Source organism: Aminobacterium sp. UBA4834 (assembly GCF_002400205.1).
Lineage (GTDB): Bacteria > Synergistota > Synergistia > Synergistales > Aminobacteriaceae > Aminobacterium > Aminobacterium mobile.
On the sequence record NZ_DHFC01000019.1, the window covers coordinates 48,869 to 106,539 of the forward strand.

Genomic DNA, 57,671 nt, shown 5'->3' on the forward strand with positions numbered 1-57,671 from the left:
GGGTAAGAGCCCACCGGGTGTCGGGTAACCGATATGCCAGGCAAACCCCGCTCGGAGCAAGGCCGAATAGAGGGGAAAGAGGCGGCCCGCTGACCCCTGGGTACGGTCGCTTGAGGAGTACCGCAAGGTATTTCCCAGATAAATGGTCATCTCTTACACAGAACCCGGCTTATAAAATGCTCCTTTATTATAGTTTGATGAAAAATAAGCCTGGAGGACTATTGTTTTATTTATTTTTTAGTCCTCCAGGCTTATTTGTTTTTATGTGTAGGTGCTAGTGTGGGAGAAAGTGGTAGAAAATGTCATAAAGTGGGAGGTTTCCCCATGTTAGTGGGAACTTACGAACACCGAGTCGACGCTAAAGGAAGAACGGTTATTCCTGCCAAGTTCAGGCAGGAGCTCGGGGAGTGTGTTGTTGCCACTATAGGTATAGATCGATGTGTTTCTCTCTATCCCATGGAGGAATGGCAAAAGGTCTTGGAAAAACTCCAAAGTTTGCCTTTTTCAAAGAGCAAAACCAGAGGGCTTATGCGAATTATGCTTGCTAGTGCTCATGAATTGGCTATTGATAGTGCCGGACGTATCCTTATCCCCCAGATTTTAAGGGATCATGCAGAACTTCTGACTGATGCTTTTTTTGTGGGGATAAGCGATCATATAGAGCTTTGGGATAAAGGTATTTGGGAACAGTATAGCAAAACTGTTCTTGATGAGCTGCCAGAGATAGCAGAAGGGATAGATGGATTCTAATGGTAGAGCATATTCCAGTTATGATTAATGAGGTAGTAGAGCATCTCAAGCAGATACCGGTCCCACGTGTGATAGTCGACGCGACATTGGGGTTGGGAGGATATGCAGAAAGTATCCTTACACAATTTCCGGATGTTTTGCTTATTGGTGTGGATAGAGATGAGCAAGCTCTTTCTATGGCTCGTGACCGTTTAGCTGCGTTTGGAGACAGAGTTCACTATTATCTTGCTCCCTTCAGTAGACTTGTTTCTGTGTTAGAGAAAGAAAAAGTAACTCCTGATGGAGTCGTTTTTGATTTAGGAGTTTCTAATCTGCAATTAAGCCTTCCGGAACGAGGCTTTTCTTTCCAACAAGATGGCCCTTTAGATATGCGCATGGAAAGTTCTAAAGAAGTTGAGGGGCTCCGTGCTTCTGACGTAGTAAATACTTTTTCAGAAAAAGATTTGGCAGATATTTTTTGGAAATACGGAGAGGAGCGATATTCGAGACGGATAGCATCTGGTATTGTCAAATATAGAAAAGAAAACGGTCAAATCTCAACTACTGCGCAACTTGTAGAGGCCATTAGAGCCTCTCTCCCGGCACCTGTTCAAAGGAAAATGGGAGGACATCCAGCTCGGAAAGTATTTCAGGCCCTCCGTATTTTTGTAAATAATGAACTTGTTGAATTGGAAGAAGGGTTGCAGGCTGCTATCGAAAAAACAGCAGATAAAGGAGTTGTTATTGTTGTTAGTTACCATTCTTTAGAAGACCGCATTGTTAAGTACGCCATGAGAGACTGGAAAAACGAAGGTAAAGGCATTATTTTAACCCGCCATCCTCTCATTCCTACAGAAAAGGAAATAGAAGAAAATTATAAGGCTAGAAGCGCTAAGTTTCGGGCATTTATGAGAGAAGTAGATATGGAAGAGGATTCTTAAGGGAGGTGTGCACACCGTGTATGATTCCCAAACATGTGAGTATCCCTGTGAATCGGCACGAAAAGTCAGCCCGTATTTTATCTTTTTCATTTTAGCTATGGTTGTGTCTTTTATTGGTTTGGGCATATTAAGGTTGTACTCTAACCGACTTGAGGCTCGTCTTCATGCTATTAATTTGCAAATAGAAAGTTATGAGATGCAGGAAACAGAGATGCATCGTGTGCTTTCTTCTTTAACTTCTCCAGAGGCTATTTACGGCTACTCCCAAAAGAAACTAGGCATGGTTGCTAATGTAAAGACCGGAGTAGTTCATGTAGCGAGAATACCCGCTTTAAAGGAAGAAATGGAGGTCGCTTCTATAACTTCGAGTCATGGATGGAACTTATTGTTTTCACTCTTCTCTTCTCCAGCCACAGCAAAAGATTAGGATAAATTGACTTTATACTTTGGAGCAGATTGAAACTAAAATGAAACGAAATTTCTGGTTAGGGCCTTGGCCGTGGGTATTTATCTCTTTTATTGTAGTTTTAAGCAGATTATTTTTTGTGCATTGTATGCCGGATGATCGTGTTATTCGGCAATCTCAGCGGCAATATTGGAGTGAGGTCCCTGTTAGCACCACTCGTGGATCTATTGTCGATGTTCATGAAAATCCTTTAGCTATGTCCGTGCCAGCATATAGTTTTTTTGTCGATCCAGCTTTTTGGAACCCTTCTAATGGTAAATCGTTGTCAGGATTACTTCCTTCTGAGGTTGTAGATAAAATATCAAAGCCACTTGCTGGCCGTTTTCATTGGATTGCTCGAAAAATAAGTAAAGAAAAAGCTGACGCCATCATGGCACTAAATTTACCCGGACTCTATCGGCTACAAGAAAAAAAACGTCTTTATCCACAAAACTCTCTTTTAGCACATGCTATTGGATATTGTGATATTGATGATCGCGGACTTGCAGGAATAGAGCTAGTTTGGGATCAGATATTATATTCTCCCCCAGGCATCCGTTTTTTTATAAAAGAAGCTACAGGGCGTGCGATAGATGTATCTACAACGTTATCTGACCTTGAAAAAATAGAACATAAAGGCAGAATTCGCTTAACAGTGGATATGCGTATCCAATATATTTTGGAACAGCGTCTCCAAGAGGCAATAGATAAAAATCAAGCTCGATGGGGAGCTGCTATCTGTATGAATCCTTCTACAGGGGAACTATTGGGATTAGCTAGTGCCCCTTCTTTTGACCCTAATAATAGAATGGATTTGCTCAATAAAAATAAAGTTTTTAATAATGCTGTAAGCAGAGTATACGAACCAGGCTCTACCTTTAAGCCAGTAGTAGTGTCCATAGCATTGGAACGTAAAGTAACGTATGCTTCGGAAGTCCTCTCTACACCTCACAGAATTAAAGTTGCAGATGGATCTATTTCGGAGTCAGGTAATAGTAATTGGGGGTCCTTATCTTTAGGAGATATCGTGGTAAAATCTTCAAATGTTGGGATGGCACAAATAGGACTTCGGATCCGCCCCTTTGATATGTATAACAGTTTAAAAGATTGGGGTTTGGGGGTAGTGCCTGGAATAGAACTCAACGGGGTGGAGGCAGGGTTGTTGCCATCACCAGACCAGTGGAGGGGCGTTGTCCCAGCTAATATCGCCATAGGGCAAGGTATTGGAGTTTCTCCTCTTCAGCTTTTAACCGCTATGAATGCCATAATCAATGGTGGAGAATTATTACGTCCCTATATAGTGGCAGATGTTATAGATAGCCACGGGAAAAAAGTTTACGAAGGGAAAAAGGAAGTTATACGTACAGTTGTCACCCCTTCCATTGCGACATGGCTACGAAAAGTTATGAGGGATGTAGTAGTGCGCGGAACAGGCAGGTTAGCGGATACGCCGGTAACTACTGTAGCAGGTAAAACTGGAACTGCCCAAGTTGCGGAAAAAGGTGTTTACGCTAAAAAAAGATGGGTGGCATCTTTTATAGGTTTTTGGCCTTATGAATCCCCTAAGTACGCTATGCTTATAGTTGTAGGCGAACCCTCTAAAGGGCAGTATTATGGTGGAAGTGTAGCCGGGCCAGTTTTTAGATCTGTCGTAGAAGATATGGCGCAATTAAACATTTTTTAAATTGGCAAGAGAGAGGCAGTGAGAGGAATGTCTGACCTGCAGAATATAATAAAGATATTAGAGGGGAACGGAGAAATAGAACAAGTTGTTTTCCCCTCAAAGGAGAGCTTGCCTATCACGAGTATTTTTAGCAATAGCAGAGAATGTAATCCAGGCTCCCTTTTTTGTTGTATACAAGGAGAAAGGCATGATGGCCATCTTTTCGCTGCAGACGCAGTCCAGCGAGGTGCCATTGCTTTGTTATGCAAGCGCCCTTTAGAGATAAATGTCCCTCAAATTATTGTAAAAGATGTTCGATGGGCCATGGGGTATGCGGCAGCTACTGTATATGATTGTCCGTCTGAGCATTTAGCCATGTACGGTGTAACCGGAACAAATGGAAAAAGTACTTCTTCTTATATGATGCGAAGTGTTTTACAAGCTTCAGGTGAGAAAAGCGGTCTTATGGGTACTATTGTTTATTCTGATGGAGATGTGGAGGAAGAAGCGAGCCGTACAACTCCGGAAAGTTGTGATGTTCAACGATATCTTGCCCGTATGGTAAGGAATGAGTGTAAAAGTGCCACAATGGAAGTATCTTCTCATGGAGCAGTCCAAGGGCGACTTAACGGTTGTTTTTTTAGCGGCATGATTTTTACTAATTTAACTCCAGAGCATCTAGATTATCATGGAGATATGGAACATTACTTCATGGCTAAAAAAAGCATTTTTGAAAAATACGTCAGTCATGATTGGTGCGGAGCCATTAATGGCGATGATGAGTACGGGAAAAGGCTTTTATATGAATATAAGGATTGTTGCTTGTCTTACGGATTATGTTCTTGTGCTGGTCATGATGTCTATCCTACGTGGCTGGAAATGGGACTTTCAGGTCTTCAGATGGACGTCCGCTTGCCGGCGGGGGAATCCTTAGAATTAGATATTCCTGTTACAGGGCGCTTTAATGTCTATAATGCTCTCGGTGTTATTGCTCTTGCTTATGGGGTAGGAATAAATATGCCCACTATAAAAAGAGGCTTGGAAACTATGCCCCAGGTTCCTGGCAGAGTCGAGAAATATTTTTTTGAAAATGGTGTTTGTGCCGTAGTAGATTACGCACATACTCCAGATGCTCTTCAGAACGTTTTGTCAGCGATGAGGGAAATCTGCAAAGGTCGACTTATCTCTGTTTTTGGACATGGGGGAGAGCGCTATCACGGGAATCGTCCTCTTTTGGGACAAGTGGCATCTGAAAATGCAGATGTAGTAGTAGTAACTATGGATAACCCACGTAGCGAAGACCCTGCCCAGATAGCAGAAGAAATAGAAAAAGGTTTTACGTCGTCATTGTTGGAGCACTATCGTATTTTGAATCGCCAAGAAGCTGTCGGAACAGCCCTCTCTATGGCTCATCCCGGAGATATGGTGGTAATAAGCGGGAAAGGGCCGGAACATTATATTTTACTTCAGGATAAACGAATTCCATATAATGATTCAGAAACCATTAAAGAATGGGGCATGAAGCAGGGATTGAGGTGGCAATAAAATGAAATGGCAACTATGGAAGATATCAGATTTAGCTGGTTCTATAGGTGCTACTTGGTCAGGTAGTGACATAGTAATTCCTGACTTTTTTTGTGTTGATAGCCGAGAGGTTTATCCTGGTTCAGCCTTTGTTGCTGTTCGAGGAGCTAACCAAGATGGGCATGACTATATAATTGATGCTTTACATCGTGGGGCGACCCTTATTATTGCTGAAAAGGGGCGCGTGCCGAAAGGAATATCTTTTGATGGTAGGGCCTATATAGAAGTAAATGATTCCGTGACCGACATGGCTCGTATGGCTTCTGCCTATCTCAAGGCAGTTGCTCCGCAAGAAGTTGTTGCTATTACAGGGAGTGTCGGGAAAACAACGACGAGGGAAATTATTAAAAAATGTTTAGAGAGGTTCCCTTTTGCGTATGGAGCAGAACGGAGTTTTAATACGCTCATAGGATGTTCTCTCACTATTTTAGGAATGTCGTCAGGGACTGAAGTCTTAATTTTGGAGATGGGAACCAATAAACCTGGAGAAGTTGCAGAGATGGTTCAGTACTTCCCCCCCACAAGAGCTATCATAACGGAGGTAAGCTCTGCTCACCTCGAAGGGTTGAAATCTTTGGAGGGAGTTATAGCTGCTAAACTTGAAATCCTCCAATCGTCAGATATAAAGACTATTTTCTTTAACGAAGATAACAGATTGTTAACTCAAGAGATTCTTCAATATCCTGGAGAGTATGAAAAAGTTGGGGTGGGGTATATCCACGGTCTCTATCGGATAAAAGAAGCTGATTTTCATATAATAGATGGCTTGCCTCGTCTGAAAACTGTTCTTTTAACTCCAGATGGAGGGGCTCACGAGATTTACACGGGGTTATGGGGAACACATGCTTCGTTATCTATTGCCTTTGCTCTGGCCTTATGTTCAGAGTTGCATTTCTCTCTAGAAGAGGCTATTCATGGTTTAGAGACTATGAGTGCTCTGCCTGGCCGGGGTGTCGTTATGGTATTGAAAAACGAAGCTATACTTATTGACGACTCATACAATGCTAATCCTTCCTCTATGGATGCTTCACTTACTACTCTTTTAGATCTTCCTGCGACAGGGCGAAAAATAGCTGTTCTAGGGAGTATGAAGGAATTAGGAGAGGATGACACGCGGCTGCATGAGGAGGTTCTCAAGAAAGCTCTTGCTTTAGACGTGTTATTCCTCATAGGAGAGGAATGGAAAGACCCGTATCTGAAACTATCTGATGAAGAACGGAAAAGAGTCGCATGTATTGCTGATTTGAAAGCCTTAGGAGCAGGACTTTTATCGAGACTCCATAAAGGGGATCTTCTCCTCGTGAAGGGATCTCATATCCATCGTTTGGATCTTGTGGTCTCGTCTCTAGTGGGAGGGAACAAGAATGAATAGACTCTTCCTCTTCTTTTTTATATTTTTTCTCTCTTTATTAATAGAGAAGTTATGGATTCGAAAATCATGCGAAATGGATATGTCTCAGGTGCAAAAAAATTATGGGCCTCAAAGCCATATTTTAACGAAGAGCAAAACTCCTTCTATGGGAGGTCTCATGTTTTTAGCGGTATCTTTTTTGTGCTTATTTCTTTTCCCATTATCCAATGCAGGAACATGGCATGAGTCTTTTGTTTTCTGGATACTCCCTTGGGGAGCTGCTCTTATCGGTTTTATCGATGATTGGATTAAATACAAAAAACACTCAAGCGAAGGTCTCCCCAGCTTAGGTAAACTCGTAGCCCAGATACTTCTTGCCTTACCGTGGGCCTTTTGGGTCGGATGGTATAAAGGGATTTATTTATGGCCTAATATGGAATTATCTCTATGGCTTGGTGTTCCCCTTCTTGCCTTCATAGCTATCGGGATGTTGAATGCCGTTAATGTGACCGATGGGCTTGATGGTTTAGCTGCGGGATCGGTCATTCTCTCTCTTGTGGCATTCCTTGTCTGGCTTCCTGCTGCTACGTATGTACGGAGCGGAGGAATTGTTACCCTTGCAATGTGTCTGGCTTTTCTTTGGTATAATTCTCATCCTGCGGCTGTATTTATGGGGGATGTCGGTTCTCATTTTTTGGCAGGGGTTCTTATCTCTCTCTGTGCGTTAAGTGGCTTCTTAATGGCAGTGATTCCTCTTGGCTTTATTTTTGGTGTTGAGATCCTGACTGTTTCTATACAATTGATAGCTATTCATAAATTCAAGAGAAAAGTTTTTAAAATGAGCCCTCTTCATCATCATTTTGAACTTACAGGGTGGAGTGAAGATCAGATTGTAACCAGATTTTTGATTCTTCATGGTTTAGGGGCGATTGTCTGTATCTTCTTTTTGATGTCTTGGTGGGCATGAATTACCTTATGATAGCGAGAAAGAAGGCACACACTATGGGTACGATCCAATCATACGAAGGAGAAAAAGTAACGATTCTTGGGGCCGGAACAAGTGGGCAAGGTCTAGCTTTCCTAGCCCGTCGTCTCGGTGCGCAAGTTTTTGTGACGGAACATAAAGAATCACTCCCTGACCATGTTGAAAAGGCCTTCCATGAAAATGGGATAAATTGGGAAACAGAAGGGCATAGCGAAAGAGCACTTGACACGAATGTATTAGTTGTAAGCTCAGGAATATCTCCATCTGTTCCTATTATTCAGAAGGCTTTAGGTGCCGGCGTTCCTGTTATGGGGGAACTAGATTTTGTAGTGCCGCATCTTCAAGGGAAAATTATTGGGGTCACAGGGAGTAATGGGAAGAGTACTACAACTGCTTTGACAGGATTCGTATTGGAGAAGTGCGGGTACAAGGCAGTAGCAGCTGGAAACATAGGCAAAGCACTTTCGTGTTGTGCCGAGGAAAATTGGGATTATATTGTTATTGAACTGAGTAGTTTTCAGCTTGCTTGGGCTCATAATTTACATAGCCATATAGCTATTGTTACAAACCTGGCTCCTGACCATATAGATTGGCATGGTTCCTACGAAAAATATATAGAAGCAAAAGCCCGTCTTATTCATTTGCAGGAACCTGGTCAGTGGGCGATAGTACAAAATCGCGATGTTAGGGCTCTTGAAGCTCATAAAAGATCCCATGTAGCTTCTCTTTTTTGGGAAGGGCAACAAGAGAAGTTACAAAAAACGCATGCCTTTATTCGAATGGGAGATAAAAAAGCTTTTCTTTGTACAGATGGGGTAGACGAGTTGCTTTTCCGTTATGAAGACACATCCCTCATTGGTCGCCATAATTTGGAAAATGTGGCAATGACAATGGCTGCCCTTACTTTAAGTGGAATGAAATGCTCTGATGCGTCTCGCTTTGTAGCGGATTTCAAACCTCTTTCCCATCGCTGTACTTTTGTAGCTGATATAGATGGGGTTCGTTATATTGATGATTCTAAAGGGACCAATGTAGCTGCTAGTTCCACAGCCCTTTCTTCTATAGAGGGGAAAAAGGTGGTCATTCTTGGAGGCAAGGGGAAGGGCGAGGATTACGGTCCTTTGGCTGAAGTCGTAAAAAAAGAAGCGAGGGTAGCCATTATTCTGGGTGAAGAGAAGGCGAAGATTCTCCAGGCCCTTGAAAATATTGGCTTCTCAAATTGCATTGAAGTTGCTGATATGGAAGAGGCTGTTCGCATGGCTATGAAAGCAGCTTTGCCAGGAGAGACAGTACTTCTTTCTCCAGCTTGTACCAGTTGGGACATGTATTCGAGTTATGAGAAAAGGGGTGAACATTTCCAGCACCTCGTAAAACAATATGGAGGTAAGCGGTGAGCGAAGTCTCAATGGATCAGACTAGAGGCCTGAATGGCACTTATGAAAAAATTCAACGGGTAGATCCCTTCCTCTGGATTATCCCGCTAGTCCTTAATTGCTTTGGTCTTGTTATGATTGTTTCTTTAACTTCGCCCCACTCCATGGAGGTATGGGGTTCTCCTTTTGTAGTGGGTTTTCGCCAGGTGCAGTGGAGCTTTTTGGGACTTACCGCTATGTTTCTGATATATTTATTCCCTATTGCCTTTTGGGAGCGTTTAAGTGCCTACCTTTGGATGGCTGCTTTTTTGCTTTCTTTCTGTACGCTAATCCCTGGCATAGGCATTGAAGCTGGTGGAGCGCGGCGGTGGATAGACATTGGCTCTCTTCAATTTCAACCTATAGAACTTCTTATTTTTGCAGTTGTAATTCATCTTTCTAAATGTCTGTCGAGATCGGAAGAGGCACCTTTGAAGATGTTTTTGGGCATCACCTTAGCGGTAATATTTATTTCCATCATCCCTCTTTTGCTTCAACCGGACATAGGCGGAATGCTTCTGCTTTCGATTATCTGCATGGGGATTCATGTAGAAAACCGCGGATGGGGCTATCCTCTTGTAATAGGTTCTGCAGGACTAGCCTTGTTATTCCCACTTATTATCAGAGAAAGTTACCGTTTAAGGAGATATGTTGCTTTTTTAGATCCTTGGAAAGAGCCATTGGATAGCGGTTTCCAGGTTATACAGGGGCTTGTAGCTTTTGCTAATGGGGGCCTTTTAGGGGTAGGAATAGGGAAGGGGCTCCAGAAAATGAACTATCTTCCAGCAGCCCACACAGATTATATTTTTGCGGCTATAGGGGAAGAATTTGGTTTTATTGGCACCGGTCTTGTCGTTATTCTTTTTACTATGTGGGCATGGCGCTGTTTTAAAGTATACAAGCAAGCCCCCTCTCCTTTTCTGAGAACTCTGCTGTGGGGACTTGTTATTTCTGTTCTATTGCCTTTTTTCATCAATGTAGGAGGAGTTACTAAATTGCTTCCTCTAACAGGAATGCCTTTGCCTTTTATGAGTTATGGGGGGAGTTCACTCCTTATGATGTGGATACGCGTTGGTCTTATTGTAAGAATTACTAAAGAAATTGTGGGTACGCCATCATGAAAAAAGTACTTTTAGTGGCAGGAGGAACTGGTGGACATATTTTCCCTGCGTTAGCATTAGGGCAATGGCTTCAAAGGGAAAAAGCGGAAGATATACACGTTGTGTATGCATGTGGTTCAAGACCTCTTGAATTAGAGATGTATAGACAATCTGGGGTAGAACCAATAGTTCTTCCGATAGAAGGATCTCCTTTTGGTATAAAGAAAATAAAAACGATATCCCGTCGCTCCTTGGGGATATGTAAGGCGATAGGGGAGTCTATGGCTTTAATGAAAAAAATGCGACCGGATTTTTGCCTCCTTTTCGGGGGATATGTCTCCTTTGCACCATTGATAGCAGCTCTTCTTTGCCGAGTTCCAGTGGCGGTTCATGAACAAAATACTATTGCTGGAAAGGTTACTCGAATTGCCCATAAACTTCATCTTCCTATTTTTTCTGGCTGGCAGGAATGCGAACCTTTTCAAGCGGATAGTTTTTATTATGCAGGTATTCCAATTAGAAACTTTCAGAAGGTTGACCGTAGAGAAGCTTGGAGTAAACTAGATGTGGGGATCGATATCCCCGAAGGCCCTATCGTTGGGGTTCTTAGCGGTTCGCTCACGAGTTCGCCTCTTTTTCAAGTTATATGTGAATTGAGCGTAAAATCAGAGTTTCGTCACGTATCTTTTCTTATTGTGGGAGGCAAAGGGATTTGCCCCAATTCAAATAACATGATAGCCGTTGAAAGACAGTGGGATATGTCTATAATCTATTCGGTTGTTGATATAGTTATCGCGAGAGCAGGGGCATCTACCCTAGCGGAATTATTAACTTGTGCAATCCCTTCTCTTATTGTTCCTTGGAGAGGAGCTGCTGATGGGCACCAGTTATCTAATGCGCGGCTCTTCAAGAAGCTAACAGGAAACTATGTATGGGATGAGTCTTCTCCTGCGCAGGTTTTGAAACAGAATCTTGTCCAATGTTTATCACAAGAAAGAGACGAGAGCGCAAAAGGGGAGGCCCTGGTTCCATGGCAGAACCAGAGTTGCGAATTGATCTGGAAAACCTTGATCTCGTTGGTGCGAAGGGAGAGTCTGTAATTGGACTTGAAAATAAGAAATCTTGACGGTGTTGAGAGAATACATTTAATGGGGATAGGCGGAGCTGGTATGAGTGGACTCGCTCTCTTGCTGAAAGACCTTGGTTATGATGTGAGTGGGTGCGATGTTAACTGGACCTCCTATGTGGATAAAATAGTACGAGATGATATCAGTTTCATGCTCCAACATGGGAAAGAGCATCTTGATGAGCTGAAACCGGATTTGTTGATCTATAGTAGTGCTATCCCTGACGATAATGAAGAGCTTTGTGAGGCTCGACGCCGAGGGATTCGAATAGCAAAAAGGGGAGAAGTTCTCAGCTGGATATTTGATGCTCGTTTTGGTATTGGCATAGCTGGAACTCATGGTAAAACTACTACCTCGTCTATGATAGCTTTAATTCTGGAGCAATCTGGATTGAGCCCTACATTGGCTATTGGTGGAGAACTTTGTGATATAGGTGTCAATGCAAAGTTGGGGAAAGGGCCATATATGGTGGCTGAGCTTGATGAGAGCGACGGTTCTTTTGAGGGGTTTCATCCTAATATAGCTGTGCTTACCAATGCGGACTGGGATCATGTTAATCATTATCCGACGTTCGATAGTGTTATAGATGCTTTTAATCGTTTTCTTGTTAATCCCAAAGAAAATGGAGTTGTAGTTCTTTGTGCTGAAGATGTGGGCTTAATGAAAGTTATGGAACGAAATCAGGGAAAGAACGACAAAAACGATATTATAACCTATGGTTGGGGTAATGCCTGGGACTGGGGTGCCTATGATGTGGAGCATGTGCCCGGGGGGGGAGTATCTTTCTCCATTTCTAAAAAAGGGGAATACGTGGATCAGATAGAGCTTTCTGTTTCAGGAGATCATAATGTTATGAATGCTCTCGCTGCTTGTGTTGTAGCAGATCATCTTGAAGTGCCATTCACTATTATTAAAAAAACCTTAAGATCTTTCCGCGGAGCTAAACGCCGTATGCAATATATAGGAGCTATTAATGGCGTGGATATATATGACGATTATGGACATCATCCTCGAGAGGTCGCTGCTACTCTGAATACGTTAGGGCAAATGTTCCCTGGCAGAAGGTTGAACATTATTTTTCAACCCCATCGTTACACTCGTACTGCGGCTATGTATCGAGATTTTGCTGAAGTGCTTTCTTCAGCCGGGCGCTTATTTCTTTTGCCAGTATATCCAGCCGATGAGGAACCCATAGAGGGAGTTAATTCTGCTTTGATTTGTACAGAGCTTGATCGTCGAGGGTTCAAAAATTACCGACTTTGTTCCGATATGTTCGATGCGGTGTCTCTCCTTAAGGACACGTCTTTGCCAGGAGATGTGATTGTGACTGTTGGTGCGGGAGATGTTCCCGCTGTAGGTGAGATGCTTCTGGAAGAAATTGAGAAGAAGCAAGTGGTGTAATGGATGGGAAGTAGTTATCTCAGTGCCATTTTGGAAAAACATTTTATTGGTCCTATTAAATTAGATATTTCTCTTGGTCCTTTGACAACTTTGGGAGTTGGTGGAAAGGCGGATATTTGTTTGTGGCCGGCTACGGCTGAGGATTTAGCTTATCTGTACCATATAAAGGCCCAAGAGGCTTTCCCTCTTTATATATTAGGAGGAGGAAGCAATGTTATTATTTCCGATAAAACGTTGCATGGAGTAGTGCTTTGCACTCGATATATGTCTTCTTTTTCAGTAGAACGTCAAAGTGATAAGGCTTACATAGAAGTAGGGGCAGGTCTTCCTCTTTCACATCTCGTAGCTTGGAGTCATCGTTACGGTTTTAGTGGGTTGGAATTTGCCATAGGTATTCCTGGGACAGTAGGAGGCGCTGTAGTAGGAAATGCAGGAGTAAAGGGAGAGACTGTTTCTCAGGCTATTTTATGGGTTGAGACTGTTGACGGGGAAGGGCACGTTTGTCGATGGAAGAAAGAGGATTTGGAATGGGGATACCGAACTTCAGAGCTTAGAGATAAAGACGTGTTCGTTTCATCTTGTGGAATAGAACTACGGGCGGAGAGTATTGAGTTAGTGGAAGCTAAAATGAATGAACATTGGATAAAACGCTCTTCGCAACCGTACCATTATAAAAGTGCCGGGTGCATTTTCAAGAACCCGGAAGGCGAGAGTGCAGGCCGATTACTCGATATTTCAGGGTGCAAAGGGCTTAGAGTAGGGGATGCTATAGTCTCAGAGGCCCATGCCAACTTCATACTAAATGCGGGGCAGGCCACGGCAGCAGATATATTGGCCCTAATAGAAAAGTGCCGTAAAATAGTGATGGAGCGGACGGGATATATGTTGGAACTCGAAGTGAGGATATTTGAGTTGGGGTAACGCATAGAGGTAGTTGAGATTGAAACGATGGCTGCTGTTCTTTTCATGTATATGCGGGATACTGTATAGCATAGAATCTATCTTCTTTCTCCTCTCGCCTCAAAGCATAGAGGTCCATATGCCTGATCTATATTCTGAAAAAATATTTTGGTCTCACCTGAACTCTTCTAGCCTGAGATATTGGCCAGTAGCATTGAAGCAGAAAGATACATTAACGGAAGAAATAGAATCTGAAATACCAGTAACTTTTTCTATGGCAGTTTATCCCTTTCAAAGTATTAAAGTGCAGGCAGAACCACTCCATGTTTGGCTGGTTCTGGTGTGGGGGAACATTACGTGGTATGTAGCTCCAGATGGTAGAATTTGGGATGGGCAAAGCCCTGTCAGTAAGTTTGTATGCGGAGAGCAGAAACCAGACGTTCCTGTTTGGTATTTGAAAGAAACGTTTCCTACTCCAGCAGAGGGATTTGGAGAAACCAATAAAGTTGTCTATCGAAGTGTCCTCCCTCTAGAGTCTTTGAGAAAATGGGTTCAAGAAATCGAAAAAATTAATTGGGGAGGTACCGTTTCTAAGGTTGTTCTAGGAAGAAGGGCAGGTAGTTATAGTTTTATAATTCAAGTAAAATGGAAAGAGAAATATTTTACCGTACTCTTAGACGAGAGAGTTGAACGTTGGTTTAGCATAGCTCAAGCGTTGCCTCAAATATTGAAGGATTCTCCAGCAGAATATAATCACATAGAAATAGATGCGACCTATGAAGAGAAAATCGTTGTAAAAGCAGCAATATGAAGTAGATAGTACGAAGGGAGCGGGAATGAAGTGTACAGAGAGCCAGAAATAATAGTGGGGCTGGATCTAGGTACGAGTAAAATAGCAGTTGTCGTAGCGGAAAGGGATTCCCGTTTCCAGGATGCCCAAATTATCGGCATAGGACTAGCACCCTCTCAGGGAATTCGCAAAGGACTGATTGTCAATCTGGAGCAGGCTATTCAATCTGTACGAATGGCAGTTCAAGACGCCGAGAAAATGGTAGGATTTGAAATAGGAGAAGCGACAGTTGCTTTCAGCGGTATTGATGCAGCTAGCGTAACATCTCGGGGTATGGTTTCCCTTGGGCGCGTCCCTCGACAAGTAGGCATCCAGGATATAGAACGGGTTATAGAAGCCGCTCAAAGTGAGCTGGCTGTCCCTTCGAATCGAGTTACTCTCCATACAATTCCTGTAAAGTACTCTCTTGACGGCAACAGTGGTATCGATGATCCTTTAGGCATGACGGGCATACGTCTTGAGATTGAATTACAGTCTGTGATCGCTCCTACATCAGTTATACAAAACATTATTAACTGTGTAGAAAGCGCCGGTATTACTGTCAATGGCCTTGTCATTAAATCTCTTGCCAGTGCTCTTGGATCTTTAACTGACGAAGAGATGAGGACAGGAGCGGTTTCCATATGTATAGGTGGAGGAACAACGGGAGTTGCGATGTTTGCTGATGGTCGTCCTGTTCGTTTATCTGTAATTCCTATTGGTGGAGACCATATTACCAATGATCTTGCTTATGTGCTGAAGATTCCTATTAGCAAAGCAGAAGAGATTAAACAACAAGTTTCTCTTTTCCCAGAGGAAAATAAAGAGGCTTTGGAAGTTGAAGCGCGAGGCCGAACGAAAACTTTAAATGCAGAAGATGTGGTGGATGTGATTTCCTGCCGCCTAGAAGAGTTACTTGTCGATTATGTGGGCAAAAGCATTGCTGACATGAATATTCATATGTTCCCAGCGGGTATAGTCCTTTCTGGCGGGGTAGCGAGATCAGAAGGTGTTGAACCTTTTATTTCAGAAACTTTAAATTTACCAGTGCGTGTTGGGAAACCTCTTGATAGTTTTCAAATGCCTCCTGGGCGTAATGATTGTGAGTATACCACGGCTTCTGGAATTATTAGATATATTATGAATAAAGAACGTAACCCCTATCGGTATATCGAAGCACCAATCGAGGTTCTTCGATCAGGAGGCGTACCCGCTTTTATAGCGGCAAAAAGAGGAGGACATCATAAGAATCCGAAAAGCGTGAACGGAGAAGGCTTTCGCCATTTCCTCGAGATGGTGAAGAAATCGATGAAAGAACTTTTCTGATGTATTGTGGGGTGGAAGAGGTATGGAGCATGTTTTTCAGATAGACGATGCGACGAGGCCTCATCGGGAAAACATTAAAGTCATAGGTGTTGGCGGTGGTGGCGGGAATGCTTTAAACCATATCATACGAAGTGGCATAAATGGAGTGGAATTTATTGCTGCTAATACTGATATGGCTTCTTTAGGGCTTTCTGAAACAAAAGCACGGATTATTTTAGGAAAAGAGCTGACTCGCGGCTTAGGTGCGGGGGCAGATCCCGAAGTAGGGGCGAACTCTGCAAAGGAGTCTATCGAGGAGATTCGGCAGCTCGTTACTGGAGCCGACATGGTTTTTCTCACTGCCGGAATGGGCGGGGGGACAGGGACAGGAGCAACTCCTGTTATAGCAGAGGTTGCGAAGGAGTCCGGCGCTCTCGTAGTTGCTGTGGTTACAAATCCCTTTTCCTTTGAAGGGAAACGAAGGAAAAATCAGGCGGCTCAAGGGATTGTAACCTTGAAAGAAAAGGTCGATGCGCTTCTTGTGGTGGAAAATGACCGTTTGTTGGAAATTGCCGATAAAAAAACAGGTTTAACAGAGGCTTTTCAGCTTGCAGATGAAGTTTTGCGTCAAGCGGTACAGGGGGTTACAGATCTTATCCTTCGCCCGAGTCTTATTAACGTTGATTTCGCTGATGTGAGAACTGTTATGAAAAATGCAGGTTCAGCGATTATGGGTATAGGAGAAGGACATGGGGATAGTCGGGCGGAGATGGCAGCAAAAGCTGCTATTAATAGCCCTCTAATGGCAACTCCTATGGATGGAGCTAAAGGTATTCTTTTCAACATTACTGGCGGCAGTGATATTGGTATTCACGAAATTCAACAGGCAGCGGAGGTTATTAAAGGCAAAGCTGATGAGGATGCCACAGTAATTTGGGGACATACTATCGATGATTCTATGGAAGACAAGATGAGAATCACCGTTATAGCTACTGGTTTCTCTGAGGAAAAAGAGAGAAAAGGAGCACCTTCTAAAAGTGTGAGAACGAGCAGCCGTTCAGCCAATGTTGTTTTGGAAGAAGCTGAGGTGGTTTCTGCACCAGAAGAAGATCTTTTTACCATGAGTGGTGTCCCTAAAACTCCTTACGATATTCCGTCGATTGTTCGGAGGTCCCAACGTTCATCAAAATAATTATAAAAGATGCTCGAATGTCTAGAGAACATGTTTTGAGTTGAAACGTAACGGGCGGGGATCCCTTATGATTGATTCCTGCCCTTTTTAACTTCATGAAAAAGCTAGGATAGGAGGTCTTTCTATGTCAGCTCGTGAGAATCGAAGACAAAGAGATAAGAAACCGATGTTACCTTTTGGCGATTTGATGCTACCTATTATCGGTCTCATAGCTGTAGGTCTTTTAATTGTGGGAATTAAGTTCTTTTTTCTCTCTGGCCCTGTCAGAGAGGCACATAAACCGGTAATAGCTCAGGAGACCACGAACACTACGCCTACGTCTTCTACTCCTTCTCCAGTGGCTGAATCTTCAAACACAGCTATTTCCGCTCAGCCATTACCAGAACCTTCTCAGCAAGGGAGCGGCGGTAAAATAACTACGGCGGGTCCCGTCGTTTCGCAGGAGGCCCCAACTCAAACAGCTCCTTCTACAGGGGTAGCAGCTCCTGTTTCTGGGTCTTCTCAGTCTGTCGCTGTTCCCAGCACAAAAGATATTAAGCCAGTTTTAGCTCAAGAAGGCCAATGGGGTGTCCAGATTGGTTCTTTTAAAAATGCTGAGGCAGCGGAAGGGGTAAAACAAAAAGTTACGAAGCAGGGGTATACGGCTTTTGTATCGAAAGCTGTGGTAAAAAATGCCACATATTATCGTGTGACGGTTACTGGTAATAATAATAGAGATGAAGCGGAAACCCAGGCTTCTCGTCTAAAACAAGCGGGCTATCCGGTTCTCATCGTTCGTCTTCGTTAGTTGGCAACGCTATGTCGGGATTTGTAACGGATCTTACAGATCGTCATAGCGGAATATCTATAGCTTCAGAAGCGCTGCATTTCCCCTGGGAAGTTCCTTCTGAAATGCGCCCTTTGGAGCAGGCGCGCCTTTGTATTTTAGGAGAGGGGATAGAGGCACCTATGCCCTATCCCCCTTATACGAGAAGCTTAAGAGACGGCTATGCTCTCCGAAGTGCCGATGTAACAGGAGCTTCTCCTACGTCTCCTGTATATTTAAGCTTTAGAGGGGAGATCCCTATGGGGACTTTCCCAGAAAAGCCCCTCCTTGATGGAGAGGCAATAGCAATTCATACAGGGGGGATTTTACCCCGCGGTTCCGATGGAGTGATAATGCTTGAAGATACCATGGAGAGTGGCCCCTGGATAGAAGTTCGAAAAGCTGTTCAAAAGGGAGAGAATGTTATCTTTCAAGGAGAGGAAGTAAAGGAAAAGGAAAAGATACTCCCTCTTGGTAGCCAGATCTCTTGTAGAACTATCGGTATTTTGGCTACTATGGGAATTACAACTGTTCCTTGCGCCGTACTGAAAATAGGCATTATTAGCACAGGCGACGAAATTGTAGATAGCGCTATTGATCCATTGCCTCTTGGTTGTATACGTGATGTTAATAGCTGGGCTTTAGAGACGCTCCTTTTATCAAAGGGATATATGGCGCAACGGCTAGGGATAGTTTCGGATCAAAAAGATTCACTGCGCTCAGCCCTTTACGAAGCCTTTGAGGACTTTGATGTGGTTCTTGTTAGTGGCGGCTCATCAGTAAGTGTGCGAGATTACTGCTCAGAGCTTTTTCAAACACTCCCTCAACCAGGACTTATTGTCCGAGGATTGAGAATGTCACCCGGGAAACCTGTTCTTATCGCGGGAATATCAGATCGTAAAAAACTCGTTTTAGGCCTCCCGGGACATCCGTTAGCTTGTATGGTCGCAGCTAGAATGGTACTTTTGCCTTTGTTGGGAAGACTTTTAGGGTATACATCAACAAACTCTCAGAGTTTCTTCCCCGTAGCAGTACACACGGATCTAGCAGGTAGAACAGGGATAGAGGAATTTTACCCGGCAAAAATCTATAAAGGGGGAGTACTTCCTTTGCCTGCAAAGTCAGGTTATATAGGAATTCTCAAAGAGGCTGACGGCCTCATAAGACTTGACGAAAATACCGAAACAGTTCGACAAGGCGAAAGGGTGGATTTCATGCCATGGTGAAGAACTGGAAAGAACATGTTTCTTTAGAAGAGGCGTGGCACGTATTAAGAGCTACGTGTGGTTCTCTAAAAGAAACGTCTTTGTTGCCGATAGAAGAGGCTGTTGGTTATCTTTTGGCACAAGATGTCTATTCCAATCGTAATGTTCCTCACTTTAGTGCTTCTGCAGTCGACGGATTTGCGCTCTCCTCTCAAAGAACTTCAGGAGCTTCTTTAGCCACGCCTGTTTATCTTGATGTAAAAGAGTATCAATGGGTAAATACAGGCATGCCTGTTTCGTTTCTATACGACGCTGTCCTTATGGTAGAGGACTCCTCTAAACTTGAAAACGGGAAGCTTGCTGTTTATCGAGTGTTATCTGCCGGAGATAACATTCGCCCTGTAGGAGAGGATGTAACAAAGGGGCAAATAGTGGCTAGGGATGGAGATGTCATATCGCCAGCTGGGACAGCTCTTTTTCTGGCTGCAGGGCATGCGAAAGTTTGCGTGAAAAGACGCCCTAAAACGCTATTTATACCTACTGGAGATGAAATTATAAGTGCTAAGACTTGGCTTAATGAAGGTCCTTCCCCTGGCCGTGTAGTGGAAAGTAATTCCACGTTGCTTCGAGGGTATTTTTCGCAATGGGGATTCCCATTAGACGTGTTGCCTCCACTTCCCGATGACGAAAAAGTGATACGCGACAGTCTCCTTCGAGGAGTGAAAGAGTATGATCTTGTACTTATTGGCGCTGGATCAGCAAAGGGAGAAAAAGATCATACAGTCCATATTTTGTCTGAAGAGGGGAAAATCCTTTTCCATTGGCTTCTCATGAAACCGGGACGTCCTGCTTCAGCAGCTTTAGTTCATGATATTCCTGTTGTTAATCTACCTGGGTTCCCCATGTCTGCAGCTGTGACTTTGTGGTCCTTGGTTTATCCGCTCCTTTCCCTTCTTGAAACAGGAGATTTTGATGAGTCTCAGGTATTAAAAAAAGCTCTATGTGCATTGAAAGAGGAACGTATGGAGCTTCTTCTCCCAGTTTCGTCCACTCCGGGGCGAAATGAGTGGCTTCGATTGAAAGCTATAGAGCTTAAAGGGAAGAAAAAAGTTTTCCCTCTTTCTTCTGGATCCAGTACGATGTGGGCCATGTCTGAAGCGGATGGTTTTGCTTTATTATCTCGTTCTGCTGCCGAATGTCCCGTAGGCAGTGAAATAACAGTTTGGCTTACTCGAGAAGTGAAATGGGGAAAGCGTCTTTTGTTTCAGGGATCTAACGACCCTGCTTTTGAACGGATAGGATCTTATGTACGGCAAAGAGGAGGAGAACTTGTTTTTCGTTTTGTAGGAAGCCTTGGGGGGCTAGCAGCTCTTGCAAGAGAAGAATGTCATTTAGCAGCCTGCCATCTTCTCGATCCCGAAACAGGGCAGTATAACGATAGCTATATTGAACGTCTTTCTCAAGGGAAAAAGTGGGTGCGACAACTTCTTTTTTATCGAGAGCAAGGGATTCTTATAGCTAAAGGCAATCCGCTTGATATTTACTCTATAGAGGATTTAGCGATAAAGAAAGTTCGTTTTGTAAATCGCCAGCCAGGGGCGGGCACGAGAGTCCTTCTAGATGTTCTGTTGAAACAGAAAAAAATTTTTCCTCAAGACATTAATGGCTACTCTATACAGTCTATTACTCACTTTGATGCGGCAAATCGTATAGCTGCCGGAGTTGCAGATGTTGCTCTTGGCATAAAGGCTGCTGCAGATGCGTTGGATTTGGACTTCATTCCACTGGCAGAAGAGCCGTATGAGCTTGTTTATCCTGAAGAATATGAGGCTCATCCATGCTTCAAAGCCCTTCAAGAAGCGATACATACTCCAGACTGGAGATCTCAAGTGGGTCAGCTGGGAGGATATAGATGGAAAGAATTCTGAGGGACCCTATGGGGCGGATATTAAACTATATTCGCATATCTATAACAGACAGGTGTAATTTCCGGTGTCGTTACTGTATGCCTGAAAAAGGGGTTCCCTGGATTGAACATGATCTTATTCTTAGCTACGAAGATATTCTCTTTTTATGTTATGTGCTAGAAAAAATGGGAGCAAAAAAACTACGCTTTACAGGGGGCGAACCTTTAGTACGGAGGGGGTTTCTGCCTTTCCTTGCTCAAGTGAGGCATCAATTCTCGTCTATGGAACTTTCTCTAACAACAAATGGATCACTGCTTACCTCCGCCGCCCCTCAAATTTTGCCATTAAAGCTAAAAAGTATTAATGTAAGCCTTGATACTCTGAGCCCTGAGAAGTTCCGATATATAACAAGTACGGGTAATCTTGAAGATGTTTTAGCGGGGATACATTCTGTAAAGGGACAAACAGAGACAGAGATAAAGATTAATACGGTTCTTATAAAAGGGTTTAATGATGAAGAAATACCTTCGTTGTTAACTTTTGCGCGGAACGAAGGAGTATTATTACGTCTTATTGAATTTATGCCTCTGGATAGTGGGGTGTGGAGTAAAGATTGTTTTATATCGGCTGACCATATTATGGCATCTTTGCCAGATGCAGCGTTTTGGGAAAAAGAAAAAGGTGTCGTTTCGCCTTGCTCAGGACCAGCCGTATATTTTACCCACAAAGGGACAGGCCAACGACTTGGTATTATCGCCGCTGTTTCTCATCATTTTTGTGCTACGTGTAACAGACTGCGTGTTACAGCTGTGGGGAAAATCCTTTCGTGCCTTTTCTGTCAAGATGGCATAGATATACGTCAAGCTTTGCGTTTGAGAGATGAAAAGATGGTGATAGAAAGCTTTATGCTGGCAGTGTCAAAAAAGCCCAAACAATGGTTAGATGTGCAATCAGGGCATGAACACATGTCACAAATAGGGGGGTAAGGGCGCTAATGGATTACTTTTCTCACCTTGATAAAAAGGGCCGGCCACGAATGGTAGACGTAAGCCATAAAGAAGCTACTTCTCGCGAGGCAATTGCTGAAGGCCGTGTTCTGTTGCCTGATACAATCAGAGATGTTTTGGCAGGAGGAGGGACGGGCAAGGGGGATGTATTTAAAGTTGCGGAAGTAGCTGGAATTATGGCAGTAAAAAAAACGTCTGAACTCGTTCCTCTATGTCATAATATTCGTATTGAAAGTGTTAACGTTTCTTGCGAATTATTATATAAAGAAAGTGCAGTCGCGATAAACTGCAAAGTCTCAACACGAGAAGTTACAGGCGTAGAAATGGAAGCCTTGACAGGAGTAATGATAGCGGCCTTAACTGTTTATGATATGTGTAAAGGTATTGACAAAGGGATGGTTATTCAAAATGTTAGGCTTCTTCACAAAGTTGGTGGAAAAAGTGGGGAGTATCGAGTTTCAGAGGGGGAAAATTTATGAGACTCATTGGAATTTACAATACAGAAGATAGTCGAGAATATGCAATTTGCTATATAAGTATTCGAGCTGATGGTGCTTCTTCAGTGAATGGAAGTGAATCAGACCTTTTTCTTGCAGAACCAGGAGTAGCTGTACAAGGGGTAACAGAACGGGCTTTTGTACTGCGAGCGACAGAATTTCAGGAACTTTCTCCAGGAGTTTTTCTAGCCTTTTCGGAAAGCGAAATCTTATTGAGAGTAGAGGATATGTATTCTGAAGGAATATGGCAATTATCGGTGCAACGAGGAGGATTCGTATCCGTATCTCAATCTATGGAGACATGGAATCCCATCCGCGTTGGCGTGTTAACCGTAAGTGATAAAGCTAGTTCAGGACTTAGAGAAGATATGACAGGCCCAGCTTTAGCCGAATCGGTAAAATCTATAGGAGCTATAGTGGAAGAAAAGGTGATTTTGCCAGATGACAGGGAAAAGATAGAGCAACAACTCCTTGATTGGGTAGATATAAAAGACATCCATCTTATTTTGGTTACGGGAGGTACAGGTATCTCTGAAAGGGATGTGACTCCTGAGGCCTTGATGGGGATAGCTCATAAAATGGTGCCTGGAATAGGGGAATTTATGCGAAGTAGGACTGTTTATTACACCCAACGCTCCATTCTATCCCGAGGCTTGGCTGTAACACGAAATCGCAGTCTTATTATTGCTGTACCTGGAAGCCCAAGAGGGGCAGAGCAATGTCTCGAAGCTGTTGCAGCTGTTCTCCGACATGGTGTCGAGATCCTTCGCGGTTGGGAAAAGGAATGTGGACATTCTAACTAGGAGGGGATGACGATCGCTGCTAATGTTACCGGTGTTCATAGATGTCTTATTATTACTGGAATGTCGGGGGCGGGTAAATCTACAGCCTTAAATATTTTGGAAGATCAGGGGCTATTTGCTGTAGACAATATTCCTCCAGCTCTTTTGCCTCAACTGCTGGGGCTTCTCGTAAATCATAGAGCAGCTGTACAGGAAGGACTTGCTACAGTAGTGGATATTCGAGGGGAACGGCTTTTGAATGATCTTTTCTCCGTAGTGGATATGTTAAAAGAGTCTCATTACCAGGTGCAAGTTCTCTTTCTTGATGCGTCAGATGAAAGCCTTATCCGACGTTTTGAGACAACGAGACGGAGACATCCCTTAGGGGATCATATCCCCGTATTGGAAGGTATACAGCGCGAAAGAGAGCTCCTTTCCCCTGTACGAGCTTACGCTGATGTAGTAATTGACACATCTAACATGACTCTTAAAGAGTTAAAAGAGCGACTTACAACAGAATTTATTCGTACAATAGCCGCTTTTTCCGTAGTGCTGTCATCTTTTGGTTTTAAGTATGGAATTCCTCAGGATAGCGACTTTTTGTTAGATGTTCGGTTCCTTCCTAACCCGCATTATGTTCCACATCTTCGCCAACTTACTGGACGAAATGAGGAAGTTCAACAGTATATCGCGTCTTTTGATGATACGAAAAAGTTTCTCGAACATTGTTATTCTTTCTTTGATTTCCTTATACCGGTTTATTTAACTTCAGGGAAATCACCATTCCACATAGCTGTTGGTTGTACGGGAGGACAACATCGTTCTGTCGCTGTCGTAGAGTGGCTTTCTGCTCACTTTAAGGAGAGAAACGTGTCTTGTACTATTAGGCACAGAGATATTGAACGAGATCAGGTGTTACTATAATGGATTGGCGTGTAGCGTACGTACTAGGATTGGCGACAGCCTTTTTGACGATAATGGCTATTTCCTTTAAAAGTCGACGTTGGCCTTTTCTGCGCTTCCTTTTCAAGGAAGATCGCGATGTTATGGCTAAGGCTGTTGAATATCGTCTCTCTATGGGACCTCATATAGTAGCTGTTGGCGGAGGAACAGGACTTTCTACTCTTCTAAAGGGATTGAAGTCCTTTACTAGAAACATTACAGCCGTCGTAACTGTAACAGACGAAGGAGGAAGCTCTGGCCGTTTGCGCCAAGAATGGGGAGTGCTCCCTCCTGGTGATGTTCGAAATTGTATCGTTGCTCTTGCAGAGAACGATAACGCTCTCCGAAATATTCTAGACTTCCGATTCGATCGTGGAGATTTATCAGGGCATAGTTTGGGCAATCTTATATTGCTTGCGGTTACAGAATTAAGCGGTGATTTCCGTTTGGCAGTGGAGGAGATCAATCATCTCCTTGCTATTCGGGGAAAAGTCTTGCCTGTTACTACAGAAGCAGTGGCCCTTATGGCAGAGACAGATTCTGGCGAAGTTCTTAAAGGAGAACTTGAAATCACGACTGCTGCCCAGCAGATGAGTCGTATTTGGTTAGAGCCATCCGATGCAAAACCCTTACCTGAGGTTATTTGTGCTATAGAGGAAGGAGACCTTATTGTGCTTGGTCCGGGGAGCCTTTTTACCAGCGTATTGCCCAACTTACTTCTTCCCAAAGTTGCTGAAAAAATAAGATATTCTCAAGGGCCTCGCGTATACGTAGCTAATCTTATGACTCAACCTGGTGAAACTGATGGAATGGACATTCTTCAGCATGTGGAGTGGATAGAGCGAGTGGCAGGTGTTGCCCCTGATTTTGTTATTGTCAATGAGGAGGATATACCACTAGCGTGCCTGGAAGCTTACAGAAATCAAGGGGCTTTGCCTTTATATTTAGATACGGAGCAAGAGAGAAAGCTTTTAACAAAGGGATGTCAAATTATACGAGGTAATTATGTGAAAGTTTATGAGAAGTCTGTGATTCGCCATAATGGACAGGCTCTTTCTGAAACCTTAATGAGAATATGCAGGGATTTGAAAGAAGTGTAAATGACGATGAAGACTGTAAGCGAGCTTATGTGGGATGAATGGGTTTTTTCTCCATTATCAACTAGCAGCGATGCGGATTCTGAGATTGCTGGGATTCTGTGGGGGCTTATGTCCTCGTTTCCTGAGTTACCTTCACATAAATATGGCAAATTATCAGGAAGACGGCTCTGGGTTTTCCGACGTTTGCATCGTCTTTGGAAGGATTCTCGTTGGGGAGAGACGTTAGAGCTTCCTATTATGCTCAATGTCCCTGCGAATTTTAGAGGAAATGTGACATTGCAAATGCCAGGAAACATTCTTCGAGAAGTGTTAGTTTGGGGGGAAGAATCGAAAAAAAAAGGAGACTGGGCTTGGCTAAGAGGCGTATGGGGGAACTGCGGTTCTTTATATCTACCTAAAAGCGGGTATTATCTCGCTTTTCGTTTCAAATTTTATAAATTAACAGAAATGGTTTTGACGATGTTTCGAAGCGGCCACTTTCAAGTAGGTAAACGTATTGTAGATGGTCGATATGAAATACTCCTTCGTGATCAGCAAAAGATTGTAACTTTGTTAACGTATTTTAAGCTTTTTGATACAGCGTTGAAACTTGAAGAGAAGGCTATTGTTCGTTCTATGCGAGATCGAGCTAATCGCCTAGTCAACTGTGACGCGTCTAATATTCGCAAGACTTTGGAAGCTGCAGAATGGCAACTGGAAATTGCTAAGGTTTTTCAGAACGAAAAAGGATTACATGCTCTTCCGGAATCTTTGCAGGAACTCATAGAGGTTCGCATGAGGTATCCGAGTGCCACATTAACGGAGCTGGGGCAGATGCTATCGAAACCAGTGAGCAAAAGTACTGTAAAATATCGATGGCAAAAGTTACGAGAAATGGCTGAACAGCTTCAGTGAATCTTTGAAAGTTAACGGTATATAATAGTTGTAGAGATTAGAGTTCCAAACAAAGTATGACATAGAAAGGGTGCAGGATTATGGGGAAAATTAGAGTTGCAATTAACGGATTTGGACGAATTGGGCGACTTGCTCTCCGAGCTATGTATCAATATGACAAAGAAGGGCTTTTTGAAATAGTAGCTACTAACAGTCGTACAACTCCTGAGCAGCGCGCATATATGTTTAAATATGATTCCATTCATAGAAGATTTCCTGGGGATGTATCTGTGGATGGCGACAATCTTGTAGTCAACGGTCAAAAAATAAAAGTTCTTGCCATTAAAAACCCTGAGGATTTTAACTGGAAAGATCTGGGAGTTGATATCGTTATAGAATCTTCTGGCGTGTACAAAACACTGGAAGACGCACAGAGCCATTTGAAGGCTGGAGCTAAGAAAGTGGTTATTACAGCTCCAGGAAGCGGCGGCGGAATCCCTACTTTTGTTATGGGTGTAAATGAAGATCTCTATAATCCATCTGCTGACCATGTTATTTCCAACGCATCTTGCACTACGAACTGTTTGGCTCCAATAGTGAGAATTATCAACGAAGCCTTTGGCATTGAACGTGGACTAATGACGACAACCCATTCCTACACAAACGACCAGAAACTCATGGATTCTTCTCATAAAAAACTTCATCGAGGGCGTGCCGCAGCTCTTTCTATGGTTCCCACATCCACAGGAGCTGCTAAAGCTATTGGCCTTGTTATCCCAGAACTGAAAGGGAAAATGAATGGTATTGCTTTACGTGTTCCAACGCCAGATGTTTCAGTGGTGGATTTAGTGGCAGAGCTAAGAAAAGAAGTTACAGCAGAGGAACTTAACGAGGCAGTGAGAAAACGAGCACAAAGCGACATGAAACATTACGTCGTATATGAAGAGGAAGATCTTGTCTCCTCAGATTTTATAGGTGACGAGCATTCTTCTATCTTTGCTGCTCTTCACACGATGGCCATAGGGAACATGGTAAAGATTTTGGCATGGTACGATAACGAGTGGGGTTATACCTGCCGTTGCATAGATCTAGTGAACTATATTATTAAGAAAGGTCTATAAAAATGAAGTTACGAGAATTCTCCAGAAAGGCGGTGGAAAATCGCCGAGTATTGGTTCGCGTAGACTTCAATGTTCCTTTAAAGGATAGAGTCATTACAGATCAGACGCGTATTCAAGCTCATGTAGAGACTATCAATTTGTTACGAAAGTGGGGAGCGCAGGTCTCTCTTATCTCCCATTTAGGGCGTCCGAAAGGGAAAATAGTCGATTCTCTTTCTTTGCGGCATATAGTCCCAGAAGTGGAAAAAGCATTAGGGTGCCCAGTGCTCTTTGTAGAAGACTCGGTAGGACCGAAAGTAGAGGAAGCTTTGCAAAAAGCCCCAAAAGAAGCAGTATTGTTGCTCGAAAATGTTCGTTTTTATCCTCAAGAGGAAGAAAACGAACAGGAGTTTTCTGAAAGAATGGCAAAGCCTTTTCAGGTCTTTGTGATGGATGCTTTCAGTGCAGCTCACAGAGCTCATAGCTCTACACGGGGAGTCATGGAGTTCCTGCCTTCTTTTTCCGGAAAGTTATTGACGAAGGAAATAGAGATGTTAAGTGCCGTCAATGAGAGTCCAGAATCTCCTTTTGTCTTGGTTCTTGGAGGAGCTAAAGTTTCAGACAAAATAGGAGTTATCGATCATCTTCTTGAGAAGACGTCAACTATTCTTATTGGCGGCGGCATGGCTTTTACATTTTTAAGAGTGAAGGGGAATGCTATAGGCAACTCTCTTTACGAAGAAGAAAAAGCAGATTTTGCTTGCCAGATGCTTGATAAGGCTCAAAAGCTTGGGGTAGAAATCCTTTTGCCTATTGACGTAGCTGTGGCAACTTCTCTAGAAAGTTCCGAACCTAGACGTGAAGTTTCTGCTGATGCTATTCCTAATGGTACGATGGGCTTGGATATTGGGGCTAAGACAGCAGATATTTTTGCAGACGTTATTAGAGGGGCCAAAACGATACTTTGGAATGGCCCTATGGGTGTCTTTGAAAATCCTATTTTTGCAGAAGGAACCCGTAAAGTAGCTCAGGCAGTGGAGGAGTGCACCAAAAAAGGAGGTCTTACGGTCGTAGGAGGAGGAGATACGGCTTCTGCAGTAAAGAAACTTGGTTTTGGTGATAAAGTTTCTCATGTTTCTACTGGAGGAGGAGCAAGCCTAGAATTTTGTGAAGGGAAAATTCTTCCTGGTATTGAACCCTTACTTAAAAAATAGATTAGGAAAATTTTTTATTGCTATAGAAACACAGGAGACGGGAAGCGACTGCTCCCCGTCTCTTTTTGAGAGGAGGGGCCTTCTGTGAAAAAAATATTTCTTTATGGAAACTGGAAGATGCATAATGGCATTAAAGAAACCGAGACCTTCTTTAAAGACCTGTGTGAACATGTTTGTGAAGATGTAGTAATTTGCGACTTTTTAAGTCGTAATTTCTTGGAAATTTGTATCTTTCCACCCTTTACATCTCTTTTTATGGGTGCCCGTATTTTAGGGTACATGGGAAAAACAGGATTGTTTATCGGAGCTCAGAATGGGCATTATGAGGAAAAAGGAGCCTTTACAGGAGAGATTTCTTTCCCTATGGTTCAAGAACTTGGCTGTACGCGGGTTCTTTTAGGGCATAGTGAACGTCGTCATATTTTTAATGAATCCAACGAATTAATTAATAAAAAACTCAAAGCCTCTTTACAGAGGAGACTTCGGCCAGTCCTTTGTATCGGAGAGACTCTTTCAGAGCGAGAGTCAGACTTAACTTTTCAGGTCCTTGAAAATCAGATTAATGCGGCAATAAAAGGATTGGATAAGGAGAATATACGAAATATCATATGGGCTTATGAGCCAGTATGGGCTATAGGGACAGGCCGTACAGCAAGTCCCGAAAATGCTCAAGAAGCATGTTGTTTTGCCCGGAGTGTTATCTCTAAAGTGATTCGAGACGAGGGTAAAGATAAAACGTGGAATTCTATACCGATTCTTTATGGGGGAAGCGTAAAGGCTTCGAATGTCGCGGGTCTACTTGAGCAGCCAGATATAGATGGAGCCCTTATTGGCGGAGCCTCCCTTTCTGTAGAATCTATGCTTGAAATAGTTCATGCAGCTTTACATAGAGGTTAGAACCAAGTAACCTTATATTTTGCAAATGTTGATGCAATTAAAAGCCATGGCGAATTATTGCCGCGGCTTTTTTATGCCCCCTCCTTTAGTTTGACACATCAAACATTCAGTCGTATAATTTTCTTTGTTTGATAAATAAAACTTTTAAGAAGGACTGGTGTCATGATTACGCTTGATGCAATGAAGCCGGGAGAGAAGTGTGTCATTAAAAAGAACAGGGCTCGAGGTGTTGTAGGGCAGCGGCTCATGGATCTAGGATTTTTCCCTGGAGTTGAAGTTCATGTGATTCGAAATGCTCCCTTTGTGGACCCAGTGGATGTTCAGTTAGAGGGACACCATGTGAGCATCCGCCATGAAGAAGCTAGTTTTGTAGAGGTCGAGAAGCTATGAGATCTGGAATCCATCGTATAGCTTTAACAGGCCAGCCTAATTGTGGAAAGTCAACTATTTTTAATATGCTTACGGGTGGCCGCCAGTTTGTGGCTAATTATCCCGGAGCAACAGTTTCAATTAAAACAAGTACCTTTATGTGGAAAGATGAAAAAATAAATCTTACAGACTTGCCTGGAACGTACAGCCTTTCATCATATTCAGAGGAAGAAAGGATCGCAAGAGACTTTATTTTAGAACAAAAGCCGTCTCTTGTGGTAGATGTGGTGGATGCATCAAACTTGAAACGTCATCTTTATTTGACGTTCCAGTTATTGGAAATAGGGGCTCCTCTTTTTATAGTCCTCAATATGCTAGATGTAGCAGAAAAGAGAGGCCTACGCATAGATGCTAAGGCTCTGTCTCATGCTCTTGGGCTTCCAGTCGTTTCTACAGTAGGTAATAAAGGGAAGGGAAAGAACGATTTAAAGAATGGACTTTTCGAGAGCTTACATAACAGCAATGGGAAGAAAGAGCTCTTTAAGGTGGATTATGGGGTTCTTGAACCATATATTTCTAATGTTTCCTTAATGATAGAGAAGTCTATGGGAGGAAAGAAACTTCCTTCCCGTTGGGTAGCGATCAAGCTTTTTGAAGAAGATGAAATAGCTAATCATATCGTAACAAAAGAATGTTCTGGTGCAAAAGAGATACTTTCTTTTGTTAAAAATGCTGCTATTGAATTTGAAAAAGCCCACGATGATTCGCCTCGCGGCTTTATTGCCTTTAGGCGTCACGTAGAAGCGGAGAAAATAGAGAAAAGCTGCATTGTAAAGGTAAAAGAGATCTCTATAACTTTAACAGATAAAATCGATGCCCTTGTTTGCCATAGAATCTGGGGGCCTCTTATTCTTGTGGGTGTTATTTATTTCTTATACGAGCTATCTATAGTAAGAGGGTACGAACTTACTAACTACATGATCCCTCTTCTGGAAAAATTCAGAAATACGGTGGAATCATATTTACCTATAGGGAGCTTCCTTCATGAACCATTGTTGCGTTCTCTTGTTTTGAGTGTTGTTACAAGCATTAATTCAGTTCTTATTTATATTCCTATATTTTTAATTCTTTTTGCTTTAATCGCAGTTATTGAAGACGTAGGGTATATGCCAAGAATGGCTTTTATTTTAGACAAGCTTTTCAGGCGTTTTGGGCTTCATGGCCAATCTACGTTACCTCTTATTCTGGGTGGAGTTTTTGTTGGTGGATGTGCTGTCCCAGGTGTAATGGCAACTCGTGTTATCGCAGATGAGAAAGCGAGATTAGCCACAATCCTTATAGTGCCCCTTATGAACTGTTTGGCAAAAGTTCCTCTTTATACGTTACTCATAAGTATTTATTTTGCAAAAGAAAAAGCTACGGCCATGTTCTTTATCTCGACCATTACGATTATCATAGCTCTTTCCGTGGCAAAAATTTTAACTCTAACGTTACTTAAAAATAAGCTAAGTTCTCCATTTGTTTTGGAGATGCCACCATACCATATTTCCACTATTCGGGGAGTTGTGGTGAGATCTGTAGAAAGGACATGGCTCTTTGTAAAGAAAGTTCTCACTATTATTATGTTTGTTGCTATTGCAGTCTATTTTCTTACGAATTACCCCTCTATTAGCGAAACGAGGATGGATGACTATACGAAGAGATCAGAAGATATAAAGAACACTTTTTTAAATGAAATCCAGAGGACGTCTTTCTATGAGCAACTTAGCTCTGACGCAGCTTTAGCGCATTATCTCTCTATAGAAGAGCGCTATAAGAATGAAAAAAGAGCGTTAGTTAGTGCCTCTGATGAGAGAAGAGACAGGTTTGAGAAGCGTTTTTCGGAGCGGTATCCCACTATTTATCCCTTGTTAAATGCCAAGGGCAAGGATGGGCGAACGTTAAGTAAGGCTTTTAAACAGATGAAGAGAGATAGGGCCATGCTTTTTATGGAAATGAGAGACGAACGACTTCATGGGAGCTTTTTGGGAATGGCAGGGAAAGCTTTAGAGCCTGTAACCCATTTTGCAGGTTTTAATTGGAAGGTTAACGTGGCTCTTTTGAGCTCCCTAGCTGCCAAAGAGAGTAGTGTGGCGACCCTCGGAGTGTTGTATCAACCTCGAGAAGAGGGGCAGACCTTAGAGCAAAGAATGAAAGAACAGGAGCAGGGTTTTTCCCCTCTTCACGCCTTGGCATTGATGGTTTTTATGGCAATGTATCCTCCATGTATTGCAGCCCTTCTTATGGTCAAAATGGAAGCTGGTGGTTGGCGTTGGGCTTTTATAGCTTTGGGATATCCCATAGCTCTGGGTATTGTTTTGGCAACTATTATCTATACTGGCGGCTCTTTGTTAGGGATGTCGGGGAAACAGGCCATGGGTGCTTTTTATGGGATCGCTTTACTAGTAGCTTTTCTCTTGGGAAAAGTAAAAGGGCCGTTTTTTCATGAAGAGGAAGATTTTTTTGAAGGAGACTCTTTGAATGGGAAGGAGGTGAATCACATATGAGGCGGAATATATTTGCTGGTTTGTTTGCGGTTTTGTTCTCTTGTGTAGTTGTCAGCGTAGCTTTTGCTCATACTCCTATGTGTTATTGCTACCTGAACGACGATGGAACTGTTACCTGCGAAGGAGGCTTTTCTGACGGATCCTCTGCTTCGGGTGTGTCTATGACAGTAAAAGATGAAGGTGGCAACATACTTGTGGAAGGGAAAATGGACGAACTAAGCGAGTTTAATTTCGAAAAACCTGGCGTTCCTTTTATAGTGGTATTCGATGCAGGTCCAGGACATGTAGTTCAAATAAAAGGCGAAGATATAAAAGATTAATGACAATTTCGAGGAAAGGGGAAGGGCCCCTTTCCTCATAGAAAGCGAAGAAGCCTTCAAGATGTCATAAGTAACATTTTAACGTAAATAATTTAAAAATGTCGGTCATAATCGACCATAGATGATAATAAAGATTATTAATATTATTAAGGAGAGAATAGGAATTATGATAAAAAAAACAACGGAAGCTATTTTAACGGGGCTCATGGTTTGTCTTTTTGCCTTCCCCGCTTCGGCCCATTTCCAAATGTTCTATACGCCAGAAAGTGCCCTTGAAAAAGGGGAAACCATAGATATGAAACTTGTTTTTACCCACCCTTTTGAAGCTGGACATATTATGGATATGGGTCAGCCAGAGGTGCTATATGTAGTCCATAAAGGCCAAAAGACAGATCTTTTAAAGAATATTAAACCAATCGTGTGGACGAGTCTTACTAATAGTGGAAAAGCCTACGAGCTTCAATACAAGCTTAAGGGGATGGGGGATTATGCTTTTTGCCTTATTCCTGCTCCTTACTATGAAGCCCAGGAGGAACTTTACATCCAGCAAATGACGAAAGTTCTTGTTAATGTAGCGGGTATTCCTACAGATTGGGATGAAGATATGGGGCTTCCTGCTGAAATAGTCCCTCTTGATAAACCTTACGCTCTTTGGACAGGAAATGTATTCAGAGGAATTGTGAAGCGGGATGGGAAACCAGTTCCTTTTGCTGAAATAGAAGTGGAATATCTAAACCATGATCCTATTACGGATAAGAACAGTTTTGCTAAAGAAGCTCATGTAGAAGCACCGCAGGACGCTTTTGTCACAATGGCTGTAAAGGCAGACATGAATGGTTGTTTTACCTTTGGTATCCCAAAAGCTGGTTGGTGGGGATTTGCTGCTCTTGGGGCAGGTCCGGAAAATACACATGATGGCAAAGAATTGAGCCAAGATGCTGTAATTTGGATTCAAGCCAGGGATATGAAATAAATTATTGACCTACAATATAATAAGACAAAGCCATTCTTTTATATTTTAACTCCATTCTATATTCCACGGGATTTCTTTAAAGAATATCTCCTCTTGCAAAGTACTCAAGGCGAGGAACATGTGTTCTCCGCCTTGAGTACTAATAAAATAAATCGCCGAAATCCAATGAAATAACGACGTAAATCAGAGAAATTAGGAGATAATATAAAAAGCATAAAATAGCAATTTAAAGGAGTTTTTCTCCTCTTGAATGTAACATAAGATACATTATAGGACACATTGGAAAACGACTCCCCTTTCAAAAGACCCCCGTATATTTAGGCTAAAATTATGTTTTGCAACCAATAAATAAAAGGCCTATCACTATATAACGATAAGCCTTTTATTTATTCTACGTATGTATCTTATAAAGTATCTAATAAAGTATCTAATATTTTTGAGGTATATTTAGTCGAGATATTCGTAGGAATATGAAGGACAATCTCCCCAAACTTTCTCAAGATTATAAAAATCTCTTCCTTTACGGCTAAAGACATGAACTATAAGGTTCCCTGCATCTATAAGGCACCACTGGGTGCTGCTTCGACCTTCTACTGCTGTTGGGAGTCCCTTCCTATTAAGGGCTTCTTCCGTCACATCTCTCAAGGTCCCCATATGTATATCCGAATTAGCTGTAACGAGAATAAAAGTATCAGCAATAGAAGATTTCCCAGCAACATCTAAGAGGACAATGTCTAATCCCCTTTTATCAGCCAGCGCATCCAGTACAAATCGATATTTTTGAGTCAATTCGGTAGTTTCTATCATACGAGTTTAAATCCCTCCTTTTTGTGCTGTTTATATTGTTTTTTCATTGTAATCTCATTATAAGAAGTTGTCACTATTTATGGGGTAATGCCCCTAGCTTATTTAATATTGTATTTTTATCATGTCCTAAAACGAGAGTTACATAAACAGCTGAGTCATCTAGCTTTAGAAGATTATTGCTAATACCACACATTTCTTGCAGAGCAAGGGCATTTTGTTTCATTTCCGCCGAATTTTTGTTCATTGGATATACAATACTAGAGTAATGATAATCGTAATGTTTTGCATTACCAGTATAAGCTACGTCTATTCCGATTTTTTGAAGTAACGAAGCTGCTTTTTTGCTGAGTCCGGCTTCTCCATCTCCATTTAATATAGCTATTGGAAGGGTCATTTTTTTGACTTGGTCCATAAGATTTTGTTCCGAAGCTGTTTCTAGAGATGGCGCAACGGTATCTCCGTCTAGTGACGGTTGACCAGGAATATCTCCTTCTTGAACTATAGGGCCGCTAAGAAGCGTAGATGCTACACTTAGATCTCCTAGCCAGTAGCTTACATTAGAAATATAGGCGGCTCTTCCTGGGAGAGTAAAGAACGCCATATTTTCAGACCTTAGGTCTCGCAAGTACGACGTTAACTGTACTGCCTGTGTCATTGTTAAGTTTGTATTTACAAGATCTAAGATTTGTTTGGCAAAATCAGGCAATCGAGGCAGCATTTCTGGTGTCTGTACCTTTTTCATTATTGCTTTGATAAATTGCTGCTGGCGTTGCACTCGTCCTATATCACCGAGAGCATCATGTCTAAATCGCACATATTCAAGTGCTGTTTTCCCATTCATATTCTGAAGGCCTTTAGGTATATTGATGTGAAGATTGCCAGCTCTGTCATTGTAGTAAAGCTTTTTTTCCACGTTTATTTCCACTCCGCCAATCATATTAACAATTTGAGGAAAACTTTCATAATTGACAAGAACGTAGTAGTTAACAGGCATTCCCAAATAATTAACGACAGTTTGTTGTAGGAGCTCTACCCCTCCATAGGCGTAGGCATGATTAAGCTTCTGCCAACCATAGCCAGGAATCTGTACTCGAGTATCTCGGGGAAGAGACATGTAACGAACCGTTTTATCATCAATATCTATAACAGCCAATCCGACAGTATCGGAACGTTGGCTGCCTTCTACGTCGTCCACTCCTATCACAAGAATATTAATATTGCCTGTTTCCTGATCATAAGAGATGCTTTCTTTTATATTCTCTGGCTGAGGGGCTACTATGTCATGAAGGCGGAAGAAAACCCCCGCAGCAGCAGAGAGAACAGCTAAAGTAGAAATAAGTATAATTTTGGTGATTTTCATATACCTCACCGCCCAATCCTTTTATATAGCCCTTTTTTGTAAATATATCGTTCTACTAGCTCAGGCATTAAATAACGAACATTTTTACCACTTTCTATTCGTCTTCGTATTTCAGTACTGGAAATAGAAAGCAGGGGAATCTCGAGAGGCACAATATTTCCTTTAAAAATCTCAGGTAATTGTTCTAACTTCCCTACCTGATAGCCAGGTCTGTTCACTGCCACTATGTTGCAGAGGCTAGGCAGCGCAGTATATTCCTTCCATGTGGTTATGTCCAAAACGGCATCTAATCCTGTAATGAAGAAAAACTGAATACTGTCTGGAGCATACCAATGCCTCATTTCTCTCAAAGTGTCTACTGTATGACTTGACTCGTTTCTATCTATTTCAATTCGAGAAACTTTGAAGTGTGGATTATCAAGGGTGGCAAGAAGAGTCATCGTATACCGGTCTTCCGTTGAAGAAACACGTCTCATCTTTTTATGAGGAGGTTTGCCTGTTGGGACAAAAATGACCTCATCGAGATCTAAAGCAAAAAAAGACTCCTCAGCTGCTAACAAATGCCCATAATGGATGGGATCGAAGGTCCCACCCATTATGCCTATTTTTCGCGTTCGAATGACGTGGCCACCAAAGCTCACTCCCACAGTCCTCCGTTTTTACTTTTACTCCATAACTTTATCAGGCTGATATTCAAACTCTACGTCTCCGATGAAAACAGTATCCCCTTCTTGTGCCCCTTCTTGTGCTAGAAGTTCTTCCACGTGGTATTTTTTCAGGAGGCGCGCAAAACGATAAAGGGCATCTTCTTGCTCAAAATCATATTTTTTAAGAGCTCTTTCAAGACCAACATGAACAACACGGAAACCGGAATCATCCGGCAATCTAATTATCGTAACTCGCTCCTCCGCTCCTTTTCTACCCCTCTGAAGAGGCTTTTCTTCTCGAGGAGTTATTGTTTCGAAAAGTCGAGTTTCACTATGAGGTCTTGCATGTTTACGGCAAAGCGTAGCAATAGCATCAATAAACGTTGGAATCCCTTCTCCTGACAAGGCACTTGTGACAAAGTAAAGGACCCCTTGCTTTGTCATAAAGGCCTCTACGTCATGAGAGTTTTTTTGCGCCTGTTCCAAATCTATTTTATTTCCCACAACAACATAAGGCCTTTCCAGAAGACTTGAATTGTAGGCTTCGAACTCATTACAAATAGTTTCCCATTGAGAAATGACCTCTTCTGATGTTCCTGTACTTAAATCAAGAACATGGACTAGAACACGAGTGCGTTCAACATGGCGTAAAAAATAAATGCCTAACCCCTTATTTTCATGAGCTCCTTCAATCAATCCTGGAACATCAGCTACCACTATTCTCTCGTCGTCTACGGCTAAAACGCCTAAATTAGGAGAAAGCGTGGTAAAGGGATAATCGGCTATTTTAGGACGAGCATTTGAAATAGCCGCAAGCAAACTTGATTTCCCTGCATTGGGAAAGCCTACCAGCCCTACATCTGCAATAAGTTTTAGCTCTAGTCGGAGGTTCCTTTCTTCTCCTAGTTCCCCTTTTTCTGCGAATCGAGGAGCCTTTCGCACAGAAGTGGTGAAATGTATGTTTCCTCTTCCTCCTCTTCCTCCTCGAGCAACGACAACCTCGTTTCCGGCCTCTACAAGATCAGCAAGAGGTTCCATAGTATCATCATCGTATATTATAGTACCACAGGGCACAGGAATAATAAGGTCTTTCCCAGATGCCCCAACTTTTTTTTGACCCTGCCCAGGCTGTCCATGCTCTGCTGTAAACTTTTTTTCAAACTCAAAATCAGCAAGGGTGTGAATTCCATCTACGGCTTTTAAAATAATGCTTCCCCCATTCCCTCCATTGGCTCCGTCAGGTCCACCTTTGGGAATAAATTTTTCTCTTCGGAAGCTCAGACATCCGTTTCCGCCTCGTCCGGCTTTTACTTTTATACGAACTAAATCTACAAATTTCATAATACATCACCATCCGTCATGTGAATGAAAAAACAAGGGCCTTACTATAACCGGGCCCTTGTTTTGAGACGGTATAAAAATCACCACTATACAACGCCGTAAACGTTGTAAAAATCTATAGTGTTTCTATAGATACGTATTTCCTGTCACCTTTCGTCTGATACTTTACAACACCAGCTGCCAACGCGAAAAGGGTATCATCTTTCCCTTTCCCTACGTTAAGTCCAGGGTGTACTTTTGTCCCTCGCTGGCGAACAAGGATATTTCCTCCCTTGACGACCTCACCTGCATATTTTTTAATGCCCAGTCGTTTGCTTTCGCTATCTCGTCCGTTTGTTGAACTACCCTGTCCTTTTTTATGAGCAAAGAATTGCAGATCAAAAAAATTGATACGCATTATTTTCGCACCTCCACAATTTTTACATAACCTTTGTAGCTTTTTGATATATTTTCAAGGGACCTGACTACTGTCTCTGCTAGAAGAAGAATTTCTCTCTTATCTGAACGTGGCCAAGATACTTTTATTCGAGTTCGTTGTGTATCTATTTCTATCTTGGTTGATTCCACTTTCGCTATATCGCTCATCCCTAGAGCTAAAGCTTGAATCAGAGCCGAAACTCCAGCACAAACAACATCTTCTCCCGCAGGAGCATATCCAGAGTGCCCCACTCCTTCTACCGAGGTGATCACCCCATTATCTTTCTCTATGGTTACAATAATCATATCCCTTGGGATGATCGCTTACCAACGCTCTTTGCCCTAGGCGTTGATGGAATCTATTTTAATCTCGGTAAAATTCTGACGATGGCCGCGCATACGTCTGTAGTTTTTCTTGCTCTTGAACTTATAAACAAGAATCTTGGGTGCTCGGCCATGATCTACAACCGTAGCGTTGACACTGGCACCTTCAAGATACGGGGTTCCTACGCGGACGTCCTGATCATCAGAAACCATAAGAACCTTATCTAAAACGAGAGAGGTTCCGACTTCTGCGTGGATACTTTCTACTTTAAGAGTGTCTCCTGCTGCTACTCTGTACTGTTTTCCACCTGTTTCTACAATGGCGTACATAATATAAAACATCCTCCTCCCGCTAGGCTTTAATAATAGGGTAGCTTTCGCTTTATAAACCCTGCCCAAGCGTTATTTATACATAAGCTTATGCATTTTACGGTTCTTCGAGCTAGAAGTCAACTCTTCGGAAAGGAGTTTGCGAGCATGCTCTTGTGCTTCAGGAAGAGTTGCGTTCCCAGAGAGCATTCGAGCTATTTCTGCAACCCTTTCTTCTCCATCTATTTCCTTGATAGAGCTTTCATTTCCGTTCCGCATTACGACGAAATGTTGATCTGCCAGTGCGGCTATAGTCGCTTCGTGAGTAATAAGAATGACCCTACATTTCTCTGATAGTTCCCGTAATTTATATCCGGCAAGCACTGCAGCTTTTCCCCCAAGCCCTGCTTCAACTTCATCAAAAATGAGAGTCTCAGGAATTTGTTCTTGAGGGAGGGAGAGTTGCAACGCCAAGAGAAGCCTGCTTAACTCTCCTCCGGATGCGATTTTCATTACAGGACCTGGCGGCATGTCTCCACTTGCCAAGAGGAAAGAAACCTCATCAGCACCTGTACTTCGTATTTTCCCTAGGTCGGAAATTTCTATGGAAAACGTAATACCCTCCATAGCCATAGAAGCTAGAGATGTGTTCATAGCTTTTCCCAGGGAAAGAGCAGCTTCTTCCCTGGCTTTTCGAAGTTCCGCCGCCAGTCGGCTTGCTTCTTTGCGTAATTCTCGAGCGCGGTTTGATACCTTTTCTACCCTTTCGTAGCTTTGAGCTAACCAGGACAAGTTGTCATCTGCCTCTTGGCAATAGGCGATCAGATTCTCTATAGAATCAACCTGTGCGAGACGTTTCAGCTTTCGCAACAACCCTAATTTATTTTCTGTTTTTTCTCGATCCTCTATAAGATCGGGAAGAGGCTGGCTGTCAAGAAAGCCCTGTATTTTTTGCGCCATTTTTTGCAGATGGACAAGGGCTTCGTTCCCCTCAGATTGCCACTCTTGTCCAGCTTCTTTATAACTCGCTGGAAGTTGACCTATGTCTAGACATATATTCTCAAGAGTATCTGCGATTCCTTCTCCCGTCTTTCCACCAGTTATCTGGGCTAATATTTGTTCTAAACGGCCATGAGAGTTAATGAGAAATGTCAGGTTTTCTATCCCCTTTTCCCATATTTGTTCACTATCAGCGTCTGGAGAGAGCGTTCGAAAACTTTGTAATATTTTTTCTGCGTGTTGATAACGAGCGATAATCTCTTTTTGTCGACTTTCCATATCCCGAAGTTCTCGCTCTTTAGAAAGAGCTTCGGTAAATATTACTCTGAGATTATTTTGTATCTGAGCTATATCTTTTCCTCCATAGCTATCAAGAATATGCCGTTGTCGGTCTGAGTCTAGAAGTTCGAGTTGAGCAAACTGACTCTGGATTCGAAGTAAAGCCCCCACGCTTTCTGAAAATGTTGAAAGAGGGACAAGTTTACCTTGGAGAAAGGTTTTTCCTCTCCCGTTACGAGAAAATATCCTTTTTACAAAAAGGTTCCCTTCCTCTGGACAGATATCTTCAGGAAGTTTTAAAGAAGCAGGGCAATAGAAAAGAGCTTGTACTTCGGCCTCGTTTTCCCCAACTTTAATAAGTTCCGATTGAGCTCGTTTCCCTCCTATAAACTCTAACCCTCGCACAATACTGCTTTTACCAGCGCCACTTTCTCCTGTAATAGCGATGAAACGTCCTGAGAGCTGTATAGAGGCTGAATTTAGCCCACCGATGTTTTTTAACGAGAGCTCTTCGAGCACAGGTCTCACTCCTTATCTTCGTAGCGAACAATACCTTGTCCCCATTTGAGTTTTTCATGGAGGAGATCGAAGTATGTTCGTTGTGGAAGAACGATAACTTTCACTACTTTGGTATGGGAGAGGGAGAGCTCTATACGATCTCCTGGTAGAATTTCATAGCCTAGCTGACCATCTTGTGTCAGCATGAGATCGCGATGACTCCCTCGCGGAATGAGATTGATAATGTCGCGCTCCCCTACTATCACAGGCCTTGCGTAAAGAGTATGAGCACATATGGGAGCTAGAACCATACATGGTACATGTGGAGGTACGATGGGACCGCCAGCAGAGAGAGCGTAAGCTGTTGAACCAGTAGGTGTCGATACTATAACTCCATCTGCTGGAAGGGTATTAAAGTAACGATTGCCAATCCTGATTTCTATGGTAATAACGCGAGCAAAGGCTCCCTTCGTAAGCACAAGATCATTAAGAGCATAAAGAGTGTGCTTGCGCCGTTCCTCTCGCCATATAACTCCTTCAAGAATTCTATGTTCCTGAAGAGCGTAGTCACCTCGTAATATCTGTTCTAGATCGGATTCAGCCTCTTCTGGCTTCCCTGAAGCAAGAAAACCCAAGTGGCCCAGATTAATGCCGTAAAGCGGAATAGAATGATTCAAAACATATCGGCTTGCTCTTAAAAAAGTCCCATCTCCACCTATAACAACTGCGAAATTCACCGTCGTTTTCCATATATCATCGGTTGTTGCTGGAACCCCAAGAATAGACGCTTCATGAGGTGGCAATAGGATAGGTATCTCCTTCTTTTTGCCCCACTGTATAAGTCGACAGGCCATGTCGAGAGCTCCTTTTTTCTGTGTGTTGACAAGCATGCCGATATGTCTATCCATCCAGCTTCCCTCCGCATCTCTCTTATGACAATGGTTTATTTCTCATCTAATGTTTTGTGACTTTCCGCTACAATTTGAGTGAAATCTGTATGTAATGACTCGTCTTTTTTCCCTTTTTGGAGGAAGAAAAGAAATTCTATATTCCCCTTGGGTCCTTTCAGAGGAGACCACGTAGCCCCTCGTAGCGAAAGGAGCGTTTGCTTTTCTATAAAAGAGGATAATTCCTGCAATATAGTTTGGTGCAAAAGGGGGTCTTTCACAACGCCATTTTTGCCCAGACGTTCTTTTCCAGCCTCAAATTGAGGTTTTACTAAACATATTATACAGCCATCTTCTTTTAGGAGTTTCTCCATAACAGGCAGAAGAAGAGTTAAAGAAATAAAAGAAGCATCAATAGTAATAAGATCCATCCCTTCTTCAAACTGACCTGGCTCTAAATATCTGGCGTTCGTACGTTCCATGACCACTACGCGAGAATCTGTGCGTAATTTCCATGCGAATTGACCGTAACCCACATCTACAGAGTAGACTTTTAAAGCACCTCTTGAAAGCATCACGTGTGTAAAACCGCCAGTTGAGGCTCCTATGTCCATACAAATTTTTCCTGTAGGGTTGGTATGAAAGATATCAAGAGCTTTTAAAAGTTTATGAGCTCCCCGGCTAACCCATTCTTCGCGAGGTGCATCGCTACTTTCTTTAACTTCTAGAGAAGCATCTTTAGGAAGCATGGTTCCCACTTTAACAATCTGTTTATGGTTGGAAAAAACGCGCCCTTCCAGAATGAGAGCACATGCCTTCGCTCGTGATGGGGCTAGATTTCTTGCCACGAGGAGCTTATCGATTCGTTCCTTTTGTATTTTTCCTATAGCTATTCACCACTCTTTGAGGCGTTAATCCACAAAATTCTCTTTGTTTTTCAGGAGTTCCGTGAGGGACAAAGAGGTCAGGAATTCCTATAGGAATAACCTGTGCTGGCCATGCTTTTTCTGATGCTCGGGCTGCTATGGTCTCCCCTATGCCACCGTTGCTATATCCTTCTTCCAGAACAATTACTATCCGATCAGATTGAAGCCTTTGATCGATGGTTTCCCAATCTAGAGGCTTGATCCATCGAAGATCAAGAATTGTAGGGGCTGGCTCTCCTTGGGCAACGGCTAAATGAGAACTCTCGAAAGCGAGCTGAAGAGTAGCTCCTATTCCCATAATACTCCATTCATTTCCTTCCCCTTGCTGAATAATCTCTGCTCGATAAGGCGGCGGTGGGTTGGGGTTGTTCCTAGAAATTTCTTCGGGAGCTATTCCCCGAGGGTATCGAATGAGTACAGGGGTTGAACGGCTCAGACAATGGTCGAGCATCGCTCTAAGATCAACGATGTCGCGAGGTGCCAGTATCTCTAAATGAGGGATAGATCTTCCCCATGCCATATCTAAAAGCCCATGGTGAGTCTCTCCATCCTCTCCAACGAGCCCCCCTCGATCTATGGCTAAAACAACAGGAAGGTTCTGGAGTGCAATATCGTGGACAAGCTGATCCATGGCTCTTTGCAAAAAAGTCGAATAGATGAAAACTACAGGACGAAGCCCGCCAGCAGCCATCCCCGCAGACATTGTGAGCATATGTTCCTCGGCTATTCCTACATCGTAAAAACGGTCTGGGAAATGTTGCGCAAAGAGGTCAAGGCGAGTTCCATCTTTCATCGCAGCTGTAAGGCATACAATTTTGGGGTTCTTCCTTGCCAATCGACATAGCTCTTCTGTTGCTGCTGCACCCCAACTTATCCCACTTGATGTGGATTTTGAGGGTCTCTTGGCAGAAATGCCATGATAGATACTCGGGTGCTTTTCAGCGCATTCCAGTCCTTTCCCCTTTGTGGTCACTATATGAAGCAAAACAGGTTTATAATACTTTTTTGCCATTTGGAAGACAGTTTCCATTTCCGAAATATTATGTCCGTCAAAAGGGCCCCAATAATTAATATCGAGCTCATCGAAGATGTTGCCAGGCTTAACCAAGAATTTTATCTGATCTCTGAATTTAGATAAAACATTTTCGATGGATTGTCCCTGGGGAAGAGACGCACACGAATCTTTTATATATGTTTTTAAAGCATTGTAGGCAGAGCTTGAACTTAATTTGGCCAGATATGATGCGAACCCTCCTACACGGTGACTGATAGACATCTTATTATCGTTGAGAATAAAAATAACCTTTGTTTTTGCATCCTTCGTGTAATTAAGAGCTTCAAAAGAGAGCCCGTTAAGAAGAGCGCCATCTCCAATAACTGCCACCACATGATGATCTTCTTTTAAAAGATCTCTAGCCTTGGCATACCCGAGAGCCGCCGATAAAGAAGTGCTACTATGCCCTACATCGAAATGATCGCAGGGACTCTCGTCTCTTTTAGGGAATCCGCTCAGGCCTCCCCATTGACGGAGTGTTGAAAACTGTTCTTTCCTCCCTGTCAGTATTTTATAGGCATAAGCTTGATGTCCCACGTCAAATATAATTTTGTCTTGAAGCGGATCAAATTGTCGTAGCAATGCAACAATCAGCTCTACAGCTCCTAAAGAAGAAGCAAGATGTCCTCCATTTTGCATTACTACATCTATAATTTCTTTTCTCAAGTCTTCACAGAGCAAAGAAAGAGCGCCTATAGACATGTCTTTAAGATCTCGATAGTCGTTAACGCGATTGAGAATTTGCATAATTTCTTAAGTGGTTCCTCCTTCTTTCTTGTAGCTTCCTTTTAACAACTTCTTTCAGAAAGGAAGATGGCGAGGTCTTGGAAAAAAGAGGTAGGCATATCTATAAGGTTAAGAGCATCTCTCGCCCTTTCACTCTCTTCCAATGCCCTTCTACGCGCTTCTGCTATGCCCCAAACAGTTACGAACGTGTTCTTTTCTTGTTGGGCATCTTTTCCGGGTGTTTTGCCTAAAACTTTTGCAGTAGCGGTAACGTCAAGTATATCGTCAACAATCTGAAAGGCCAGTCCTAAGTGCTCTCCATACTTTTCAAAAGCATCTACAGCTAAAGCAGGAGCGCCGGCAAGGATAACTCCTACAGTAACAGAAGATTGTATCAATACGGCTGTTTTTTGTCGCGCTATACGGAGAACGAAATCGGCATTATCTTGATAGCTCTGGGGATCGGTGTCCAGGACTTGTCCTCCACAGATACCAGAAGGCCCTATAGCTTGGGAGAATATGGAGAAAGCCTTTATAATTCGCTCTGCAGGGATGTTCCCTCTGTTAAGGTGGAAAAGTGGATATTCAAATCCCCAGGCAAGCAATGCATCACCTGCCAATATGGCCAGAGTTTCTCCAAAGATAATGTGGTTTGTAGGTTTACCACGGCGCAAAGAATCATTATCCATAGCTGGTAAGTCATCATGGATAAGGGAAGCCGTGTGAATCATCTCGAAAGCCAACGCCATGGGGAGTATTTCCTTCCGATCTGCTCCCATGGTTTCTGCGGCTTTAATGCAAAGAATTGGACGAAGTCGTTTCCCTCCAGCCATGAGAGAATATACCATGGATTCCCAAAGACGCGATGGGATATTTTTTGGCTTTTGAGAGCACACGAGGGAAAGTTGCGTATCGACCCATTCCCTTTCCTTCTCAAGTTCTTCTCTGATGAAATTAGACATGGTTATTTTCCCCCGATGATATCTCCCCAGTTGGAATTTCTTCTCCAGAATTTGTCAGAAGGGTTATTTTCTGTTCTGCCTGGGTCAAATAAGCTTGACACTCTTTTACGAGGGACACGCCTCGCTCGAAAAGCTCCAAAGCTTCCTCTAAAGGGAGTTCCTCTTTTTCTAGTTTATGAATAATATCCTGCAGTGCTTCAAGTTTTTCGCTAAAGTTCAAAATAATCCCTCCTTATGGGACGAGTTTTATGAGAAAGAATTGCCCAGAACACCTAACCTGTGATAAAATCCACCTGTTCGATCATTATTTCCTTCGGAGGAGGCGTAGAACTATGGCTAGAGTTTGTGATTGTTGCGGCCGTGGCCCTGTTACCGGGAATGCTGTCAGCCACTCGAATCGTCATACACGGAGACGGTGGCTCATTAATTTACAAAATGTCAAGGTAGATCTAGGTGCTGGTGAGACTCGACGCATGAAGATTTGCACTAGATGTCTAAAATCCGGCAAAGTCAAGCGGGCTGTATAATTCAGCCCGCTTTTTTTATTCTGCCCAGTAAAGATACACTGCAAGTCTTCCATTGTCTACTTCGACTTCAATACTTTTACCCCCATCGTTTGCAAGGCGGTTGCTTATAGAGTATGGTCGGAATAAGTGAAGAGTCGTTTTTTCAAGTTCCCAGCGTGTCCCATGAATACTCACATTTTCGCACGTTTCTTCGAGGGCCAAAAGAGACACTGTTCGAGGTAATGGTGTATGAAAATTAATTTGTATCTGTTCTGGCCCGTCTAGAATAAAAAGGGCCTCTTTATCATCGCAGAGACATACAACTCGAAGCCCCCATTCCCTTTCTGCCCAAATAGCTGAAAAAATATTGCTCCATGTATGATCTACCCGCCCCCCCCAACATCCCGTAAGCAGAACTTCAGCGTGAGGAAAAGCCTCTCCAATGTGTTTTAACGCTAGTTGGAGGTCAGTATAATCCTTATCTACTGGGTATTTTTTTATCTGCACTTTTTTCTGTAAAGCCCATTTTAAGCTCTCTGAGGAACTACTGTCTTCATCTCCGACAATGTATTCTGGTACGATATCTGATTGCCTGCACACTTCTAAACCAGAATCAGCACACCATATGTGCCGAAAAGATCGAGCTATAGCAGAAAACCAAGATGAGGCGGGAGCTCTTCCACCTGCTACAAGTAAAACTGACGTATCTCGTATTGATCTACTCGATATAAACTCCCATGATCCAATGGAGAGAGTTTTATTCCACGTGTTCATCCATAATCTCCTGCGCTCGAGTTTCATCGACAAGTATTTCTCGCGGTTTTGATCCGTCAGGAGGACCTACAATGCCAAGTTGCTCCATTGTATCTATAAGACGAGCAGCACGAGTAAAACCGATGCGTAGCTGACGTTGCAAACGACTTGCAGATGCTATACCTGTATCAAGGACAATCTGCATGGCTTCTTCTAAGAGGGGATCATCTGTGAAAGCAGCATCTACTCCATTTCCGCCACTCTCTCCCTGTTCCTCTATATCAATATATTCAGGTTCACCAAAAAGATTCTTCATGTAGGTTACAACTTCCATGGACTTACCGTCCTCTATAAATGGAGACTGAAGTCGCACAGGCCTGGGATATCGAGGACTTACAAAAAGCATGTCTCCCTTCCCAAGCAGTTTTTCTGCTCCTGACACATCGATGATAGTTCTAGAGTCTGCTTGAGAAGGAAGTGTGAAGGCTACGCGAGCCGGTATATTAGCTTTAATCAGACCTGTTACTACATTGACTGACGGGCGCTGCGTAGCCAACATTAAGTGTATTCCCGTCGCTCGCGCCATTTGTGCCAAACGACAAATGTAGTCTTCCACTTCTTTTTGAGCCGTAAACATAAGATCTGCCAACTCATCAACTACTATGACGATGTGAGGTAATTTATCTTTGGGCAGCACCTTCTCGTTGTAGCCAGCCAAATTACGAACTCTCGCGCGAGCAAAAATATCGTAACGATGTTCCATTTCCCGAACAGCCCACGCCAAAGCCTGAATTGCTTTTTTAGGAGAGACTACTGGCTTGGCTAATATATGAGGCAAGTGCTCATATATACTAAGCTCTACTCGCTTAGGGTCTATCATGAGAAAGCGAAGCTCTTCGGGACGTCGACAGTAACAAAGTCCAGCTATGCAACTATTGACGAAAACACTCTTCCCTGATCCAGTAGTTCCAGCCACTAGAAGATGAGGCAAATCTTCTAACCCTATAATAAGGGGGCGGGAGTCTACTCGAACTCCCATGGGGAGAGGAAGGGCATAATCGGCTTGCTCAAAGGCCTGAGAATCAAGTACCTTCCGAAGAGAAACTCCCCGCCTTTTAGGGTTGGGTATCTCTATCCCAACATAAGGTTTCCCTGGAATTGGCGCTTCTACACGTAGAGCAGGAACAGCTAAAGCTACAGCCAAATCATTGGCCAAACCTGCTATTTTGCTTACTTTTATACCAGGTGCAAGCTGTATTTGGAATTGTATAACAGTAGGGCCTATGACTATTTCTGCTAATTCAGCTTGTACGTCAAAATCGGCTAGGGTGGAGATAATCGCTTCACTTTGCTCTTTTGCTTTTTCTTCTCCCCTGTCTTGAAATGCCGGTTCAGGGGTTCCAAAAAGATCAAGTGGTGGGGGGAAAACTCCCTCGACGATACTTTCTTCCTCTCCTTTTTCTGGTGTAGGGAGATTTATTTCTGGCATAGTTTCTCCTTCAGCACCTGTGGAATCTGTTTCGTCCATAATAATACGAGCTGGCGCTTCTTCGGCCTGACTTTCTTGAAAAACAGATTTAAGAGAAGGTTCTTCTCCCTCTGCTTCACCTTCCTGTTTTTTCACGATTTCCCTTTCTTGTATTATTTGGTGCTTCACCTCTGACTTGGAATTTTCTTTAGATGTTTCTAATATTTCATCAGTGGATATTGTTTTAGGATTTGTTTGTTGGTCACACATGTTTTCAGTTTTTTCTGCTGCTAATGTCGCTCTTGAAATGGGAGTGTCTTCTTTAGATTCCAATAGTTTCTTACGATGAAGTTCAAATCCCTTGATTTTTAAAGACATAGCCTCCCAAGCGGTTAAAATATTTTGAGTACTGATAATGCCATACAAAACCAGGGACGTTAAGATGCTCGCTATACAAAACAGCATCGTGCCAAAGAATCCCACATTTACCATAAAAAACTGAGCTAGATTTTGTCCAAAGAACCCTGGCTTGAGTAGTGTCCAATGGGGCTGGAGTACAAATCGGGAAAAAAGGCCCAGAACGAGAGCTGCGCTCGTAAATAGAAACAAGGTAGCTAGCGTTTGTGCTAGAATTCGATATATTTTCCGTCGGAGAAGAATCGAAAAACATATATATCCCATGAAGAGAAGTACAATAAGCACTGCTCCCCCTGCTCTAGTTGTTAAAGATGTTTGAATTTCCACCCCTACTCGACCTGTCCAAAAAGAGAAAAGGGATGCAATGGCATAAACAATAGCTAAAAACAAGAAGAAGAAAAACAAACGAACCCACGTAAAAAGGCGACGGATTCTTCCTTCTCTGATTTCTTTGAGTTCTTCTTCCGTGCGTCGTGGTTTGGAAAAAAGAATACCTTTATTCTGTTTAGGGCGTCCACGTTTCTTTTTACGTTTAAAGAGACTCATGGTCTGTCACGTTGCCTCCAACTATGAGTTTTTTTATAAGCAAAGCTGGTTGTCCATCAGTGACGGGAACTGATTGACCTGCTTTTCCGCACATTCCAGGTAAATAGAGGAGATTATCCCCAACAGCTCTAATATCCATTAGTGCTTGAGGCCCGTTTCCTGTGAGCAAAGCACCCTTTACTGGGTGAGCGATAGAGCCGTTTCGGATGAAATATCCCTCGGTAACATAGAAGACAAAATCCCCGGAAGTTGGGTTTACTTCTCCACCACCCATTTTTTTTACATAAAGGCCGTAATCAACACTTTGTATCATCGCCTCTTCATTGCTATCTCCTGGCAATATAAAGGTATTGCTCATCCGCGGAATAGGAGGATTCCTATACGAGTCCCTCCTTCCGTTGCCAGAGAGGGGCAATCCTTCCTTTGCAGCTGAAATTTTATCAGTTAAAAAGCCTTTTAGAACCCCCTCTTCAATGAGGACAGTTCTCTGTGCTGGAACCCCTTCATCATCTATTGTATAGCTGCCGAAAAGACCTGGGAGGGTCCCATCATCTATCATGGTTACCAAAGGACTTGCGACTTTATGTCCTATTTTATTACGGTAAACAGAAAAGTCTTTCTGTATAATATCTGCTTCAAGTCCATGTCCACATGCTTCATGTACGAGAGTTCCTCCTGCTTCTCCAGAAAGTATAACTGGCATAGTTCCGGCTGGACAATCTGGCGCTTCAAGCATGAGAAGAGCTTGTTTTAGAGCCTGATTGGCCAGGATCCACGGAGTATATTTTCCCCAGAAAATATTGGGTACCTCTAGTCGGGCTGCATTTTCATACCCCGTTTGAATTTGTCCATTTTTTTCCACGGTAACCTCTACGCTGAAGCTTGTGTACGGACGATTTTCTCGAAATAAGTCTTCCTCTTGATTGATAATGATGATGTTTTTTAAGGAAAGAGAGTAATTAATAGAAACTTGCGATACATAGGGGCTAGCCTCTCGTATTTTTCTATCTATATCTCGAAGAAATTGTGTCTCTGGAGGAGCCACGAAGGCTGTTTGCTTTATAATTCGGCGCTGAAAGTCGCCTTCATTTTCCCTAGATAAGGGGATTCCTATATTACGGGCGCTTTCTCGAAGAGCAGAGAGGCCGTTTGTTACAGCAACACCTGGAGTGTGTGAATAAGACGTGACGTCCTCCCTTACCACCCGAGCGCCTACTCCTTCTCGAAGGGAAGAACTTATTTCTTCTAAAGCCCCATCTTCAAAAGAAATGCTGTGAGCAGCAGATGATTCAAAGTAAAGGTCCGCAAAATCTATTTTGTAACGACGAAGCGAATCGAACGCTCGCTTAAAAATGGCTAAATCCATATTCCTCTGTCCCTTCTTGCTTTTGATGTCTTTCTACACGCTCTATCTTAACAGGAAATCCTTCCTCTCTCAGTTTTTCTATGAGAAGTTCCCCCTCTTCTGATTGACTAGGAGGACAGAAAAAAGAAAGTTCTCCTTTGCGAGGATCATCTGTTCGAATATATCCTAATCCATTATATTCGGAGACAATCCAACTAATAAGCACAATATAAGAAGGACAGACCGAAAGTACTAATCTGTCCATATCATGAACAGAAAGTGGTTCTTCTATATTATTCAATGTTGGGCACCTCTAATTTTTCGAATGTTCAGCAAATGTCCTTGATACGTAGTGGCAAAAAAATGTTGACCATCTTTCCCTGCTACATAATACAGATACTCTGTTTGAGCTGGTTTTAAGGCGGCCTCCCATGATGCAATGGAGGGGATGCAGATAGCTGTAGGCGGTAGCCCCAGCTTTTTGTATGTATTGTAGGGAGAATCTACTTCTAGATGTTTGAAAAGAACCCTCGAAAGGTTTTCTCCCTCCCTTTTCCATGCGTAAACTATTGTTGCATCTACTTGGAGAGGCATATTTTTGGCTACTCTATTCTTTATAATTCCTGCGATAAGGGGACGTTCCTCGTCTATTTTAGCCTCTCTTTCTACGAGAGAGGCTAGAATAGCTGTCTCCAATAATTCATGAGGCGAAAGGTTTTGTATTTTTGTATCAAAGTGTTTCCACCAGAGCGTGAATCCTGCTTTTAAAACATATTCCAGTTTCTTTTCAGGTACGTAATATGTATCTGGAAGCAAAAATGCTACGCGTGTTTCTGGAGCAAGAGGCAAGAGAGGCTGAAGATCGAGAGGAAATATAGCCGTATTCTGAAGGAGAGTAGATACCTCGTCTTCAGTCATGTCGGGAAAAGCATTTTTTATAGAGAAAAGATCAGAACCTGGAACTATTGTCACTTTTTCTTGAGAAGGAACGGCTTCTTTCAGTTGTTGCGCTACCTCCCAAGAAGTTCCCTTTTTAATCATGTACATGCCAGTCTTAAGGGTTCTGTCAATACCTAAACGTGCCATCCATCCACGTAACTCTAAGGGGTTTGTAACAATGCCTGCCTTATAAAAGGCATCAGCAATCTCTTTTGCATTTTGTCCAGGCAAAACAAGGGCTGGTAGAGGCTCTCCTACTCCAAAAGGAAATTGAGAATTCCACCATGACGTGGGGATCATGCAAAGCAAAAGAAAGTAACCTAGGGAACAGATAAGAAGAAGAATATCTATAAATTTTTTCACTTTTAATCCTCATTTCCAGTAAGAGTAACTATGGGGAAGCCGCATTTAGCACAACGACCTTCTCTATCCATAGCTTGAATATATGTATTGTATCCTCGACGCTCCAATATTGTTGCTTTACATGAAGGACAGAGAGTAAAAACTGTTTCTGTTACATTTCCTAAATAAACGAAATGCAAATGCTTTTCTGCCCGACTCTTGGCCTCTCTCAGCATAGTGATGGGAGTGGGCTTTTCATTCCATTTATAGCATGGAAAATATCGAGATATATGAAGAACCATGGAAGGGGAAAGAAACGCTGCCCACTTCGCCAATGATTCAATCCAAAGGGTATCTTTATGAATTCCCGTAACAATAAGGCTTGTTAATTCTACATGTATTCCTGCTGCAATCATTGTCTCTACTGTTTGTTTAACAGTGTTAAGATCTCCTCCCATAAATCGATATGTTTCCTCGTCAAAGGCCTTCACATCAATGTTGGCAGCATCTACATACGGCAAAAGATCTTTTAATGGCGCCTCGTTTATCATACCATTAGAGACCAAGACTACAGGAATCCCTTCTTTTTTCAGTATTTGGGCTGTATCCATCACATATTCATACCAAATGAGAGGCTCATTATATGTAAATGCCACAGAACGAACCTGCTCTTTACGAACAAGACGAAGAAGGTCAGAGGAAGGAATGTAGGTTAAGGGGACCTTTGAAGAACATGTAGATATCTCCCAATTTTGACAGAAAGGGCAATGCATATTGCAACCAATACTCCCTATAGAAAAAATTTCGGTTCCTGGATTCCAATGATAAAGAGGTTTTTTTTCTACTGGGTCAAGAGCCATGGAAGAAACAAGACCATAATTTAAGCTAAAAAGTCCAGCCTCTCCTCGATGGATGCGTACGCCGCATAATCCTTTTTGTCCTTTTTTTAAAGAGCACCTGTGAGGGCAGAGATCACAAATAATTCTCTCCCCTTCTTTGTGCCACCATAAAGCTTGATACGTCATGGAGTATCTTCCCTTTCCGGATATCGATGGACGGTAAATCGGGAGATAGAGATGCCATCAAGGGTAGTAATGCCGGCCTTTTGAGCTGCAATCTGTATTTGCTGGCTGGCTAGGGTAATTCCCTCGAGATCAGGAAGCAATACTCCTCGCCGGTTTCCTTTGGAGACAATGACTCCATATTGTTTGGGATCAAGTTCTTCTACGTTGCGGATTACTTCGGGTTCACTCAATATGTCTATGGAGACAGTAAGATTAGGTAATTCCTCAGGGCGGACTGGTAAAAAGCGTGGATCTTCAGTAGCAGCTGCTATAGCGTTCTCTACTACTTCCCAAGCCAGGGAAGCTCGAACCGGGGTGATGGTTCCAATGCACCCCCGAAGTTCCCCTTTTAATGTTTTAAGAGAAACAAAACAAGCTTTTTTACTTTGTAGACTTTCTTGTGGCGCGAGTTCTTCCACGTCCTGAGGTGAAAGTCTTTCCCCCTCTCTCACGTATGTTTCTATAGCGTGTCGGGCTAAAGAGGGGTATGTTTTCCAAGGGAACACAGCTATAGCTGTGGCATATCCAACCCCAAAAGGTGCTTCATAAGAAAGTAATTTGGGTTTAGCTTTTTCCCCTGAGAGCGCAAGAAATACGAGCGCTGATCTGAGCCCACATTCCCCTGCCTCATAAATAGTGCGGGAAGGGAGATCAAGTAGAATTTTAGGAACTGACATCTTTATGGCATGAACTACTTGTTCATCAAAAAAAGAGCCTAAGGGGGAATATCCAGCTGGCGCATCGCGAGTGACTCGATGCGATAAATCACCGCTGGCTATAAGCCCCCAACTTTCTCCAGGTCTTTTAAACTTTTGTAGGATCTCTCCAGTTTTAAGAGCCTCCTTCAGAGAAAGACCCATGGGGTTTGCTACGATGAGTGTGGGAAAAACGCCCCACGCTTTATGGAAAAAATAAAGGGGCACTAACGAGGCATGATCGAGAAACACTTTCTCTTTCTGTACATGACTTATCGGTACTTCTCCTTGTAAAAAGCTATAGAGCGCTTTGCATTTCTCTCCATCGCTTTTTATTTCCACAGACACTTGAGGAGCTCCAAACATTGAAAGATCTCCAGCATAACAAGATGTTTCGAGAAAAAAAAGGCCAGAGCCTTGAGGAGCATGAGGGGAAAGAAGAAATAGGATATCAGGTTTCTGGTTTTTTAGATGATAGGTTAATTCCTTCATTCCATTAAGAGTTTGATGTGCCTCTTTTTCTCTTCCATGGCCTACTTCCGGAACGATGATAGGAGGATGAGGAACGAGACATGCCCATTTCCACATATGAAAAGCCTCCTTTCTTATTTACATCAACAAATAAACATGGCATCGCCAAAAGAAAAGAATCGATACTCTTTCTCTACTGCAGTTTTATAGGCATTCATAATATTATCGTATCCAGCTAAAGCTGCAACAAGCATTAAGAGAGTGCTACGAGGCAGATGGAAGTTTGTTATAAGTCCATCAACTATTTTAAAATTATAGCCAGGATAAATAAAAAGAGAGGTGTTTTTGCAGCCTTGTTGTATCACCTCTTCATTATCAACAGACATGCTTTCCAGCGTTCTTGCCACAGTTGTTCCAGAGGCAATGACACGTCGCTTCTCTGCTTTTGCCTTGCGTATGAGCGATGCCGTAGATTCAGGAACCTCACAATACTCTTTATGTATATTGTGTTGCCGGATATCTGATACCTGCACTGGTCGAAATGTTCCAAGCCCTACATGCAAAGTAACCCACGCCAAGGTAATCCCGTGTTCCTCTACTAAATGTTGTAGCTGTGCCTGGGTAAAATGTAAACTAGCCGTAGGTGCAGCAGAAGAACCATTCCTTTTCGCAAAAACTGTTTGGTAGTCAGATGAAGATGCAGACGTATATTTTATATAAGGAGGGAATGGAATTTCTCCTATTTCCTCGAGAAGAGAAAGTACATTACTCTCTTCCGGGAACCTCACAACTCGGACTCCTTCTGAAAGAGCATTTTCTATACTAACTAAAACGCCATTTTTAAGGCGTACAGCGCTACCTTTTTTCAGGCGACGCCCTGGCCGAACCAAGGCTTCCCAGCATGTCCACGTAGCATCTAATGGTTTGAGTAACAAAATCTCTACGTGGGCTGTTCCCTTTTCTTTTACACCATAGAGACGGGCTGGAATAACTCGAGTATCGTTAAGGACGAGCACATCTCCTTCTTTGAGAAAGTGCTCAAGTTCGTAAAAATATGTGTGAGTCATAGTGCCCGTATGCCGATCTAATACAAGAAGTCTCGAATGGTTACGGGGTGAAACTGGGTTCTGTGCAATCAACTTCTCTGGAAGTTCATATGCATATGATTCAATGTCAAAAAGATCTATTTGAGCCATAAAAAGTCTTCGCCTTCTATCGTCTTGAAAGTGTTGTCCCAGGGTAATAGTGTTGCAATATTTGAGAGTATTTCCAACCGTTTTCTGCTAGGCTTTTTGCCCCCCACTGGGAGAGACCTACCCCATGCCCCCACCCTCTGCCCTTGAACACAAAACCCTCAGAAGACGGTCGAATCTGTCCTGCCCCAGATTTTGTATTTGTAATGACAGAATTACTTTGTTTTTTTGGTTCCCCTTGTTTAAGAGCTTTTAAAAGGTACAATTTTTTCTTTTCAGGGTTCATGAGCATGTCGATCATTTCGTGGCTGGAAAAAGCTCCTTGTTTTGTGAGATCGATCATAGTCTGTTCTTCTTCAAAGGTTAACGGGCCATCACTGTTCGTAATACCGACATTATTGCGTTGTTCGGGCGCAGAGGGAGGGACAGGTGAATTAGGCACCGATTGGGCTTTCAAAGAAAGATGTTGACCATTAACGGCGGAGAAGAAAGTGCTCCTTAACACAGTAGGCCCTATAGCCATTCTGAATTGGTTGGACTTTATCTGGGTTGCCCCCTGGCTTCCCCTCAGCACAAGAGAAACTGTTCTTCCAAAAGAATCTTGCTGCCCGATTTCAATGCTCTGTATCTGTCCTACCTGAACTCCGATTTTACTAAGAGCCGACTGAATTTGTTGCGGGGAGAGAGAAACTTCCCACGTAGAATAAGGAGATGAATACGAAATGGCTTCCTGTACCCCTTTTAAGTATGGGATAGAACTGTTCCATACCTCTGCTACATTAGCTGTGGCTCCTCCACTATCAGAGTGAAAAGGAGTCAGGGCCAAGTCTGAGCCATATGTTACTACGATTCCCACAGTCTCTTTCACCGCTCTATCTGTTTGTGGTGTTTCGGCATTGATGCCTCGATATACTTGACAATCGGGGGTGGCCGTGAGATCAAACCCCTTGCTTCCATATTTCCCTATATTTTTAAGAGCATATGTTCTAGATATAATAGCTTGAGCTTTAAGAGATTCTAAAGGCCAAGCCGGGTTTGTTTCCATTTTGAGGACTCCTCTCACATAGTCTTCCACTTCGAGCACGTTGACTATGCTAAAAGAGTTGCCATTCCCCTCTATTTTGATATATCCACGATATCGGACTTTATTATAAGCGAGCGGATTGGAACTCGTTAAAATTAAGGGGAGTTTTAAAGAATGTTTCCCTATGGCTGCGCGGTTATTTCCAGCCCATCTAATAGTAATTGCTTTATTAGCTCGATATTTTTTCCCGGAAGCTTCTTTCAAAATAATGGGAGAGCCTGAGGAAATAACTGCCTGCGAGAGGCCTATCCCTACTCCGATTCGAATAGGTTGTGAAGCAGCTTCCACTGGAGCCATCCAGTTTAAAGGCCATCCTATGAGGTTGAAAAGGAATAGCACAGTAAATACTATACGTTTTATCGGGGTCAAAAGCTTCATTACGGATAGGAACCTCCTCTTTTTTTGAGTTCTTCTAAATATTATATTATTTTATCCAGCGATTTATAATGTTAAGCACGAGCGTCAAGACAATGCTGATTATAAGCATTGTTGTTATGGGGGCAAAAATTGTTACATTTTTCTTAGTATATGTTATGTCACCAGGCAAACGCCCTAGAGGAAGATTAAGTTTGCTAAAGAGCAAGAAAGCAATGCCAGCTATCACTAGAACTATACCGATAAAGATAAAAATTTTTCCGATGTCTTGCATTTAGTTCCCTTCCTCCTCGCCATAAAATTTCAACTGATTTATTTTATCGTCGGGAGGAGTTTCTCCAAGATAAAGGTATCCGTTGCGCGTGGCTTTCCTCCCTCGAGGAGTTCGTTCAATAAGCCCTTTTTGTATCAAATAAGGTTCATAAATATCTTCGATGGTCTGGCTCTCCTCATTTAGTGCAGCAGCCACGGTAGAGAGCCCTACCGGGCCTCCATCAAAAAGGTCCACAATGACTCTGAGGATCCGCCGGTCTCCGTCATCAAGGCCAAGGGAGTCGAGGCCGAGCATATTTAAGGCGGCAGCAGCCAACGCATTTGTTATGGAAGATGATTGTCGGACTTCAGCCACATCCCTTACACGCTTCAGTAGCCTTATAGCAACTCGAGGTGTGCCTCTGGAACGCCGGGCGATCTCCAAAGCAGCTTCCGGCTCTATCGAGACACCCAAAACCTTCGCTCCCCGCTCCACTATATCGGCAATCTCTTTTTCGTTATAAAGAGTTAGTTGTTCGACAATACCAAAGCGAGCTCGAAGAGGCGACGTGAGAAGTCCTAATCGAGTAGTAGCTCCCACCAGAGTAAACGGAGGAAGAGAGAGGCATATATTATTAGCAAGAGGCCCTTTCCCCACTATAATATGGAGGTTATAGTCCTCCATCCCTGGATATAATATCTCTTCCACGCTTGCAGGCAGACGATGGATTTCATCAATGAAAAGCACGTCATATGGCTCGAGATTAGAGAGTATAGCAGCCAAATCCCCAGCTTTTTCCAAAGCAGGGCCGGTTGTAACCCGAAGTTGTCCCCCCATTTCGCGAGCAATAATACCTGCAAGTGTTGTTTTACCTAACCCCGGGGGACCGTAAAAGAGGATATGGTCCAGAGCTTCTTTCCGCTGTAGCGCAGCTTGTATGTAAATGGATAACTTTTCTTTGAGCTTTTGTTGGCCTACAAAGTCTTTCAAATTAGATGGACGAAGAGTCAATTCATCTGTGGTTTCATCTTGTTGCAGATCATAAAAACTCGTTCTTTCTTCTTCTGAAAATGGCACGCGATTCACCTCAGTTCCGCTTTAATTCACGAAGAGCTCCCTTAAGCAATATCTCTTCCGTAGCAGCGTCAAAATCTGCGCCCATTTGTCTTTTTAGACGATTCAT

Annotated in this window: 57 protein-coding genes and 1 other RNA gene (2 of these 58 running past the window's edge); 33 read left to right on the forward strand and 25 right to left on the reverse strand. The window is 42.8% G+C overall.

Translation table 11 applies throughout. The features are described 5' to 3' along the window. The 32 genes from rnpB to B3L97_RS09560 form a co-directional block, all read left to right on the forward strand. Nucleotides 1-178: RNase P RNA component class A (rnpB, locus tag B3L97_RS09405), an RNA gene on the forward strand (it extends 251 nt beyond the left edge of the window). Nucleotides 179-324: 146 nt separating this feature from the next. Further along, a complete protein-coding gene (gene mraZ / locus B3L97_RS09410; protein ID WP_024822365.1) occupies nucleotides 325-750 on the forward strand; it encodes a division/cell wall cluster transcriptional repressor MraZ in 426 nt (141 codons plus the stop codon). Further along, nucleotides 750-1,670, forward strand: coding sequence for a 16S rRNA (cytosine(1402)-N(4))-methyltransferase RsmH (gene rsmH, locus B3L97_RS09415; protein WP_286934962.1), 921 nt, complete (start codon nucleotides 750-752; stop codon nucleotides 1,668-1,670). Before mraZ ends, rsmH begins: the two co-directional genes overlap by 1 nt. Nucleotides 1,671-1,686: 16 nt before the next feature. After that, nucleotides 1,687-2,097, forward strand: a complete 411-nt coding sequence (locus B3L97_RS09420) for a hypothetical protein (RefSeq protein WP_286934963.1) — start codon at nucleotides 1,687-1,689, stop codon at nucleotides 2,095-2,097. Nucleotides 2,098-2,137: 40 nt separating this feature from the next. Further along, the gene (locus B3L97_RS09425; protein ID WP_286934964.1) at nucleotides 2,138-3,799 is read left to right on the forward strand and encodes a peptidoglycan D,D-transpeptidase FtsI family protein; all 1,662 of its coding nucleotides are present in this window, start codon (nucleotides 2,138-2,140) and stop codon (nucleotides 3,797-3,799) included. Nucleotides 3,800-3,826: 27 nt separating this feature from the next. Next, nucleotides 3,827-5,323: a UDP-N-acetylmuramoyl-L-alanyl-D-glutamate--2,6-diaminopimelate ligase gene (locus tag B3L97_RS09430; protein ID WP_286934966.1), complete on the forward strand. Its 1,497-nt coding sequence runs from the start codon at nucleotides 3,827-3,829 to the stop codon at nucleotides 5,321-5,323. Between the two features lies 1 nt (nucleotide 5,324). Next, nucleotides 5,325-6,734, forward strand: coding sequence for a UDP-N-acetylmuramoyl-tripeptide--D-alanyl-D-alanine ligase (locus B3L97_RS09435; protein ID WP_286934968.1), 1,410 nt, complete (start codon nucleotides 5,325-5,327; stop codon nucleotides 6,732-6,734). Then, a complete protein-coding gene (mraY, locus tag B3L97_RS09440) occupies nucleotides 6,727-7,680 on the forward strand; it encodes a phospho-N-acetylmuramoyl-pentapeptide-transferase (RefSeq protein ID WP_286846588.1) in 954 nt (317 codons plus the stop codon). Before B3L97_RS09435 ends, mraY begins: the two co-directional genes overlap by 8 nt. A 35-nt stretch (nucleotides 7,681-7,715) precedes the next feature. Further along, on the forward strand, nucleotides 7,716-9,092 hold the full coding sequence (gene murD, locus B3L97_RS09445) for a UDP-N-acetylmuramoyl-L-alanine--D-glutamate ligase (RefSeq protein WP_286934970.1): 1,377 nt from the start codon (nucleotides 7,716-7,718) through the stop codon (nucleotides 9,090-9,092). Beyond that, the gene (locus B3L97_RS09450; RefSeq protein ID WP_286934973.1) at nucleotides 9,089-10,231 is read left to right on the forward strand and encodes an FtsW/RodA/SpoVE family cell cycle protein; all 1,143 of its coding nucleotides are present in this window, start codon (nucleotides 9,089-9,091) and stop codon (nucleotides 10,229-10,231) included. The genes murD and B3L97_RS09450 overlap by 4 nt, the downstream gene beginning before the upstream one ends. Next, entirely contained in the window at nucleotides 10,228-11,310 is a 1,083-nt protein-coding gene (locus tag B3L97_RS09455; protein ID WP_286934975.1) for a UDP-N-acetylglucosamine--N-acetylmuramyl-(pentapeptide) pyrophosphoryl-undecaprenol N-acetylglucosamine transferase, read from the forward strand. Before B3L97_RS09450 ends, B3L97_RS09455 begins: the two co-directional genes overlap by 4 nt. Further along, entirely contained in the window at nucleotides 11,311-12,738 is a 1,428-nt protein-coding gene (murC, locus tag B3L97_RS09460) for a UDP-N-acetylmuramate--L-alanine ligase (RefSeq protein ID WP_286934976.1), read from the forward strand. A 3-nt stretch (nucleotides 12,739-12,741) separates the two neighbouring features. Then, nucleotides 12,742-13,659, forward strand: a complete 918-nt coding sequence (murB, locus tag B3L97_RS09465; protein ID WP_286846577.1) for a UDP-N-acetylmuramate dehydrogenase — start codon at nucleotides 12,742-12,744, stop codon at nucleotides 13,657-13,659. Nucleotides 13,660-13,777: 118 nt separating this feature from the next. Continuing rightward, a complete protein-coding gene (locus B3L97_RS09470; protein WP_286846575.1) occupies nucleotides 13,778-14,449 on the forward strand; it encodes a hypothetical protein in 672 nt (223 codons plus the stop codon). Between the two features lie 30 nt (nucleotides 14,450-14,479). Beyond that, complete coding sequence (gene ftsA / locus B3L97_RS09475) at nucleotides 14,480-15,793, forward strand: cell division protein FtsA (protein WP_024822352.1); 1,314 nt, start codon at nucleotides 14,480-14,482, stop codon at nucleotides 15,791-15,793. 22 nt (nucleotides 15,794-15,815) lie between these two features. After that, the gene (gene ftsZ, locus B3L97_RS09480; RefSeq protein ID WP_286846573.1) at nucleotides 15,816-16,964 is read left to right on the forward strand and encodes a cell division protein FtsZ; all 1,149 of its coding nucleotides are present in this window, start codon (nucleotides 15,816-15,818) and stop codon (nucleotides 16,962-16,964) included. Nucleotides 16,965-17,088: 124 nt separating this feature from the next. Beyond that, nucleotides 17,089-17,751, forward strand: coding sequence for an SPOR domain-containing protein (locus B3L97_RS09485; protein WP_286934978.1), 663 nt, complete (start codon nucleotides 17,089-17,091; stop codon nucleotides 17,749-17,751). An 11-nt stretch (nucleotides 17,752-17,762) separates the two neighbouring features. Continuing rightward, nucleotides 17,763-18,995, forward strand: a complete 1,233-nt coding sequence (locus B3L97_RS09490) for a molybdopterin molybdotransferase MoeA (RefSeq protein ID WP_286934980.1) — start codon at nucleotides 17,763-17,765, stop codon at nucleotides 18,993-18,995. Next, complete coding sequence (locus B3L97_RS09495; protein WP_286934982.1) at nucleotides 18,989-20,902, forward strand: substrate-binding domain-containing protein; 1,914 nt, start codon at nucleotides 18,989-18,991, stop codon at nucleotides 20,900-20,902. Before B3L97_RS09490 ends, B3L97_RS09495 begins: the two co-directional genes overlap by 7 nt. Further along, nucleotides 20,887-21,867: a GTP 3',8-cyclase MoaA gene (gene moaA / locus B3L97_RS09500; RefSeq protein ID WP_286934983.1), complete on the forward strand. Its 981-nt coding sequence runs from the start codon at nucleotides 20,887-20,889 to the stop codon at nucleotides 21,865-21,867. The genes B3L97_RS09495 and moaA overlap by 16 nt, the downstream gene beginning before the upstream one ends. Before the next feature lie 8 nt (nucleotides 21,868-21,875). Next, a complete protein-coding gene (gene moaC, locus B3L97_RS09505) occupies nucleotides 21,876-22,367 on the forward strand; it encodes a cyclic pyranopterin monophosphate synthase MoaC (protein ID WP_286934984.1) in 492 nt (163 codons plus the stop codon). Continuing rightward, a complete protein-coding gene (locus tag B3L97_RS09510) occupies nucleotides 22,364-23,188 on the forward strand; it encodes a MogA/MoaB family molybdenum cofactor biosynthesis protein (protein ID WP_286934986.1) in 825 nt (274 codons plus the stop codon). The genes moaC and B3L97_RS09510 overlap by 4 nt, the downstream gene beginning before the upstream one ends. A gap of 6 nt (nucleotides 23,189-23,194) precedes the next feature. Continuing rightward, nucleotides 23,195-24,091 (forward strand): RNase adapter RapZ, encoded by an 897-nt coding sequence (gene rapZ, locus B3L97_RS09515; RefSeq protein WP_024822344.1) that lies wholly within the window; start codon nucleotides 23,195-23,197, stop codon nucleotides 24,089-24,091. Then, the gene (locus B3L97_RS09520) at nucleotides 24,091-25,209 is read left to right on the forward strand and encodes a gluconeogenesis factor YvcK family protein (protein WP_024822343.1); all 1,119 of its coding nucleotides are present in this window, start codon (nucleotides 24,091-24,093) and stop codon (nucleotides 25,207-25,209) included. The genes rapZ and B3L97_RS09520 overlap by 1 nt, the downstream gene beginning before the upstream one ends. 6 nt (nucleotides 25,210-25,215) lie before the next feature. Continuing rightward, nucleotides 25,216-26,103: a DNA-binding protein WhiA gene (gene whiA / locus B3L97_RS09525; RefSeq protein WP_286934988.1), complete on the forward strand. Its 888-nt coding sequence runs from the start codon at nucleotides 25,216-25,218 to the stop codon at nucleotides 26,101-26,103. Nucleotides 26,104-26,183: 80 nt separating this feature from the next. Next, nucleotides 26,184-27,203 carry a type I glyceraldehyde-3-phosphate dehydrogenase gene (gap, locus tag B3L97_RS09530; protein ID WP_024822341.1) on the forward strand — a complete coding sequence of 340 codons (1,020 nt, stop codon included), beginning with the start codon at nucleotides 26,184-26,186 and terminating at the stop codon, nucleotides 27,201-27,203. Between the two features lie 2 nt (nucleotides 27,204-27,205). Then, on the forward strand, nucleotides 27,206-28,396 hold the full coding sequence (locus B3L97_RS09535; RefSeq protein ID WP_286934990.1) for a phosphoglycerate kinase: 1,191 nt from the start codon (nucleotides 27,206-27,208) through the stop codon (nucleotides 28,394-28,396). Between the two features lie 84 nt (nucleotides 28,397-28,480). Next, on the forward strand, nucleotides 28,481-29,293 hold the full coding sequence (gene tpiA, locus B3L97_RS09540; RefSeq protein ID WP_286846553.1) for a triose-phosphate isomerase: 813 nt from the start codon (nucleotides 28,481-28,483) through the stop codon (nucleotides 29,291-29,293). Between the two features lie 162 nt (nucleotides 29,294-29,455). Then, nucleotides 29,456-29,683 carry a FeoA family protein gene (locus B3L97_RS09545; protein ID WP_286846551.1) on the forward strand — a complete coding sequence of 76 codons (228 nt, stop codon included), beginning with the start codon at nucleotides 29,456-29,458 and terminating at the stop codon, nucleotides 29,681-29,683. Next, entirely contained in the window at nucleotides 29,680-32,208 is a 2,529-nt protein-coding gene (gene feoB / locus B3L97_RS09550) for a ferrous iron transport protein B (protein ID WP_286934992.1), read from the forward strand. The genes B3L97_RS09545 and feoB overlap by 4 nt, the downstream gene beginning before the upstream one ends. Beyond that, nucleotides 32,205-32,528: a hypothetical protein gene (locus B3L97_RS09555; protein WP_286846547.1), complete on the forward strand. Its 324-nt coding sequence runs from the start codon at nucleotides 32,205-32,207 to the stop codon at nucleotides 32,526-32,528. Before feoB ends, B3L97_RS09555 begins: the two co-directional genes overlap by 4 nt. 166 nt (nucleotides 32,529-32,694) lie before the next feature. Next, complete coding sequence (locus B3L97_RS09560; RefSeq protein WP_286934993.1) at nucleotides 32,695-33,501, forward strand: DUF4198 domain-containing protein; 807 nt, start codon at nucleotides 32,695-32,697, stop codon at nucleotides 33,499-33,501. A gap of 447 nt (nucleotides 33,502-33,948) precedes the next feature. On the opposite strand, the gene rsfS is transcribed toward B3L97_RS09560, so the two are convergent. The 13 genes from rsfS to B3L97_RS09625 form a co-directional block, all read right to left on the reverse strand. Then, complete coding sequence (gene rsfS, locus B3L97_RS09565; RefSeq protein ID WP_286846543.1) at nucleotides 33,949-34,308, reverse strand: ribosome silencing factor; 360 nt, start codon at nucleotides 34,306-34,308, stop codon at nucleotides 33,949-33,951. Between the two features lie 73 nt (nucleotides 34,309-34,381). Next, the gene (locus B3L97_RS09570) at nucleotides 34,382-35,668 is read right to left on the reverse strand and encodes an LCP family protein (protein WP_286934994.1); all 1,287 of its coding nucleotides are present in this window, start codon (nucleotides 35,666-35,668) and stop codon (nucleotides 34,382-34,384) included. A gap of 5 nt (nucleotides 35,669-35,673) precedes the next feature. Then, nucleotides 35,674-36,309, reverse strand: a complete 636-nt coding sequence (nadD, locus tag B3L97_RS09575; protein ID WP_286846540.1) for a nicotinate-nucleotide adenylyltransferase — start codon at nucleotides 36,307-36,309, stop codon at nucleotides 35,674-35,676. Nucleotides 36,310-36,333: 24 nt separating this feature from the next. Beyond that, nucleotides 36,334-37,656 carry a GTPase ObgE gene (gene obgE, locus B3L97_RS09580; protein ID WP_286934996.1) on the reverse strand — a complete coding sequence of 441 codons (1,323 nt, stop codon included), beginning with the start codon at nucleotides 37,654-37,656 and terminating at the stop codon, nucleotides 36,334-36,336. Nucleotides 37,657-37,771: 115 nt separating this feature from the next. Next, nucleotides 37,772-38,053, reverse strand: coding sequence for a 50S ribosomal protein L27 (rpmA, locus tag B3L97_RS09585; RefSeq protein WP_286846536.1), 282 nt, complete (start codon nucleotides 38,051-38,053; stop codon nucleotides 37,772-37,774). Beyond that, nucleotides 38,053-38,379, reverse strand: a complete 327-nt coding sequence (locus B3L97_RS09590) for a ribosomal-processing cysteine protease Prp (RefSeq protein WP_024822329.1) — start codon at nucleotides 38,377-38,379, stop codon at nucleotides 38,053-38,055. The genes rpmA and B3L97_RS09590 overlap by 1 nt, the downstream gene beginning before the upstream one ends. A gap of 36 nt (nucleotides 38,380-38,415) precedes the next feature. Next, entirely contained in the window at nucleotides 38,416-38,727 is a 312-nt protein-coding gene (rplU, locus tag B3L97_RS09595; RefSeq protein ID WP_024822328.1) for a 50S ribosomal protein L21, read from the reverse strand. A gap of 72 nt (nucleotides 38,728-38,799) precedes the next feature. Then, complete coding sequence (locus B3L97_RS09600; RefSeq protein ID WP_286846533.1) at nucleotides 38,800-40,503, reverse strand: AAA family ATPase; 1,704 nt, start codon at nucleotides 40,501-40,503, stop codon at nucleotides 38,800-38,802. Nucleotides 40,504-40,508: 5 nt separating this feature from the next. Then, nucleotides 40,509-41,390, reverse strand: coding sequence for an NAD(+)/NADH kinase (locus tag B3L97_RS09605; RefSeq protein ID WP_286846531.1), 882 nt, complete (start codon nucleotides 41,388-41,390; stop codon nucleotides 40,509-40,511). A gap of 35 nt (nucleotides 41,391-41,425) precedes the next feature. After that, nucleotides 41,426-42,217: a TlyA family RNA methyltransferase gene (locus tag B3L97_RS09610; RefSeq protein WP_286846529.1), complete on the reverse strand. Its 792-nt coding sequence runs from the start codon at nucleotides 42,215-42,217 to the stop codon at nucleotides 41,426-41,428. A 7-nt stretch (nucleotides 42,218-42,224) separates the two neighbouring features. Further along, nucleotides 42,225-44,096: a 1-deoxy-D-xylulose-5-phosphate synthase gene (gene dxs, locus B3L97_RS09615; protein ID WP_286934997.1), complete on the reverse strand. Its 1,872-nt coding sequence runs from the start codon at nucleotides 44,094-44,096 to the stop codon at nucleotides 42,225-42,227. 41 nt (nucleotides 44,097-44,137) lie between these two features. After that, nucleotides 44,138-45,037: a polyprenyl synthetase family protein gene (locus B3L97_RS09620; RefSeq protein ID WP_286846525.1), complete on the reverse strand. Its 900-nt coding sequence runs from the start codon at nucleotides 45,035-45,037 to the stop codon at nucleotides 44,138-44,140. Then, nucleotides 45,030-45,257, reverse strand: a complete 228-nt coding sequence (locus B3L97_RS09625; RefSeq protein WP_024822322.1) for an exodeoxyribonuclease VII small subunit — start codon at nucleotides 45,255-45,257, stop codon at nucleotides 45,030-45,032. The genes B3L97_RS09620 and B3L97_RS09625 overlap by 8 nt, the downstream gene beginning before the upstream one ends. A gap of 112 nt (nucleotides 45,258-45,369) precedes the next feature. Between B3L97_RS09625 and rpmB the strand changes: the two genes are divergently transcribed. Beyond that, nucleotides 45,370-45,564: a 50S ribosomal protein L28 gene (rpmB, locus tag B3L97_RS09630; RefSeq protein WP_084043892.1), complete on the forward strand. Its 195-nt coding sequence runs from the start codon at nucleotides 45,370-45,372 to the stop codon at nucleotides 45,562-45,564. Between the two features lie 15 nt (nucleotides 45,565-45,579). Here rpmB and B3L97_RS09635 read toward each other — a convergent pair whose 3' ends face one another. The 12 genes in view from B3L97_RS09635 to ruvA are tightly spaced (at most 46 nt apart) and all read right to left on the reverse strand, a layout consistent with a single transcriptional unit that may run on beyond the window. Beyond that, the gene (locus tag B3L97_RS09635) at nucleotides 45,580-46,317 is read right to left on the reverse strand and encodes a thiamine diphosphokinase (protein WP_286846521.1); all 738 of its coding nucleotides are present in this window, start codon (nucleotides 46,315-46,317) and stop codon (nucleotides 45,580-45,582) included. After that, entirely contained in the window at nucleotides 46,301-48,727 is a 2,427-nt protein-coding gene (locus tag B3L97_RS09640) for an FtsK/SpoIIIE family DNA translocase (protein ID WP_286934998.1), read from the reverse strand. The genes B3L97_RS09635 and B3L97_RS09640 overlap by 17 nt, the downstream gene beginning before the upstream one ends. Continuing rightward, entirely contained in the window at nucleotides 48,714-50,093 is a 1,380-nt protein-coding gene (locus B3L97_RS09645) for a TldD/PmbA family protein (protein WP_286934999.1), read from the reverse strand. Before B3L97_RS09645 ends, B3L97_RS09640 begins: the two co-directional genes overlap by 14 nt. Next, on the reverse strand, nucleotides 50,074-50,373 hold the full coding sequence (locus B3L97_RS09650) for a hypothetical protein (protein ID WP_286935000.1): 300 nt from the start codon (nucleotides 50,371-50,373) through the stop codon (nucleotides 50,074-50,076). The genes B3L97_RS09645 and B3L97_RS09650 overlap by 20 nt, the downstream gene beginning before the upstream one ends. Beyond that, nucleotides 50,370-51,374, reverse strand: a complete 1,005-nt coding sequence (gene mltG, locus B3L97_RS09655) for an endolytic transglycosylase MltG (protein WP_286846513.1) — start codon at nucleotides 51,372-51,374, stop codon at nucleotides 50,370-50,372. Before mltG ends, B3L97_RS09650 begins: the two co-directional genes overlap by 4 nt. Before the next feature lie 2 nt (nucleotides 51,375-51,376). Further along, complete coding sequence (gene amrS, locus B3L97_RS09660) at nucleotides 51,377-52,378, reverse strand: AmmeMemoRadiSam system radical SAM enzyme (RefSeq protein ID WP_286846511.1); 1,002 nt, start codon at nucleotides 52,376-52,378, stop codon at nucleotides 51,377-51,379. Beyond that, entirely contained in the window at nucleotides 52,375-53,700 is a 1,326-nt protein-coding gene (gene amrA / locus B3L97_RS09665) for an AmmeMemoRadiSam system protein A (RefSeq protein ID WP_286935001.1), read from the reverse strand. The genes amrS and amrA overlap by 4 nt, the downstream gene beginning before the upstream one ends. 26 nt (nucleotides 53,701-53,726) lie before the next feature. After that, complete coding sequence (gene queA / locus B3L97_RS09670; RefSeq protein WP_286935002.1) at nucleotides 53,727-54,779, reverse strand: tRNA preQ1(34) S-adenosylmethionine ribosyltransferase-isomerase QueA; 1,053 nt, start codon at nucleotides 54,777-54,779, stop codon at nucleotides 53,727-53,729. A gap of 16 nt (nucleotides 54,780-54,795) precedes the next feature. After that, entirely contained in the window at nucleotides 54,796-56,238 is a 1,443-nt protein-coding gene (locus B3L97_RS09675; RefSeq protein WP_286935003.1) for a SpoIID/LytB domain-containing protein, read from the reverse strand. Between the two features lie 46 nt (nucleotides 56,239-56,284). After that, nucleotides 56,285-56,509 carry a DUF2905 domain-containing protein gene (locus B3L97_RS09680; protein ID WP_024822312.1) on the reverse strand — a complete coding sequence of 75 codons (225 nt, stop codon included), beginning with the start codon at nucleotides 56,507-56,509 and terminating at the stop codon, nucleotides 56,285-56,287. Beyond that, nucleotides 56,510-57,565: a Holliday junction branch migration DNA helicase RuvB gene (gene ruvB, locus B3L97_RS09685; protein ID WP_286846734.1), complete on the reverse strand. Its 1,056-nt coding sequence runs from the start codon at nucleotides 57,563-57,565 to the stop codon at nucleotides 56,510-56,512. A gap of 10 nt (nucleotides 57,566-57,575) precedes the next feature. Continuing rightward, nucleotides 57,576-57,671: the end of a Holliday junction branch migration protein RuvA gene (gene ruvA / locus B3L97_RS09690; RefSeq protein WP_034326307.1), read on the reverse strand. The gene runs 510 nt beyond the window's last position; 96 of the gene's 606 nt are visible here — the last part of the coding sequence; its start codon lies beyond the right edge, outside the window — the gene reads right to left on this strand; it ends in the stop codon at nucleotides 57,576-57,578.

What these genes read in the sequence shown, in the direction of transcription:
- mraZ (WP_024822365.1), top strand. Translation starts at nt 325, where the DNA reads ATGTTAGTGGGAACTTACGAACACCGAGTCGACGCTAAAGGAAGAACG.
- rsmH (WP_286934962.1), top strand. Translation starts at nt 750, where the DNA reads ATGGTAGAGCATATTCCAGTTATGATTAATGAGGTAGTAGAGCATCTC.
- B3L97_RS09425 (WP_286934964.1), top strand. Translation starts at nt 2,138, where the DNA reads ATGAAACGAAATTTCTGGTTAGGGCCTTGGCCGTGGGTATTTATCTCT.
- B3L97_RS09430 (WP_286934966.1), top strand. Translation starts at nt 3,827, where the DNA reads ATGTCTGACCTGCAGAATATAATAAAGATATTAGAGGGGAACGGAGAA.
- B3L97_RS09435 (WP_286934968.1), top strand. Translation starts at nt 5,325, where the DNA reads ATGAAATGGCAACTATGGAAGATATCAGATTTAGCTGGTTCTATAGGT.
- mraY (WP_286846588.1), top strand. Translation starts at nt 6,727, where the DNA reads ATGAATAGACTCTTCCTCTTCTTTTTTATATTTTTTCTCTCTTTATTA.
- murD (WP_286934970.1), top strand. Translation starts at nt 7,716, where the DNA reads ATGGGTACGATCCAATCATACGAAGGAGAAAAAGTAACGATTCTTGGG.
- B3L97_RS09455 (WP_286934975.1), top strand. Translation starts at nt 10,228, where the DNA reads ATGAAAAAAGTACTTTTAGTGGCAGGAGGAACTGGTGGACATATTTTC.
- murB (WP_286846577.1), top strand. Translation starts at nt 12,742, where the DNA reads ATGGGAAGTAGTTATCTCAGTGCCATTTTGGAAAAACATTTTATTGGT.
- B3L97_RS09470 (WP_286846575.1), top strand. Translation starts at nt 13,778, where the DNA reads ATGCCTGATCTATATTCTGAAAAAATATTTTGGTCTCACCTGAACTCT.
- ftsZ (WP_286846573.1), top strand. Translation starts at nt 15,816, where the DNA reads ATGGAGCATGTTTTTCAGATAGACGATGCGACGAGGCCTCATCGGGAA.
- B3L97_RS09485 (WP_286934978.1), top strand. Translation starts at nt 17,089, where the DNA reads ATGTCAGCTCGTGAGAATCGAAGACAAAGAGATAAGAAACCGATGTTA.
- B3L97_RS09490 (WP_286934980.1), top strand. Translation starts at nt 17,763, where the DNA reads ATGTCGGGATTTGTAACGGATCTTACAGATCGTCATAGCGGAATATCT.
- B3L97_RS09495 (WP_286934982.1), top strand. Translation starts at nt 18,989, where the DNA reads ATGGTGAAGAACTGGAAAGAACATGTTTCTTTAGAAGAGGCGTGGCAC.
- moaA (WP_286934983.1), top strand. Translation starts at nt 20,887, where the DNA reads ATGGAAAGAATTCTGAGGGACCCTATGGGGCGGATATTAAACTATATT.
- moaC (WP_286934984.1), top strand. Translation starts at nt 21,876, where the DNA reads ATGGATTACTTTTCTCACCTTGATAAAAAGGGCCGGCCACGAATGGTA.
- B3L97_RS09510 (WP_286934986.1), top strand. Translation starts at nt 22,364, where the DNA reads ATGAGACTCATTGGAATTTACAATACAGAAGATAGTCGAGAATATGCA.
- rapZ (WP_024822344.1), top strand. Translation starts at nt 23,195, where the DNA reads ATGACGATCGCTGCTAATGTTACCGGTGTTCATAGATGTCTTATTATT.
- B3L97_RS09520 (WP_024822343.1), top strand. Translation starts at nt 24,091, where the DNA reads ATGGATTGGCGTGTAGCGTACGTACTAGGATTGGCGACAGCCTTTTTG.
- whiA (WP_286934988.1), top strand. Translation starts at nt 25,216, where the DNA reads ATGAAGACTGTAAGCGAGCTTATGTGGGATGAATGGGTTTTTTCTCCA.
- gap (WP_024822341.1), top strand. Translation starts at nt 26,184, where the DNA reads ATGGGGAAAATTAGAGTTGCAATTAACGGATTTGGACGAATTGGGCGA.
- B3L97_RS09535 (WP_286934990.1), top strand. Translation starts at nt 27,206, where the DNA reads ATGAAGTTACGAGAATTCTCCAGAAAGGCGGTGGAAAATCGCCGAGTA.
- B3L97_RS09545 (WP_286846551.1), top strand. Translation starts at nt 29,456, where the DNA reads ATGATTACGCTTGATGCAATGAAGCCGGGAGAGAAGTGTGTCATTAAA.
- feoB (WP_286934992.1), top strand. Translation starts at nt 29,680, where the DNA reads ATGAGATCTGGAATCCATCGTATAGCTTTAACAGGCCAGCCTAATTGT.
- B3L97_RS09555 (WP_286846547.1), top strand. Translation starts at nt 32,205, where the DNA reads ATGAGGCGGAATATATTTGCTGGTTTGTTTGCGGTTTTGTTCTCTTGT.
- B3L97_RS09560 (WP_286934993.1), top strand. Translation starts at nt 32,695, where the DNA reads ATGATAAAAAAAACAACGGAAGCTATTTTAACGGGGCTCATGGTTTGT.
- rsfS (WP_286846543.1), bottom strand. Translation starts at nt 34,308, where the DNA reads ATGATAGAAACTACCGAATTGACTCAAAAATATCGATTTGTACTGGAT.
- B3L97_RS09570 (WP_286934994.1), bottom strand. Translation starts at nt 35,668, where the DNA reads ATGAAAATCACCAAAATTATACTTATTTCTACTTTAGCTGTTCTCTCT.
- obgE (WP_286934996.1), bottom strand. Translation starts at nt 37,656, where the DNA reads ATGAAATTTGTAGATTTAGTTCGTATAAAAGTAAAAGCCGGACGAGGC.
- rpmA (WP_286846536.1), bottom strand. Translation starts at nt 38,053, where the DNA reads ATGCGTATCAATTTTTTTGATCTGCAATTCTTTGCTCATAAAAAAGGA.
- B3L97_RS09590 (WP_024822329.1), bottom strand. Translation starts at nt 38,379, where the DNA reads ATGATTATTGTAACCATAGAGAAAGATAATGGGGTGATCACCTCGGTA.
- rplU (WP_024822328.1), bottom strand. Translation starts at nt 38,727, where the DNA reads ATGTACGCCATTGTAGAAACAGGTGGAAAACAGTACAGAGTAGCAGCA.
- B3L97_RS09605 (WP_286846531.1), bottom strand. Translation starts at nt 41,390, where the DNA reads ATGGATAGACATATCGGCATGCTTGTCAACACACAGAAAAAAGGAGCT.
- dxs (WP_286934997.1), bottom strand. Translation starts at nt 44,096, where the DNA reads ATGCAAATTCTCAATCGCGTTAACGACTATCGAGATCTTAAAGACATG.
- B3L97_RS09620 (WP_286846525.1), bottom strand. Translation starts at nt 45,037, where the DNA reads ATGTCTAATTTCATCAGAGAAGAACTTGAGAAGGAAAGGGAATGGGTC.
- rpmB (WP_084043892.1), top strand. Translation starts at nt 45,370, where the DNA reads ATGGCTAGAGTTTGTGATTGTTGCGGCCGTGGCCCTGTTACCGGGAAT.
- B3L97_RS09635 (WP_286846521.1), bottom strand. Translation starts at nt 46,317, where the DNA reads ATGAACACGTGGAATAAAACTCTCTCCATTGGATCATGGGAGTTTATA.
- B3L97_RS09640 (WP_286934998.1), bottom strand. Translation starts at nt 48,727, where the DNA reads ATGAGTCTCTTTAAACGTAAAAAGAAACGTGGACGCCCTAAACAGAAT.
- B3L97_RS09645 (WP_286934999.1), bottom strand. Translation starts at nt 50,093, where the DNA reads ATGGATTTAGCCATTTTTAAGCGAGCGTTCGATTCGCTTCGTCGTTAC.
- amrS (WP_286846511.1), bottom strand. Translation starts at nt 52,378, where the DNA reads ATGACGTATCAAGCTTTATGGTGGCACAAAGAAGGGGAGAGAATTATT.
- amrA (WP_286935001.1), bottom strand. Translation starts at nt 53,700, where the DNA reads ATGTGGAAATGGGCATGTCTCGTTCCTCATCCTCCTATCATCGTTCCG.
- queA (WP_286935002.1), bottom strand. Translation starts at nt 54,779, where the DNA reads ATGGCTCAAATAGATCTTTTTGACATTGAATCATATGCATATGAACTT.
- B3L97_RS09675 (WP_286935003.1), bottom strand. Translation starts at nt 56,238, where the DNA reads ATGAAGCTTTTGACCCCGATAAAACGTATAGTATTTACTGTGCTATTC.
- B3L97_RS09680 (WP_024822312.1), bottom strand. Translation starts at nt 56,509, where the DNA reads ATGCAAGACATCGGAAAAATTTTTATCTTTATCGGTATAGTTCTAGTG.